Origin of the sequence: Streptomyces nogalater (assembly GCF_039532885.1) — a bacterium.
GTDB lineage: Bacteria > Actinomycetota > Actinomycetes > Streptomycetales > Streptomycetaceae > Streptomyces > Streptomyces nogalater.
The window spans coordinates 1-57,150 of sequence record NZ_BAAASM010000036.1 but is presented as its reverse complement, the minus strand read 5'-3'; the positions used below and the strand labels follow the sequence as shown (position 1 = coordinate 57,150).

The 57,150-nt window shown below is 73.0% G+C and carries 51 protein-coding genes (1 of these 51 only partly in view); 14 read left to right on the top strand and 37 right to left on the bottom strand.

The window, feature by feature from the left end:
- The 4 genes in view from ABD350_RS23630 to ABD350_RS23615 are tightly spaced (at most 34 nt apart) and all read right to left on the bottom strand, a layout consistent with a single transcriptional unit that may run on beyond the window.
- Positions 1–226, bottom strand: partial view of an LLM class flavin-dependent oxidoreductase gene (locus ABD350_RS23630; RefSeq protein ID WP_344350285.1) — the 5' end (the start) only. 857 nt of this gene lie to the left of the window's left edge; the window shows 226 of its 1,083 coding nt (coding positions 1–226); the start codon lies at positions 224–226; its stop codon lies beyond the left edge, outside the window.
- Between the two features lie 34 nt (positions 227–260).
- On the bottom strand, positions 261–1,022 hold the full coding sequence (locus tag ABD350_RS23625) for an amino acid ABC transporter ATP-binding protein (protein WP_344350284.1): 762 nt from the start codon (positions 1,020–1,022) through the stop codon (positions 261–263).
- On the bottom strand, positions 1,019–2,800 hold the full coding sequence (locus ABD350_RS23620) for an FAD/NAD(P)-binding protein (protein WP_344350283.1): 1,782 nt from the start codon (positions 2,798–2,800) through the stop codon (positions 1,019–1,021). Before ABD350_RS23620 ends, ABD350_RS23625 begins: the two co-directional genes overlap by 4 nt.
- On the bottom strand, positions 2,797–3,654 hold the full coding sequence (locus tag ABD350_RS23615) for an amino acid ABC transporter permease (protein ID WP_344350282.1): 858 nt from the start codon (positions 3,652–3,654) through the stop codon (positions 2,797–2,799). Before ABD350_RS23615 ends, ABD350_RS23620 begins: the two co-directional genes overlap by 4 nt.
- A 410-nt stretch (positions 3,655–4,064) precedes the next feature.
- Here ABD350_RS23615 and ABD350_RS23610 point away from each other — a divergent pair, with 410 nt between their 5' ends.
- Together ABD350_RS23610 and ABD350_RS23605 are read left to right on the top strand one after the other, a co-directional pair.
- Positions 4,065–5,012, top strand: a complete 948-nt coding sequence (locus ABD350_RS23610; protein WP_344350280.1) for an ABC transporter substrate-binding protein — start codon at positions 4,065–4,067, stop codon at positions 5,010–5,012.
- Positions 5,013–5,299: 287 nt separating this feature from the next.
- Complete coding sequence (locus ABD350_RS23605) at positions 5,300–5,737, top strand: cell division protein SepF (RefSeq protein WP_344350279.1); 438 nt, start codon at positions 5,300–5,302, stop codon at positions 5,735–5,737.
- A gap of 36 nt (positions 5,738–5,773) precedes the next feature.
- Here the strand turns inward: ABD350_RS23605 and ABD350_RS23600 are convergent, their stop codons facing one another.
- Entirely contained in the window at positions 5,774–6,964 is a 1,191-nt protein-coding gene (locus ABD350_RS23600) for an acyl-CoA dehydrogenase family protein (protein WP_344350278.1), read from the bottom strand.
- 120 nt (positions 6,965–7,084) lie between these two features.
- A complete protein-coding gene (locus ABD350_RS23595; protein WP_344350277.1) occupies positions 7,085–8,707 on the bottom strand; it encodes an MFS transporter in 1,623 nt (540 codons plus the stop codon).
- Between the two features lie 259 nt (positions 8,708–8,966).
- Here ABD350_RS23595 and ABD350_RS23590 point away from each other — a divergent pair, with 259 nt between their 5' ends.
- Together ABD350_RS23590 and ABD350_RS23585 are read left to right on the top strand one after the other, a co-directional pair.
- Positions 8,967–10,199 (top strand): mannosyltransferase family protein, encoded by a 1,233-nt coding sequence (locus tag ABD350_RS23590; RefSeq protein ID WP_344350276.1) that lies wholly within the window; start codon positions 8,967–8,969, stop codon positions 10,197–10,199.
- 238 nt (positions 10,200–10,437) lie between these two features.
- Positions 10,438–11,463, top strand: a complete 1,026-nt coding sequence (locus ABD350_RS23585; RefSeq protein WP_344350275.1) for a phosphatase PAP2 family protein — start codon at positions 10,438–10,440, stop codon at positions 11,461–11,463.
- Between the two features lie 120 nt (positions 11,464–11,583).
- On the opposite strand, the gene ABD350_RS23580 is transcribed toward ABD350_RS23585, so the two are convergent.
- Entirely contained in the window at positions 11,584–11,799 is a 216-nt protein-coding gene (locus tag ABD350_RS23580; protein WP_344350274.1) for an I78 family peptidase inhibitor, read from the bottom strand.
- A gap of 424 nt (positions 11,800–12,223) precedes the next feature.
- Here ABD350_RS23580 and ctaD point away from each other — a divergent pair, with 424 nt between their 5' ends.
- Positions 12,224–13,909, top strand: a complete 1,686-nt coding sequence (ctaD, locus tag ABD350_RS23575; protein WP_344350273.1) for an aa3-type cytochrome oxidase subunit I — start codon at positions 12,224–12,226, stop codon at positions 13,907–13,909.
- A gap of 73 nt (positions 13,910–13,982) precedes the next feature.
- Here the strand turns inward: ctaD and ABD350_RS23570 are convergent, their stop codons facing one another.
- The gene (locus ABD350_RS23570; RefSeq protein WP_344350272.1) at positions 13,983–14,705 is read right to left on the bottom strand and encodes a transglycosylase family protein; all 723 of its coding nucleotides are present in this window, start codon (positions 14,703–14,705) and stop codon (positions 13,983–13,985) included.
- Positions 14,706–15,250: 545 nt separating this feature from the next.
- Here ABD350_RS23570 and ABD350_RS23565 point away from each other — a divergent pair.
- On the top strand, positions 15,251–16,042 hold the full coding sequence (locus ABD350_RS23565; RefSeq protein ID WP_344350271.1) for a hypothetical protein: 792 nt from the start codon (positions 15,251–15,253) through the stop codon (positions 16,040–16,042).
- A gap of 91 nt (positions 16,043–16,133) precedes the next feature.
- Positions 16,134–16,529: a hypothetical protein gene (locus tag ABD350_RS23560; RefSeq protein WP_344350270.1), complete on the top strand. Its 396-nt coding sequence runs from the start codon at positions 16,134–16,136 to the stop codon at positions 16,527–16,529.
- Positions 16,530–16,593: 64 nt separating this feature from the next.
- Here ABD350_RS23560 and der read toward each other — a convergent pair whose 3' ends face one another.
- The 5 genes from der to aroH all read right to left on the bottom strand — a co-directional run bounded on the left by der (position 16,594) and on the right by aroH (position 21,084).
- Positions 16,594–18,075, bottom strand: coding sequence for a ribosome biogenesis GTPase Der (gene der, locus ABD350_RS23555; protein WP_344350268.1), 1,482 nt, complete (start codon positions 18,073–18,075; stop codon positions 16,594–16,596).
- A 78-nt stretch (positions 18,076–18,153) separates the two neighbouring features.
- A complete protein-coding gene (locus tag ABD350_RS23550; protein WP_382466807.1) occupies positions 18,154–18,741 on the bottom strand; it encodes a lysophospholipid acyltransferase family protein in 588 nt (195 codons plus the stop codon).
- Between the two features lie 62 nt (positions 18,742–18,803).
- Entirely contained in the window at positions 18,804–19,499 is a 696-nt protein-coding gene (gene cmk / locus ABD350_RS23545; protein ID WP_344350266.1) for a (d)CMP kinase, read from the bottom strand.
- A 140-nt stretch (positions 19,500–19,639) separates the two neighbouring features.
- Positions 19,640–20,725 (bottom strand): prephenate dehydrogenase, encoded by a 1,086-nt coding sequence (locus ABD350_RS23540; RefSeq protein ID WP_344350265.1) that lies wholly within the window; start codon positions 20,723–20,725, stop codon positions 19,640–19,642.
- A complete protein-coding gene (aroH, locus tag ABD350_RS23535; RefSeq protein WP_344350264.1) occupies positions 20,722–21,084 on the bottom strand; it encodes a chorismate mutase in 363 nt (120 codons plus the stop codon). Before aroH ends, ABD350_RS23540 begins: the two co-directional genes overlap by 4 nt.
- A 147-nt stretch (positions 21,085–21,231) precedes the next feature.
- Between aroH and ABD350_RS23530 the strand changes: the two genes are divergently transcribed.
- Both ABD350_RS23530 and ABD350_RS23525 read left to right on the top strand, forming a co-directional pair.
- The gene (locus ABD350_RS23530; RefSeq protein WP_344350263.1) at positions 21,232–21,720 is read left to right on the top strand and encodes a Rieske (2Fe-2S) protein; all 489 of its coding nucleotides are present in this window, start codon (positions 21,232–21,234) and stop codon (positions 21,718–21,720) included.
- Between the two features lie 22 nt (positions 21,721–21,742).
- Positions 21,743–22,486: a nucleotidyltransferase domain-containing protein gene (locus ABD350_RS23525; protein WP_344350262.1), complete on the top strand. Its 744-nt coding sequence runs from the start codon at positions 21,743–21,745 to the stop codon at positions 22,484–22,486.
- On the opposite strand, the gene ABD350_RS23520 is transcribed toward ABD350_RS23525, so the two are convergent.
- The 11 genes from ABD350_RS23520 to pyrG all read right to left on the bottom strand — a co-directional run bounded on the left by ABD350_RS23520 (position 22,412) and on the right by pyrG (position 34,977).
- Complete coding sequence (locus ABD350_RS23520) at positions 22,412–23,161, bottom strand: nucleotidyltransferase domain-containing protein (protein ID WP_344350261.1); 750 nt, start codon at positions 23,159–23,161, stop codon at positions 22,412–22,414. The two genes, ABD350_RS23525 and ABD350_RS23520, sit on opposite strands and share 75 nt — an antisense overlap.
- Before the next feature lie 4 nt (positions 23,162–23,165).
- Complete coding sequence (locus tag ABD350_RS23515) at positions 23,166–24,173, bottom strand: ADP-ribosylglycohydrolase family protein (RefSeq protein WP_344350259.1); 1,008 nt, start codon at positions 24,171–24,173, stop codon at positions 23,166–23,168.
- 66 nt (positions 24,174–24,239) lie between these two features.
- The gene (locus tag ABD350_RS23510; protein WP_344350258.1) at positions 24,240–25,301 is read right to left on the bottom strand and encodes a pseudouridine synthase; all 1,062 of its coding nucleotides are present in this window, start codon (positions 25,299–25,301) and stop codon (positions 24,240–24,242) included.
- Between the two features lie 13 nt (positions 25,302–25,314).
- A complete protein-coding gene (gene scpB / locus ABD350_RS23505) occupies positions 25,315–25,932 on the bottom strand; it encodes an SMC-Scp complex subunit ScpB (protein ID WP_344350257.1) in 618 nt (205 codons plus the stop codon).
- The gene (locus tag ABD350_RS23500) at positions 25,929–27,005 is read right to left on the bottom strand and encodes a segregation and condensation protein A (protein WP_344350256.1); all 1,077 of its coding nucleotides are present in this window, start codon (positions 27,003–27,005) and stop codon (positions 25,929–25,931) included. Before ABD350_RS23500 ends, scpB begins: the two co-directional genes overlap by 4 nt.
- A gap of 18 nt (positions 27,006–27,023) precedes the next feature.
- The gene (locus ABD350_RS23495) at positions 27,024–27,572 is read right to left on the bottom strand and encodes a hypothetical protein (protein WP_344350255.1); all 549 of its coding nucleotides are present in this window, start codon (positions 27,570–27,572) and stop codon (positions 27,024–27,026) included.
- A complete protein-coding gene (locus ABD350_RS23490) occupies positions 27,557–28,690 on the bottom strand; it encodes a ParA family protein (RefSeq protein ID WP_344350254.1) in 1,134 nt (377 codons plus the stop codon). Before ABD350_RS23490 ends, ABD350_RS23495 begins: the two co-directional genes overlap by 16 nt.
- Positions 28,691–29,115: 425 nt before the next feature.
- Positions 29,116–30,240: an alanine dehydrogenase gene (gene ald, locus ABD350_RS23485; RefSeq protein WP_344350253.1), complete on the bottom strand. Its 1,125-nt coding sequence runs from the start codon at positions 30,238–30,240 to the stop codon at positions 29,116–29,118.
- A gap of 137 nt (positions 30,241–30,377) precedes the next feature.
- A complete protein-coding gene (locus ABD350_RS23480) occupies positions 30,378–32,453 on the bottom strand; it encodes a tetratricopeptide repeat protein (protein WP_344350252.1) in 2,076 nt (691 codons plus the stop codon).
- A 165-nt stretch (positions 32,454–32,618) separates the two neighbouring features.
- On the bottom strand, positions 32,619–33,245 hold the full coding sequence (locus tag ABD350_RS23475) for an NUDIX domain-containing protein (RefSeq protein ID WP_344350251.1): 627 nt from the start codon (positions 33,243–33,245) through the stop codon (positions 32,619–32,621).
- Between the two features lie 82 nt (positions 33,246–33,327).
- Positions 33,328–34,977 carry a CTP synthase gene (pyrG, locus tag ABD350_RS23470; protein WP_344350250.1) on the bottom strand — a complete coding sequence of 550 codons (1,650 nt, stop codon included), beginning with the start codon at positions 34,975–34,977 and terminating at the stop codon, positions 33,328–33,330.
- 543 nt (positions 34,978–35,520) lie between these two features.
- On the opposite strand from pyrG, the gene ABD350_RS23465 reads away from it, so the two are divergent.
- Complete coding sequence (locus tag ABD350_RS23465) at positions 35,521–37,323, top strand: glycoside hydrolase family 15 protein (RefSeq protein ID WP_344350551.1); 1,803 nt, start codon at positions 35,521–35,523, stop codon at positions 37,321–37,323.
- An 85-nt stretch (positions 37,324–37,408) separates the two neighbouring features.
- The gene (locus tag ABD350_RS23460; protein ID WP_344350248.1) at positions 37,409–38,770 is read left to right on the top strand and encodes an FAD-binding oxidoreductase; all 1,362 of its coding nucleotides are present in this window, start codon (positions 37,409–37,411) and stop codon (positions 38,768–38,770) included.
- A 10-nt stretch (positions 38,771–38,780) separates the two neighbouring features.
- Here the strand turns inward: ABD350_RS23460 and ABD350_RS23455 are convergent, their stop codons facing one another.
- Entirely contained in the window at positions 38,781–40,406 is a 1,626-nt protein-coding gene (locus ABD350_RS23455; RefSeq protein ID WP_344350247.1) for a flavin monoamine oxidase family protein, read from the bottom strand.
- A gap of 10 nt (positions 40,407–40,416) precedes the next feature.
- The gene (locus tag ABD350_RS23450) at positions 40,417–41,925 is read right to left on the bottom strand and encodes an APC family permease (RefSeq protein WP_344350246.1); all 1,509 of its coding nucleotides are present in this window, start codon (positions 41,923–41,925) and stop codon (positions 40,417–40,419) included.
- Between the two features lie 223 nt (positions 41,926–42,148).
- On the opposite strand from ABD350_RS23450, the gene ABD350_RS23445 reads away from it, so the two are divergent.
- On the top strand, positions 42,149–43,795 hold the full coding sequence (locus ABD350_RS23445; RefSeq protein ID WP_344350244.1) for a PucR family transcriptional regulator: 1,647 nt from the start codon (positions 42,149–42,151) through the stop codon (positions 43,793–43,795).
- A gap of 21 nt (positions 43,796–43,816) precedes the next feature.
- On the opposite strand, the gene ABD350_RS23440 is transcribed toward ABD350_RS23445, so the two are convergent.
- From ABD350_RS23440 to ABD350_RS23415, 6 genes are all read right to left on the bottom strand, one after another.
- Positions 43,817–44,971 (bottom strand): glycosyltransferase family 4 protein, encoded by a 1,155-nt coding sequence (locus tag ABD350_RS23440; protein ID WP_344350243.1) that lies wholly within the window; start codon positions 44,969–44,971, stop codon positions 43,817–43,819.
- Between the two features lie 307 nt (positions 44,972–45,278).
- Entirely contained in the window at positions 45,279–46,031 is a 753-nt protein-coding gene (locus ABD350_RS23435; protein WP_344350242.1) for a hypothetical protein, read from the bottom strand.
- A gap of 65 nt (positions 46,032–46,096) precedes the next feature.
- Entirely contained in the window at positions 46,097–47,839 is a 1,743-nt protein-coding gene (recN, locus tag ABD350_RS23430; RefSeq protein ID WP_344350241.1) for a DNA repair protein RecN, read from the bottom strand.
- 39 nt (positions 47,840–47,878) lie between these two features.
- Positions 47,879–48,796: an NAD kinase gene (locus tag ABD350_RS23425; protein WP_344350240.1), complete on the bottom strand. Its 918-nt coding sequence runs from the start codon at positions 48,794–48,796 to the stop codon at positions 47,879–47,881.
- A complete protein-coding gene (locus ABD350_RS23420) occupies positions 48,793–49,608 on the bottom strand; it encodes a TlyA family RNA methyltransferase (protein WP_344350239.1) in 816 nt (271 codons plus the stop codon). Before ABD350_RS23420 ends, ABD350_RS23425 begins: the two co-directional genes overlap by 4 nt.
- Before the next feature lie 23 nt (positions 49,609–49,631).
- On the bottom strand, positions 49,632–49,913 hold the full coding sequence (locus ABD350_RS23415; RefSeq protein WP_344350238.1) for a hypothetical protein: 282 nt from the start codon (positions 49,911–49,913) through the stop codon (positions 49,632–49,634).
- 42 nt (positions 49,914–49,955) lie between these two features.
- Between ABD350_RS23415 and ABD350_RS23410 the strand changes: the two genes are divergently transcribed.
- Positions 49,956–50,303 carry an SCP2 sterol-binding domain-containing protein gene (locus ABD350_RS23410; protein ID WP_344350237.1) on the top strand — a complete coding sequence of 116 codons (348 nt, stop codon included), beginning with the start codon at positions 49,956–49,958 and terminating at the stop codon, positions 50,301–50,303.
- On the opposite strand, the gene ABD350_RS23405 is transcribed toward ABD350_RS23410, so the two are convergent.
- The 4 genes from ABD350_RS23405 to ABD350_RS23390 form a co-directional block, all read right to left on the bottom strand.
- Positions 50,287–51,129, bottom strand: coding sequence for an ABC transporter ATP-binding protein (locus tag ABD350_RS23405; RefSeq protein ID WP_344350236.1), 843 nt, complete (start codon positions 51,127–51,129; stop codon positions 50,287–50,289). The two genes, ABD350_RS23410 and ABD350_RS23405, sit on opposite strands and share 17 nt — an antisense overlap.
- A complete protein-coding gene (locus ABD350_RS23400; RefSeq protein WP_344350235.1) occupies positions 51,126–52,172 on the bottom strand; it encodes a FecCD family ABC transporter permease in 1,047 nt (348 codons plus the stop codon). Before ABD350_RS23400 ends, ABD350_RS23405 begins: the two co-directional genes overlap by 4 nt.
- On the bottom strand, positions 52,169–53,212 hold the full coding sequence (locus ABD350_RS23395; RefSeq protein ID WP_344350234.1) for a FecCD family ABC transporter permease: 1,044 nt from the start codon (positions 53,210–53,212) through the stop codon (positions 52,169–52,171). Before ABD350_RS23395 ends, ABD350_RS23400 begins: the two co-directional genes overlap by 4 nt.
- A gap of 262 nt (positions 53,213–53,474) precedes the next feature.
- A complete protein-coding gene (locus tag ABD350_RS23390; protein ID WP_344350233.1) occupies positions 53,475–54,503 on the bottom strand; it encodes an HAD-IIA family hydrolase in 1,029 nt (342 codons plus the stop codon).
- A 74-nt stretch (positions 54,504–54,577) separates the two neighbouring features.
- Between ABD350_RS23390 and ABD350_RS23385 the strand changes: the two genes are divergently transcribed.
- On the top strand, positions 54,578–55,945 hold the full coding sequence (locus tag ABD350_RS23385; RefSeq protein ID WP_344350232.1) for a DUF1015 family protein: 1,368 nt from the start codon (positions 54,578–54,580) through the stop codon (positions 55,943–55,945).
- A 106-nt stretch (positions 55,946–56,051) separates the two neighbouring features.
- On the opposite strand, the gene ABD350_RS23380 is transcribed toward ABD350_RS23385, so the two are convergent.
- Positions 56,052–56,804, bottom strand: a complete 753-nt coding sequence (locus ABD350_RS23380; protein WP_344350550.1) for a hypothetical protein — start codon at positions 56,802–56,804, stop codon at positions 56,052–56,054.
- Between the last annotated feature and the right edge of the window lie 346 nt (positions 56,805–57,150).

The following is a 57,150-nucleotide window of genomic DNA, read 5'->3' as shown; positions in this document are numbered from 1 at the left end:
CGGTGTGGGTGGTGGTGACCGTCGGCACCAGTCCGATCCGCCGGGTCGCGGGCGCCACCCGGCACAGCACGCCGAGCGCGTCGGGGCCGGGCCGGGCGAAGGAGTCGTCCAGCGTCACGAAGTCCAGCCCGCCGCGCTCGGCGAGCCGTGCCAGAGCGGCGAACGCCCCGCCGTCGAACACCCCGGGCAGGTCGAGCGCGGCGGCGAGATGTACCAGCCCCCTCATGCCGGCCCCTTCCCCGTCGCGTGCCGTTCCACGCTCACAGCACCTTCGCCAGGAACGTCCGGGTCCGCTCCTCGCGCGGCGCGCCCAGGACCTGTTCCGGGGTGCCCTGTTCCACGATCCGGCCGTCGGCCATGAACACCACCGTGTCGGCGACCTCGCGGGCGAACGCGATCTCGTGGGTGACGACGATCATCGTGGTGCCCTGTGCCGCCAGGTCCCGGATGACGTCCAGCACCTCCCCCACCAGTTCGGGGTCGAGCGCGGACGTCGGCTCGTCGAACAGCAGCAGCTTCGGCTCCAGCGCGAGCGCCCGCGCGATGGCCACCCGCTGCTGCTGCCCGCCGGACAGCTGGCGCGGGTAGGCGTCGGCCTTGTCCCCGAGCCCGACCCGCTCCAGCAGCCGGTGCGCGGTCTCCACCGCCGCCTTCCGGGGCCGCTTCAGCGCGGACACGGGTGCCTCGATGACGTTGTCCAGGACGGTGAGGTGGGGGAAGAGGTTGAAGTTCTGGAAGACGAACCCGATCCGGGTGCGCTGCCGCAGCACCTCGCGCTCGGGCAGTTCGTGCAGCTTGTTCCCGGCCCGCCGGTAGCCCATCAGCGCGCCGTCCACGCTGATCTCGCCCCGGTCCACCTTCTCCAGGTGGTTGATGGTGCGCAGCAGGGTGGACTTGCCGGAGCCGGAGGGGCCGAGCACGACGGTGACCTCACCGGCGCGCACCTGCAGGTCGATGCCCTTGAGCACGTCGAGCGAGCCGAAGCTCTTGTACACCGACCGGATGTCGACCATGACGCTCATCGCGTGAGTTCCTTTGCTTGTGGGGCCGCGTCGGAGGCTGCCTGTGAATTGAGGAAGAACAGCACCGCCCGGGCGGTCGCGTCGTTCTGCCGGAACGCGGGGCCGCCGGTGCGCGGCCGGGTGAACGCGCCGGGGGTGCGGACGTCGGTGTACGGGCCGAGCGCGAACCGCCGGGGGTGCGGGCGCCCGGCGGTGTCCAGGATCCGGCCGTCGCCGGGGTCGGTCCGGAGCAGTCCGTCGGGGGTCTCGGCGGCGCCGTCGGCGCGCAGTGCGCGCAGCAGGTTGTCGCGGGTCAGGCCGACGGCGGGCTCGGGCAGCCGGGCCTCCACCAGTGCCCGGGCGGTGACGGAGAAGCCCGGCACGGTAGGGGCGGCGGCCCGGAACACCCCGTCCTCGGCGGTGACGGTCATGCCGGCCCCGATAAACCGCAGCAGCCCGGCCCGGGACAGCGCGAGCATCTGCCGCAGCCGGGGTCCGGGCGGCCCGGACGCCAGGTAGCTGAAGAACCCGTGCCACCAGGGCCCGATGTCGCCGAGCCGCACCAGTTGCCCGTAGACGGACAGCAGCCCGAGGAAGACGGCCAGGTCGGGGCTGTGGGCGGGGTCGTGACGGCGGCGCAGGTCCGCCTCGATGTAGTCCCGCAGCCCGTCCTGGAAGGCGTCGTGCGAGGCGTAGCGCACGCCGTCCAGCGGGTGGTCGAGCGCGGCGAGGTCGAGCCGGTCGGCCGGGTCGGGCACGGCGGCGGCGACCAGCGCCCGCTGCTCGGCGGGGCCGTCGGCCGCCGCGTACTTCTCCTCGAAGTCCCGCCAGGCCATCGCCGTGCGCCCGGGGTGGGCGGTGAACAGCCGGTGGTAGTGGGCGAAGCCCAGCTCCTTCTCGACCAGCGGCCACACATCGCGCCGGAAGTCGAGGCCGCCGGGGCGGGCCAGCAGGGCGTCCACCTCGGCGGGGCCGAAGAAGCGGGGCAGCGGCGGCCGGTCGCCGGTCAGGTCGTAGCCGATCTTCGAGTGGTACGGCACTCCGCGCCGGGAGCCGACGTAGAGCACCGGCTCCCGCCCCGAGGGCAGGTACCTCTCCCCCTCGTACCGTCCGCCGCGGCCCTCGGTGAGCAGCACCATCAGGTCGACGAAGGCCAGTCCGAAGCCGCGGACGAGGACGGGTTCGCCGGCCCGCAGCGCGGACAGGTCGCTGTCGGCGGTGAAGTCGGGCGGCAGGTGCGCCAGGCCGTGCTCCCGGGCGTAGGCGGCCAGCGCGGCCTGCTCGCCGTCGGGTTCGGCGTCCAGGTGGCCGAGGGCGAGGATCACCAGGTCGGCCGGGAGCGGGTGCGGATGGCCGGCGAGCCACACCTGCTGGCGGCCGTCGCGGGGGCCGCTGATCCTCAGGGCGCGCCGGGGGTGGTGGTGGACGGTGACGTTCGGCGGCAGGGCGGCCCGGGCCCGTTCGTAGACCCAGCGCAGATAGCGGCCCTGGAGCCGCCGGTCGGGGAAGACGCGGCCGTCGAGCCCGGCCCATTCGTGCAGGGTGGGACCCGGGCGCACGGGGCCGTCCATGACCACCGTGTCGTCGGTGAACATGGTGACGTCCTCGGCGTGCGAGTTCATCCACAGCAGCGGGGACTGTTCCTGGCGCCATATGCGTCCGCCGCCCGGCGGGTGGGGGTCGACCAGGTGGATGTCCAGGCCCTCGCCGGCGTACAGGCCGGGCGCGTTGGCGGCGAGGCGTTCGAGGACGCCGGTCCCCCGCGGCCCGGCCCCGACGATCACCAGCTGCTGCCTCATCGGGTCTGCTCCGTGCCGCGCGCGTAGCGTTTCTCGACGTAGTACTGGACGATGCCGAGCAGCGAGGTGACCACGGCGTACCAGAGGGTGGCGACCATCAGCAGCGGGATCACCTGGTAGGTGCGGTGGTAGACCAACTGGGCGGAGAACAGCAGGTCGTTGACGGCGATGATGCTGACGATCGAGGTGCCCTTGAGGGTGCCGATCAGCATGTTGGCGGCGGGCGGCACGATGGAGCGCATGGCCTGCGGCAAAACGATCCGCCACCAGCGCCGGCCCCGGCCGAGACCGAGCGCCTGGGCGGCCTCGATCTGCCCGCGGTCGACGGAGAGGATGCCGCCGCGGACCACCTCGGCGGCGAAGGCGGCCTCGTGCAGGGTGAGGCCGACGATGGCGACGGCGACCGGGGTGAGCAGGTTGACGGTCTTCACGCCGAACACCTGCGGGTACAGCGCCCCGATGTTGAACCACAGCAGCAGCTGCACCAGGATCGGGATGGACCGGAACAGCCAGACGTAGCCCCAGCCGACCGCCCGCAGCACGGGGTTGGCGGACAGCCGGAACGCGGCGAGCAGGGTGCCGAGGGCGAAGCCGAGGGCCATCACCACGGCGGTCAGCCACAGGGTGAGCCACAGTCCGCGCAGGATGGCGTCGGAGGTGAAGTAGTCGGCGACGACGTCCCACTGGAACGCCTTGTTGCGCAGGACGGAGTTGACGGCGAAGCCGAGCAGCACGAGGACGACGACGGCCGCCGTCCACTGGCCGTAGCGGCGCTGCGGGACGACCCGCGGGACGTCGGCGGGCTCGGGGGTCTGGGCTGCGGCGGGGACTTTGGCGAGGGTGTCGGATGACATGCGAAGGCTCCGTGACGCGTGAATCGTCGGAACGAAGGTGATGCCTTCACACGGGCGCGCCGCGCGGCGCGGATACGGCCGAGCCCCTCAGCAGGGCCGTATGCCGAGAGTACGGGGGCGTTTCGGCCCGCTGTCAAGGCTGTCCATACTGTGAGCCGTACATCTCAAGTCAGTTGACGCGGAACCGGATGCCTGTTCCACTTGGCCCATGCATCCACAGCAGTGGCTGGTCACCCGCTCCCACATCGACTTCGGTCGCGTGTGGTCCTCTTCCTGTTGAGCTGACCCCCTGCGCGCGCCCGCCGTTTCGGCGGGCCTCCTCGCGTTCTCTTGCTTCTCCCCGCCTTCACACGCGCCCCCTCCCCTCGCGCTTTCCGCACACCCGCCCGCTCTCAGGAGACCGCTGACCGATGCGCACGCCCATTTTTCGGCATGTCATACCCTTTACCGCCATTACCTCGGCCGCCCTGCTGCTCACCGCCTGCGGTTCCGGTTCCGGCGGTACGGGCGGTACGGGCGCCTCGGGAGTGGCGGCCAAGAACGCCGGGATACCCACCACCGATGTCGTCTCCGCCATCCGGAAGGACCCGGCCGCGGCGAAGCTGCTGCCCGCCGGCACCACGAGCCTGACCGTCGCGGTCAGCGTCGGCGGCACCCCGCCCGGCACCGCCTACCTGGGCGACGGCAAGACCCTGACCGGCCAGGACGTCGACTTCACCCGGGCGGTGGCCCGGGTGCTCGGCATCGATGTGAAGGTGGAGCAGGCGAGCTTCGACGCGATCCTGCCCGCCCTGGACAGCGGCAAGTACGACTTCGGCGCGAGCAACTTCGGCGTCACCGACGAGCGCCGCAGGACCATCGACTTCGTCACCTACATCAACGACGGCCAGGGCTTCGCCGCCCGCAAGGACAGCGAGCTGACGAAGATCACGGATCTGAAGCAGCTGTGCGGCCTGAACGTGGCGACGGCCGCCGGCACCACCTTCGAGGCCACGCTGGAGCGGAGCAGGCACGTGTGCTCCGAGGCGGGCGAGAAGGCGTACCGGGTGCAGACGTACGGCGAGCCGAGCGCGCTGTGGTCCTCGCTCCAGCAGGGCCGCAGCGATGTGGTGATGTCCACGATCAACGGGCTGCGCTACGCCGTCGCCCATCAGGAGGGCCTGAAGTTCCTCAACGAGTTCCACCGCCTGGACGTCGGCTTCGCCTTCAAGAAGGACTCGAAGCTGGCACCGGCCTTCCGGGCGGCCGTCAACAAGCTGCTCTCCGATGGCTCCTACGAGCGGATTCTCAAGAAGTGGGGAACGACCGGCTCGGCGATCGAGGAGTCCCGGATCAGCCCGCCGGAGCGGAAGAACTGACGGCCCGGACGGGCCCCGGCGACCGGCCGGGGCCCGTCTGAGTCCCTGTCAGGATCACCCGGACGCACCTCTTCTCACCCGTCCGCCGAGAACAATCATATTTCACTCTCAGTCAGCAGCGGTATGAGTCACGACCCTTGGGGCACAAGGACTCTCGACGGATCGGCTGTGCACCAGTACCGTCACAAACCCCCCGCGCGGCGTCTATCCACTTGGCGCACCGTCCGCATCATGGATGACCATAGGGATGCGGAAAGCAAGAAGGACCGCTGTGAGAGGAGGCGTCCATGGGATCGGTACGCAAGGCGAGTGCATGGCTCGGCCTCGTCGACGACAACGATGACGAGCGCTATTACGACGACGACTACTCCGAGGGCACCGAGTCCGGGGACGCCTGGGTCACCGACCCGCGCGTGCGGGTGGCCACGGACACCGCCGAGGAGAAGGGCCGCCGGATCGGCACGGTGACCCCGGACAGCTTCCGGGACGCCCGCGCCATCGGCGAGCTGTTCCGGGACGGCATCCCGGTCATCATGAACCTCACCAACATGGAGCCCGGCGACGCCAAGCGGGTCGTGGACTTCGCGGCCGGGCTCATCTTCGGGCTGCGTGGTTCGATCGACCGGGTGTCCAACCGCGTGTTCCTGCTCACCCCGGCCGACACGGAGATCATCAGCGGCGAGGCGTCCGCGCACCGCTCCGACGGCTTCTTCAACCAGAGCTGAGGCAGGGCCGCCCACGGCCCCGCCCCGCCAGGGGGCTCACCGGAAGGCGTCCAGCCCGGTGAGCGCCTTGCCCAGCACCAGCTGGTGCATCTCGACGGTGCCCTCGTAGGTGAGCACCGACTCCAGATTGGTGGCGTGCCGCATCACCGGGTACTCCAGGGAGATCCCGTTGGCACCGAGGATCGTCCGCGCCGTACGGCAGATCTCGATGGCCTCGCGGACGTTGTTGAGTTTTCCGAAGCTGACCTGTTCCGGACGCAGCCGCCCGGCGTCCATCCGCCGCCCCAGATGGTGGGCGAGCAGAATCCCCTTGTGCAGTTCCACGGCCATGTCGGCGAGCTTGGCCTGGGTGAGCTGGAAACCGCCGATGGGCCGCCCGAACTGCTCCCGTGACTTGGCGTAGTCGAGGGCCGCCTCGAAGCTGCTGCGAGCGGCGCCCATCGCGCCCCACACGATGCCGTAGCGGGCGTGCGAGAGACAGCTGAGCGGTCCGCGCAGCCCGGTGACCTCCGGCAGCACGGCACTGCCGGGCAGCCGTACGTCGTCCAGGACCAGTTCGCTGGTGACGGAGGCGCGCAGGGACCACTTGTGCTTGATCTCCGGTGCCGAGAAGCCGGGGCTGTCGGTGGGCACGACGAAGCCGCGGATGCCCTCCTCGGTCCCCGCCCAGACCACGGCCACCCCGGCGACCGAGCCGTTGGTGATCCACATCTTGCGGCCGCTGAGGATCCAGTCGCCGCCGTCCCGCTTGGCGCGGGTGCGCATCGAGGCGGGGTCGGAGCCGTGGTCGGGCTCGGTCAGCCCGAAGCAGCCGATCACCTCGCCGGCCGCCATGCGCGGCAGCCACTGCCGCTTCTGCTCCTCGCTGCCGAACCGGTGGATGGCGTACATCGCCAGGGAGCCCTGCACGGAGACCAGCGACCGGATGCCCGAGTCGGCCGCCTCCAGCTCCAGGCAGGCCAGGCCGTACTGCACGGCGCTCGCGCCCGCGCAGCCGTACCCGGTGAGCGACATGCCGAGCGCGCCGAGGGCGCCCAGTTCGCGGGCGAGGTCCCGGATGCCGGGCAGCTCGCCCTTCTCGTACCAGTCGGCGACATGGGGCAGGACACGGTCGGCCGCCCAGCCGCGGACCGTGTCCCGGATCGCCAGGTCCTCCGGTTCCAGCAGGTCGTCGATGCCGAGCGGGTCGGCGGCATCGAACGGGGGCAGCTTCGCGGACGCGGACATGAGACACCCTCCGGGAACGGGAACGCGACAAAACTAGCAGCGCTAGTTACCACTCTCCGGCCGACGTTACGGCGGAGCGTCCCGCACGTCCAGAGCGGACCGCACGCCGACCGGGGCAGGTCAGGCGGTGACGCGCGGCTTTCCGGCGGCCGGCTCCGCCTCCCGGGGCGCCGGCAGCCCCACCTCGCCGTCCGGTTCCGCACCGCACTGCATCACCCACGGCAGCCGCAGCGCCAGCACCGCGCCCAGCAGCAACAGCCCCGCGCTCACCAGCAGCGTCACATGCAGCCCGTGCACGAAGGAGTCGCGCGCCGCCCGGCGCAGCGCGGCCCCGGCGCCCCCGCCGAGCCGGCCGGCCACCTCGTAGGCCTCGCCGAGCGAGTGGCCCGCCGCGTCCGACGCGGGCCGGGGCACGCCGGGCACCGAGCGGAGCCCCGGGGCGTAGGCCGCGTTCATCACGCTGCCCAGCAGCGCGATGCCGATGCCCGCACCGAGCTGGTACGACGTCTCGCCGATCGCCGCCGCGCCACCGGCCCGGCCGGCCGGGGCCTCGCTCAGCATCGACTCGTAGGCCCCGAAGAGGGTGGTCTCCAGACCGAAGCCCAGCAGCACGAACCCGGCCAGCAGCAGCGGCGGGTCGTCGGTGCCGCCCATCGCGGTCAGGGCCAGCACCGCGGCGGCCGTCAGACAGAACCCGGCGCACACCATCCGCCGCGGCCCGAAGCGGCGCAGCACGCGGGCGCCCGCCAGGCCCGCCGCCATCGCCGCGACGGTCAGCGGCAGCAGCCTGAGGCCGGTCTGCAGCGGGGACAGCCCGAGCACCAGTTGCAGGTACTGGGCGGCGACCAGTTCCAGGCCGACCAGCGCGAGCATGGCCAGCACGATGCAGCCCACCGAGGTGCCGAACGCCGGCCGGGTGAACATCCGCAGCTCCACCAGCGGGTGCGGGTGCCGCCGCTGGCGCCGTACGAAAAGGAAGAGGAGGGCCGCGCCGGCCAGCAGGGGCAGCACGGTGACCGGGCTCGCCACCGCCTCCCCGCCGCCGAGCCGCTTCACCCCGAGGACGGCGCCGAACAGCCCGCCCGCCGCGAGCAGCGCGCCGGTCACATCCCAGGGGCCGTCGTCCGTGCCCCGGGACTCCGGCAGCAGCATCCGGCCCACCGGAAGGCTGACCAGCATCAACGGGATGTTGACCAGGAAGACCGAACCCCAGCGGAAGTGCTCCAGCAGAAAGCCGCCGAGCAGGGGTCCGACCGCCGCGCCGACCGCCGCCACCGCGCTCCACACGCCGATGGCGAGGGCGCGCTCACGCCGGTCGGGGAAGACCTGGCGGAGGATCGACAGGGTCGCCGGCATGATCATCGCGCCGCCGGCGCCGAGCAGCGCGCGGGCGAGAATGAGCATCGGCGCGCTCCAGGCGAACGCGGCCAGGGCGGAGGCGACACCGAAGAGGCCGTAGCCGAGCAGCAGCACCCGTCTGCGGCCGACCCGGTCGCCCAGGGTGCCGAAGAGGATCAGCAGCGAGGCGCAGACCAGCGGGTAGACGTCGACGATCCACAGCAGTTGCACGGCGTCGGGCCGCAGGTCCTCGGTGACGGCGGGGACCGCCACGTGCAGCACGGTGGCGTCGAGGGCGACGAGCAGCAGGCTCGCGCACAGGACGACGAGGACGACCCACCGGTCGGCACCGGCCCCGGCCGCCCGACGATGCCGCCCTACGGCGGCCGTGGTCGTCCCGGACATGTACGTACCTCCCAGATGATCCCTCGCGCGGGGCGGACCGACGGGGTGGGGACTCCCTGTCGTACGGCCGGAGCGAGCGGTGTCCCCGGCCCGCGCGAACCCACGCGAGTGACTCGTCAGCGTACGCGAGGCGGCCGTGCGGTCACGTGGCGGACCTCTCACACGCGCGAGGCAACCCGTGTGGCGTACCGCACGTCGCCGCCCCTTGACCGTGACCCGGCGGCCGGTCCCGTGCGCGGTCCGGTCGATAATCGAGCCTGTGAGCGATCTTGAAACGCGCGGGATCCCGGCCCGCGCCCCTCTCCTGCGCCGGGCGGCCCCGGCCCTGCTGGGCTATGCGGCGGTCCGCGCCCTGGGGCTGGTGGTGCTGGCGGGGTGGAGCGCCGCGCGCGGCAAGAGCGCGTACACGCTGCTGACCGCGCGCTGGGACGCGCTGTGGTACACGCGGGTCGCCGAACTGGGCTACGGCTACGAGGTGCGGCTGCCGAACGGGGACGTCCACTCCAACCTGGCGTTCTTCCCGCTGCTGCCCTGGCTGGAGCGGCTGCTGCACACCCTTACCCCGCTGTCGTACGCGGACGCCGGGTTCGTGGTCGGCCTGCTCGCCTCGCTCGCCGCCGCGGCCGGGATCTTCGCCGTCGCGGACCGGCTGCACGGCGCCCGGGCCGGTTTCTTCGCGGTGCTGCTGTGGGCGGTGCTGCCGGTCGGGATCGTGCAGTCGATGGCGTACAGCGAGTCGCTGTTCACGGCGCTGGCGGCCTGGTCCCTGTACGCGGTGCTGACCGGGCGGTGGGTGAGCGCGGGTCTGCTCGCGGCGCTGGCGGGGCTGACCCGGCCGGTGGGGGCGGCGGTGGTCGCCGCGGTGTGGACGGCGGGCGTGATCTCGTTCGTGCGAGCGCGTAGCGCGCAGCGTGCGCCGGGCGCGCACCCCGAGACACACGCCCCCGGTGCGCCGGGGGCGGCGCCGTTGCGCGCGTCCGCGTCCGGTGACCCCGCCCGGCGTCGCGCGCTCGGCATGCTGCTCGCTCCGCTCGGGGCCGCCGGGTACGTCCTGTGGGTCGGGCACCGCACCGGCGCGGGCCCGCTCGGCTATCTGGACGTCCAGGCCGGATGGCGCAACGGCTTCGACGGCGGCTACGCCTTCGCCCGCTTCGTGGCCGGCAGGTTCACGTCGTTCCCGTCGGCGCTCGCGGGCGTCGGCCTGATCGCCGGGGTGGCCCTGCTGATCCGGCTCTACGTCGCCGGCGTGCGCCAGCGCCAGCCGGCCGCGCTGCTGGTGTACACGGGCGTCGTCCTCGCCCTCGCCCTGTGCGCGTCGAGCTACTTCGGTTCCAAGCCACGGCTGCTGATGCCCGCCTTCCCCGTGCTGCTGCCGCTCGCCCGCGCCCTGGCCCGGTCGCGCCCCTCCCGTGCGGCCCTGGTCACGGTCGGTCCGGCGGTCGCGGCGGCGGTCTACGGGGCGTTCTGGCTGAACGGCTCCGGGCCGCCGTGACCGGCACCGACGGCCCGATGACGTCCGGGAGAATTCCACGCCAGGACCGGGTTAACGCATTCATAAGCGCCATATAAACAACACCCGTCCTGATCAAAGGAATTGACCCGATCGGCCTCTCCGGATTGCGGAATCACGGGAATTCTGGCTGCCCTTGAGAGGTTTCCCACATCACATCGTCATCACAAAGCCGCAGTTTCGACCGGGAACACCGCTCACTCGCTGTAACGTCGATTGGGTGCGTACCGAACGAAACCTCACCCGGCGTCTGGACCGGGTGTTCGCCAGACTGGACCGGGAGCCGGAACGACCGGCCCACATCGATATGCCGCGGATGAGCCGGCACCGGGTCGTGCTGTTCTCCGCGACCCTGGCCTTCTACCTGGCGATCGTGTGGGCCGTCGTGACCACCTCCTGGCTCGTCCGGCTGGACTGGCAGGTCATGTTCTTCCGGCCGTACCAGCAGTGGCCGGAGATCCACGCGTTCCTCGACTACTACGTGGTGCTGGGCCAGCGCGGCCCCACCGCCGTGATGGTCGCGGCGTGGCTCGGCTGGCGCTCCTGGCGGCAGCACACCCTGCGCCCGCTGCTCACCCTCGCCACCTCGCTGCTGCTGCTGAACGTCACCGTCGGCGCCGCCAAGATCGGCATGGGACGGCTCGGCCCGCACTACGCCACCGCGATCGGCTCGAACGAGATGGGCCTGGGCGGCGATATATTCCCCAGCGGCCACACCGCCAACGCGGTCGTCACCTGGGGCATCCTGGCCTATCTGGCCTCCACCCCGAGAGCGCGCCGCTGGCTGTCGGCCCTCTCCGCGGTCACCTCGCTCGGCGTCGGCCTCACCACCGTCTACCTCGGTACGCACTGGCTGAGCGACGTGTTGCTGGGCTGGGCCGCCGGCCTGCTGATCCTGCTCGCACTGCCCTGGTTCGAACCGCTGATCGCCAAGGTCGAACTGTGGCTGTTCGACCTGCGCGACCGCTGGCGCGCCCGCCGCGGCCGGCCCTCGGCCGGGCCCGCCGTCCCGGTGGCACCGGTCGTGCTCAGGCCGCTCGGCACCCCGGCGCAGCAGCCGGCCCCGGCCCGCGAGCCGGTCTCCCCGACCCGGGCCTCCCCGGGCCTGGCGCACCTGGCGCCGGGCCCGCACACCACCCGTGCGGAACGCACCCCGGTCGCCTCGGTGGGCAGCCGGCGCCCGGCGGGCGCCGACCGCCTCCCCCGCGGTACGACCCAGCCGGCCCGCCCCCTGACGGGCGGCTGACGCGGAGTCGGGCGACGGGGTCCGGTACGCACCACCTCCCCGCCTCCCCACTTCCCCGCGCCGACGGCGAAGGCCCCGCTCCCGTTCCCGGAGCGGGGCCTTCGCCGTACCGGCGTCGGGTCACCCCCTCCAGGCCCGGCTCACCCGGCCGTCCCGTACCTCGAAGTTCAGCCGTCCGGGCCGGTACTCCATGGTGATGATCGCGTCCGGCGGCAGCGACCGTACCGTGGTCCAGCCGCGCCGCCGGGCGAGCCGTTCGGCGTGTGCCGCGTCCAGGCCGACGTACCCGTCCGGATGGTCCTGGGGCTCCGCCGGCTCCGTGGGAATGGGTGCCATACGGTCACGCTAGCCGGGCCCGGCCGCACAGGAGAAGCGGCCGCCCCGGTCACATCTCCATCACAGCTTCCGGACTCGGGTTTTGTCCGAAGTCCGTCACACGTGCGGGGGTTTCCGTTCGGCTTACCGGGGTAATCGAACAGAATTCACGCGTGTCGGACGGCCCCTTCGAATTCCCCGGCGGAAAGTGCCGCAGTGGGGACCGGAGCGGACCCGGGACGCGATTCCCCGCGCAATCCGGTGCGGTGCCACGGCAGCTGACGCCACATGAGAAATTCACGGATCCGCACGGCCGCCGGGCCGCGCCCCGCCCCGGTGCACGGCCCGGCGGGCATCGGGACGGCCGCTCGCGGGTACGCGTCCGCGGGCCGGAAACGACCGGCAGGCGGGCCCGGGCGCGACGATGCGAAGGGGCGAGCGAGCGATGGGGACCCAGACCGCAGGGGTGAGGGCACGTCCGGCGGAGCGCCACCGGGCCGGCCGGGTGGTGGTGGACTGGCTCTCCACCACCGACCACAAGAAGATCGGTCATCTGTATCTGATCACGGCGTTCGGGTTCTTCCTGGCCGGCGGGATCATGGCGCTGCTGATGCGCGCGGAACTCGCCCGGCCGGGGCTGCAACTGATGGACAACAACCAGTTCAACCAGTTGTTCACACTGCACGGCACGATCATGCTGCTGCTGTTCGCGACCCCGAGCTTCGCGGGCTTCGCCAACGAGCTGATGCCGTTGCAGATCGGCGCCCCGGACGTGGCCTTCCCCCGGCTGAACATGCTGTCGTACTGGCTGTTCGCCTTCGGCGGGCTGATCGTGCTGGGCTCGCTGCTGGTGCCGGACGGGCCGGCCGCCTTCGGCTGGTTCGCCTACGCGCCGCTCAACGACGCCCATCACTCCCCCGGGATCGGCCCGGACCTGTGGATCATGGGCCTGGCGCTGTCCGGCTTCGGGACGATCCTGGGCGCGGTCAACTTCGTCGCCACGATCATCGGGATGCGGGCGCCCGGCATGACGATGTTCCGGATGCCCATCTTCACCTGGAACACGCTGTTCACGTCGATCCTGATCCTGATGGCGTTCCCGGTGCTGGCGGCGGCGCTGCTGGTGCTGGAGTCGGACCGGCGGCTGGGCTCGCAGGTGTTCCAGGCACCGAACGGCGGGGCGCTGCTGTGGCAGCACCTGTTCTGGTTCTTCGGGCATCCCGAGGTCTACATCATCGCGCTGCCGTTCTTCGGGATCATCACGGAGATCATTCCGGTGTTCAGCCGCAAGCCGGTCTTCGGCTATCTGACGCTGGTCGGCGCCACGATGGCGATCACCGGGCTGTCGATGGTGGTGTGGGCGCACCACATGTTCGCCACCGGCGCGGTGCTGCTGCCGTTCTTCTCCCTGCTGTCGTTCCTGATCGCGGTGCCGACGGGGGTGAAGTTCTTCAACTGGACCGGCACGATGATCAAGGGCTCGCTGTCCTTCGAGACGCCGATGCTGTGGGCGATGGGCTTCCTGGTGACGTTCCTGTTCGGCGGTCTGACGGGGGTGATCCTGGCCTCCCCGCCGCTGGACTTCCACGTCACGGACTCGTACTTCGTCGTCGCCCACTTCCACTACGTCGTCTTCGGCACGGTCGTCTTCGCGGTCTTCGGCGGCTTCTTCTTCTGGTGGCCGAAGTTCACCGGCAAGATGCTGGACGAGCGGCTGGGGAAGATCCAGTTCTGGACCCTCTTCACCGGCTTCCACACCACCTTCCTGGTGCAGCACTGGCTGGGCGCCGAGGGCATGCCCCGCCGGTACGCCGACTATCTGGCGGCCGACGGCTTCACCGCGCTGAACACGGTCTCGTCGATCGGCTCCTTCCTGCTCGGCCTGTCCACGCTGCCGTTCCTGTACAACGTCTGGAAGACCGCCATGTACGGCGAGAAGGTCCACGCCGACGATCCCTGGGGCTACGGCCGCTCGCTGGAGTGGGCGACCTCCTGCCCGCCGCCCCGGCACAACTTCGTCACCCTGCCCCGCGTCCGCAGCGAGTCCCCGGCCTTCGACCTGCACCACCCGGAGTACGCGGGCCAGGCTCCGCAGCCCGAGCCGAAGGGGCATCAGGCCGAATCCCCGTGAGGCCGGGCGCGGCACGCGGACGGCCGCCGTCCCCGGCTGGGGCGGCGGCCGTACGTCACACCGTGTCCGGCGCTCAGAGCTCGAGGCGCTGACCGGGCACGATCATGTCGGGGTCGTCGCCGATGACGGCCCGGTTGGCGGCGTAGATCCGCTGCCAGGTACTGCCGTGCCGGGCGGCGATGGTGCTCAGGGTGTCGCCCTCGCGGACCGTGTAGTCACCGGTGCCGGTCGCCGTCCGCACCGGCGCCTTCGCCGGGGCGGACCGGGAGGGCACGGAATTCGAAGGAGCGGACTTCGAGGGGGCGGGCTTCGAGGGGGCGGGCTTCGAGGGGGCGGACTTCGTCGTCGCGCCGCCGCCGTGGGACGCCGTGCCGGAGGAGCCGGTACGGGCGGCCGCCGGGGCCGCGCCGGAGGCTCCGGCCCGGGCGGAGCAGACCGGCCAGGCGCCCCAGCCCTGGGCCTGCTGGACCCGGGTGGCGACGGCGATCTGCGCGCTTCTGGAGGCCTGGTCGGCCGTCGGGGCGTAGGCGGTGCCGCCGTACGCGCGCCAGGTGCCGGCGGAGAACTGCAGCCCGCCGTAGTAGCCGTTGCCGGTGTTGATGTGCCAGTTGCCGCCGCTCTCGCACCGGGCGATGCGGTCCCACACCCCGTTGTCGGCCGCGGCGGCGTTGCCGGTCGCGGCCAGCAGGCCCAGCGGGGCCAGCAGGGCGGCTCCCGCGACGGTGGCCGCGGTGCGGCCCCTGCGGGTGCCCTCGGAACGGGTGGGGCGGCGGGTGGTATCGGCACACTCGGACATATGGTTCCCTCTCCACGGACCCGGGCTCCCCCGGGCGGAACGCGCCGGAACCCCGCACGACCGCGGTCCCTCGCGCCCGCCCCGTCCGCCGCGGCCGGTGTCGGCGATCGTGCTCTGCCTGACGCCGGACGGCGGACGTACCCGAGCGGTGCTCGTTGCACACGGCGGAGGAATCTAGGGAGGAGGAGCGGCGGGAATCAACCAACTCGCCGTCGTGCCAGGCCAGTTGCCGGTTACCGAAGGTAGCGGCGATTTCCGGCCACCCACTACATGCAGTGATTTCCGGATATTCCCACCACCACCCGTGATGATCTGTGACCCACCTCACCCTTTCAAGTCCCCTTTTCCCATAAGAACTTGACTGTGTGTGGCTGATTCCGCACCCAAGGTGACCATGCCTGGAGGAAGGTGCGAACCGGTCCGCCCCGGGGCGTGACTCCCACCACAGAACGTCCGTTGTCTTCTTCATGAGCCCGCAACCCCGGGGCTCATGGGCCGGGAGCCACCCGGCCGGACATCAGCACCGCATCCCGAGGGAGCCACCCGTGCCGCGCATGCTCGACGTCAGTGACGCCGTACGCGCCGAGATCGGCGACGAAGAAGCCGAACGGCTGCTCGCCGGAGAGTACGCCCCGGGCAGTTACGACTGCACGTCCTGTCGCACCCCGGGCGACTCCGAGCAGGAGCGCACCAGCACCGTTCTGTTCGTCGGCGACGAGACCGCCGTCCTCGCCTTCGCCCACGCCGGCTGCCTGCCCTCGCAGGTCGTGCAGGTCACGGAGGAGCAATTGCGGGGCGCCGTCCGGTCCATCGGCGCCGTCGGCGGCGAACCGGCCGACGGTGAGCCGCCGCGGGTCGCGCCCGAGCAGGCGGTGCTCGGCGTGACCAGCGGACTGGTCCTGGTCGACGGCGAGTTGCACCCCGCGCTCGTGGTCGAGCCCACCTCCCCGATCGTCCGGCCGGGCACGGACGGGCCCGGCGACGACTTCCTCCCGCTGCTGATCGAGCAGGGCTTCACACCGGTGACCGAGCTGGCCTCCGTCCCCGAGGTGCTGCACGGCTGGTCCGTGCTGCTGGCCGTGGGGCAGCTGCACGCGGTGCTCCAGCCGGGCAGCGACGGGGGCCGGCCGGTGGCCTGGTGGCAGGCGCATCAGCCGCTCCAGGTGACCGACGGCTGGCGGGCCGCCGCGAACAAGCACCAGCAGGTGCTGATGTTCGCGGCGCCGGTGGGGTCCATCGGGCGGCAGCCGCGGGAGGATCTGCTGCGGGAGGCGCTGGACAGGGCCGCCGCGCAGGGGAAGCTGGTCGCCGCCGCGCTTCCGCTCGCCGGTACGTGAGGTCCGCTCCACAAGCAGGGAGCCCACCGCCCCGCGCCCCCGGGGAGTCGTACGACCGCATCTCTTCGGGGCCCCGGTCGTTTGGACATACGTGCACGCATATGACACACCGCCCCGCCGGTCCTTCTCCTCCGTGCCGTCCGCCCGAACGGCGCAGGACCCTTCCGGTGGACCGTCGGCCACGCCGATCTACGACACGCTCTACGCGGAGTGGGTCAAGACCTTCCGCACGCTGCCGGGGGACCGCAGCGGTGAGGAGGAACTGAGGTTCAGCGCCTTCGGGGACTTCCCGGACGGCAGCAGCAGATACGGCGGCCACCGGGCGGGGACGTTCAGCAGCTCCTACAGCGCCTACAGCGCGGGGGCCTACAGCGCCCGGCAGCAGTCGCAGTGGCAGCGGGTCGGCACGCTCGGCCGGCAGCAGGACTCCGGGGCGCCGTACGTCCCGGCCGCCGCACTGCCGCCGGGGCAGCGCCGCGGCGCGTGACAGACCCCGCACACGACGGGCGGCCCCTGGAGAACCAGGGGCCGCCCGTCGTGTCGTACCGCTGCTACTTCTTCTTCGCGCCGCGCTTCTCGCGCACCCGCACCGAGATGTGGATCGGGGTGCCCTCGAAGCCGAACTCCTCGCGCAGCCGGCGCTCGATGAAGCGCCGGTAGCCCGCCTCGATGAAGCCGGAGGCGAAGAGCACGAACCGCGGGGGCTTGGTGCCGGCCTGGGTACCGAACAGGATGCGCGGCTGCTTGCCGCCCCGGATCGGGTGCGGGTGGGCCGAGACCAGCTCGCCGAGGAAGGCGTTCAGGCGACCGGTGGGAACACGCGTCTCCCAGCCGGCCAGGGCGGTCTCGATCGCCGGGACCAGCTTCTCCATGTGGCGGCCGGTGCGCGCCGAGACGTTCACCCGGGGCGCCCAGGCGACCTGGCCCAGCTCGGTCTCGATCTCCCGCTCCAGGTAGTAACGGCGCTCCTCGTCCAGGGTGTCCCACTTGTTGAAGGCGAGGACGATCGCGCGGCCCGCCTCCACGGCCATGGTGACGATCCGCTGGTCCTGCACGGAGATGTTCTCGGAGGCGTCGAGCAGGATGACCGCGACCTCCGCCTTCTCCACCGCGGCCGCCGTGCGCAGGGAGGCGTAGTAGTCGGCGCCCTGCTGGAGGTGGACCCGCTTGCGGATGCCGGCGGTGTCCACGAACTTCCAGGTCTTGCCGCCGAGTTCGATGATCTCGTCCACCGGGTCGCGGGTGGTGCCCGCCAGCTCGTTGACGACGACGCGCTCCTCGCCGGCGACCTTGTTCAGCAGCGAGGACTTGCCGACGTTCGGGCGGCCGATCAGGGCGATCCGGCGGGGGCCGCCGATCGCGGTGCCGAAGGACTGCTCGGGCGCGTCCGGCAGCGCCTCCAGGACGGCGTCGAGCATGTCGCCGGTGCCCCGGCCGTGCAGTGCCGAGACCGGGTGGGGCTCGCCGAGGCCGAGGTTCCACAGATAGGCGGCGTCGGCCTCGCCGCTCGGGCCGTCGACCTTGTTGGCGCACAGCACGACCGGCTTGCCGGCCTTGCGCAGCAGCCGGACGACCGCCTCGTCGGTGTCGGTCGCGCCGACCTTGGCGTCCACGACGAAGACGACCGCGTCGGCCGCCTCGATCGCGTACTCGGCCTGGGCCGCCACGGAGGCGTCGATGCCGAGGACGTCCTGCTCCCAGCCGCCGGTGTCGACCACCTTGAAGCGGCGGCCGGCCCACTCGGCCTCGTAGGTGACACGGTCGCGGGTGACGCCCGGCCGGTCCTCCACGACCGCCTCGCGACGGCCGATCATCCGGTTGACCAGGGTCGACTTGCCGACATTGGGGCGGCCGACGACGGCGAGCACGGGCAGCGGACCGTGGCCCGCCGCCTCGATGGCGCCCTCGACGTCCTCGATGTCGAAGCCCTCTTCCGCGGCGAGCTCCATGAACTCCGCGTACTCGGCGTCGCCGAGAGCCCCGTGCTCGTACTCGTGCTCGGCCGAGCCGTCGGGCTGGATGTCGTCGTTCATGAAGTCCGTACCTCGTCGTTCATTGGTGGTGATCGGTGGGCCGGCCCGGTGGGGGCTGATCCACTACTCAAGTGTCGCCTAGCGCCCGGTCAGGCGCCTGGCGTTTTCCAGGTGGCTGGTGAGCTGTTTCCGGATCCGCGCGGTGGCCGCGTCCAGCGCCGCGCGCGTCCGCCGTCCGCTTCCGTCACCCGCCTCGAACGGGTCGCCGAAGACCACGTCGACGCGGGAGCGCAGCGGAGGCAGTGCCTTGATCAACCGTCCGGGCCGCTCGGCGCTTCCCAGGACGGCCACGGGCACGATCGGCGCCCCGCTGCGGAGTGCGAAGTAGGCGAGCCCGGCGCGCAGCGCGGCGAAGTCGCCCTCACCCCGGGTGCCCTCCGGGAAGATGCCCAGCACTCCCCCGTCCGCCAGCACGCCGAGGGCCTGGGAGATCGCGCCCCGGTCGGCCGTGGCGCGGTCCACCTTCAGCTGGCCGATGCCGGTCAGGAAGGGGTCCAGGGGGCCGACGAAGGCCTCCTTCTTGATCAGGAAGTGCGTGGGGCGGGGGGCCACGCCCATCACCATCGGTCCGTCGATGTTGTGGGAGTGGTTCACGGCGAGAATAACGGGGCCGGCGGCCGGCACCTTCCAGGCGCCGAGCACCCGAGGCCGCCACAGGCCGTACATCAGCCCGACGCCGATGCGCCGGCCGATCTCCGCGCCCCGCTCCGAGGGCACCGGCGCGAGCGTCACTTCCCGGCCCGCTTCTCCTCGACCAGGGTGACGACGCACTCGATGACCTCGGCGAGGGTCAGCTCGGTGGTGTCCACCTCGACGGCGTCGTCGGCCTTGGCGAGCGGCGAGGTCTTGCGGCTGGAGTCGGCCGCGTCCCGCTTGATCAGGGCCTCGCGGGTGGCGTGGACGTCGGCGCCCTTCAGCTCGCCGCTGCGGCGGGCCGCGCGGGCCTCCGGGGAGGCGGTGAGGAAGATCTTCAGGTCGGCGTCCGGCAGGACGGTCGTACCGATGTCCCGGCCCTCCACGACGATGCCGTGCTCCGCGGCGGCGGCCAGCGAGCGCTGGAGCTCGGTGATCCGGGTGCGCACCTCGGGCACCGCGCTGACCGCGCTGACCTTGGAGGTGACCTCCTGGGTGCGGATCGGGCCGGACACGTCCACGCCGTCGACCGTGATGGCCGGGGCGGCCGGGTCGGTGCCGGAGACGATCTCCGGCTTGCCGGCGACGGCGGCGATGGCGGTCGGGTCCTCCAGGTCGATGCCGTTGGTCACCATCCACCAGGTGATCGCCCGGTACTGGGCGCCGGTGTCCAGGTAGCTGAGGCCGAGCTGCGCGGCGACGGCCTTCGACGTGCTCGACTTGCCCGTGCCGGAGGGACCGTCGATCGCGACGATCACGGGCCTGGCGGTCGGGGCGGCGCCGTTTTCCACGGGGGGACACCTTCCTGGTGCGGTGCGGGCGGGGGGCGGGGAGCGAGAGCGCCCCGCACAAGGTTACTGGGTGCGGGTCACTCGTCCGGACGTACGCGGGGCGCGGGGCCCTGCGGCGGACGGGCCGCGCCGCGCGGGCGCTACTGGCGCAGCGCCCAGCCCCGCTCCCGCAGTGCCTCCTTCAGCGCCTCCCGGGCCTTCGGTTCGACCATGAGCTGCACCAGACCGGCCTGCTGTCCGGTGGCGTGCTCGATGCGGACGTCCTCGATGTTGACCCCGGCCCGGCCGGCGTCCGCGAAGATCCGGGCGAGCTGGCCGGGCTGGTCGTCGATGAGCACGGCCACGGTCTCGTAGGCCCGCGGCGCGGACCCGTGCTTGCCGGGTACCCGCACCTGGCCGGCGTTCCCCCGGCGCAGCAGGTCCTCGATGCCCGCGCTGCCCTCGCCGCGCCGGGCCGCGTCGGGGGACTCCAGGTCGCGCAGCGCCCGGACCGTCTCCGTCAGGTCGGCGGCGAGGTCGGAGAGCAGGTCGGCGACCGGGCCCGGGTTCGCGGACAGGATGTCGATCCACATGCGGGGGTCGGAGGCGGCGATCCGGGTCACGTCCCGGATGCCCTGTCCGCACAGCCGTACGGCGGACTCCTCGGCGTGCTCCAGGCGCGCGGCGACCATGCTGGAGACCAGGTGGGGCATGTGGGAGACGAGGGCCACGGCGTGGTCGTGGGCGTCGGCGTCCATGACGACCGGGACGGCCCGGCAGTGCGAGACCAGTTCCAGGGCGAGGTTCAGCACCTCGGTGTCGGTGTCCCGGGTGGGGGTGAGCACCCAGGGGCGGCCCTCGAAGAGGTCGGCGGTGGCGGCCAGCGGGCCGGACTTCTCCCGGCCGGACATCGGGTGGGTGCCGATGTAGGAGGTGAGGTCCAGACCGAGCGCCTCCAGTTCGCGGCGCGGGCCGCCCTTGACGCTGGCGACGTCCAGGTAGCCGCGGGCCAGGCCGCGGTGCATGGCGTCGGCGAGCACCTTGGCGACATGGGCGGGCGGGGCGGCGACGATCGCCAGGTCGACCGGGCCGTCGGGCGCCTCGTCGGTGCCGGCGCCCAGCGCGGCGGCGGTGCGGGCCTGCCCGGGGTCGTGGTCGGCGAGGTGGACGACGACTCCGCGCCGGGCCAGGGCCAGGGCGGCGGAGGTGCCGATCAGGCCGGTTCCGATGACGAGTGCGGTTCTCACTGGGCGATGTCCTTGCGCAGGGCCGCGGCGGCGCCGAGGTAGACGTGGGCGATGTCGTTGCGGGGCTTGTCCGACTCGATGTGCGCGAGGATCCGTACGACCCGGGGCATGGCGCCCTCGATGTCGAGTTCCTGGGCGCAGATCAGGGGGACGTCGACGATGCCGAGCCGGCGGGCGGCGGCGGCCGGGAAGTCGCTGTGCAGGTCGGGAGTGGCCGTGAACCAGATGCTGATCAGGTCGTCGGCGGTCAGCCCGTTCCGTTCGAGGACGGCGGTGAGCAGCGCGCCGACCTGCTCCGCCATATGACCGGCGTCGTCCCGTTCCAGTTGGACGGCTCCCCGGACCGCTCGTACCGCCACGGCGCTGCTCCTCGCTGACATGCGTGTTCCGTTCTTGGTCCGTCCAGCGTAGTCAGCCCGCGCGGTACGGGCGTGCGCCGGCCACGCGCTGAGACGATGCGGAACGTCCGCTATCCATCGATATGTACGTCTGTACGGAGGTCTGACATGCCCCAGCCAGCGACACGGCGCACCGTTCTCGCCACGGGCGCCGGCGCGCTCGCCCTGGGCTGCGTGGGGTGCGGCGGCGACGAAGGCGGCGGCTCCACGGCCCCGCTGCCGCCCACGGCACCGGCGTCGCCGCCCTCCCCCGCCGCCGAGGGCGGCGCCGGGGAGACGTCCCCCGCCGCGCGGGAGGCCGCCCCGGCCGGGGAACCACTGGCCCTCGCCGGTGACATCCCCGTGGGCGGCGGCAAGGTCTTCGCGGACCGCAAGATCGTGGTCACCCAGCCGGAGAAGGGCCGCTTCAAGGCGTTCTCGGCGGTCTGCACCCACCAGGGCTGCACGGTGAGCCAGGTGTCGGACGGCACCATCCTGTGCCCCTGTCACACCAGCCGGTTCCATATCGCCGACGGCTCGGTGGCCGGCGGCCCGGCGAGCAGGCCGCTGGCCGAGGAGCCGGTCACGGTGCGGGGAAATTCCGTCTACCTGACCTGAGCCGCCCGCGTACGCTCCGGGCATGCAGCCGCAGGACCTCGTACGCGACCACACCGTCTACGCCTGTGTCATGGGCTCCCGCGCCTTCGGTCTGGCCACGGAGACCAGCGACACCGACCGGCGCGGGGTGTTCCTCGCCCCGACCCCGCTGTTCTGGCGGTTCGAGAAACCGCCGACGCATGTGGAGGGGCCGGGCGAGGAGCGCTTCTCCTGGGAGCTGGAGCGGTTCTGCGAGCTGGCGCTGCGCGGCAACCCGAACATCCTGGAGTGCCTGCACTCCCCGCTCGTGGAGCGCGTGGACGACACCGGCCGCGAGCTGCTGTCGCTGCGCGGCGCCTTCCTGTCCCGGCAGGCCTACGACACCTTCACCCGGTACGCCCTCGGCCAGCGCAAGCGGCTGGACGCCGATGTGCGGACCACGGGCGCCCCGCGCTGGAAGCACGCGATGCATCTGCTGCGCCTGCTGACGGCCGCCCGGGACCTGCTGCGCACCGGCGAGCTGCGGATCGCCGTCGGCGAGCTGCGCGAACCGTTGCTGGCGGTCAAGCGCGGCGAGGTGCCGTGGGCGCGGGTGGAGGCGTGGATGGTCCGGCTGGCGGGCGAGGCGGAGCAGGCCCTGCCGGGCAGTCCGCTGCCGGCCGAGCCGGACCGGGCGCGCGTGGCCGCCTTCCTGCACCGGGTGCGCCGGGCCTCAGCCCTTCAGGCGGAGCCGGACCACCAGGTCGTGCAGGGCGCCGTGGGCGCCGGCGGTGTCGGGGAGCGCTGAACCGGCCTGCGCCTCGTCCAGCGCGGTGTGCAGCCGCTCCACGTCCATCGCCACGAGGTCCCGGTCGACGTCGGCGCGGGCGTTCTCCCGCTCCCGCTTGGCGGCGATCAGCTCGGGCAGGTAGCCGGGGCCGCCCGCCTCCTCCAGCAGCGTGGGCAGATGTGCCTGGACCTCGCCGCTGCGCATGAGGTGGATGCCGGTGAGCAGCACCCGGAACGTGTAGAGCAGCGGCTTGAGTTCGCCGGTCTTCTCGAACAGCCGCCACTGGGTCGCGGCGAACCCGCGGTAGTGGTGGGCGTGGTGGCTGGTGAGGACGCCGGGGACGAGCGCGGCCAGCTCCCGGTGGGCCTCGGAGGTGTGCACGACCAGCGGGGAGAGCAGCTGCTCCAGCACATAGCCGTTGCGGCGGAGCATCAGGCGGGCGAACTTGCGCAGGTCGTGGGTGACGAGGTCGAGCTCGACGCCGTAGCGGACCCAGGTCCGCGAGCGGGTCTCCTCCGGTTCGCGCAGGCCGACGAGGTCGGCCGCGGGGAGCAGGTGGACTCCTCTCAGGTCCACGTCGGAGTCCTGCGAGGGGAAGCCGTACAGATGGGCTCCGGAGACGGTGGCGAACAGCAGGGTGTCGGGCTGTTCCGCGACCACCGGGGCCAGGTCTATGTCGAGGTCGTCGAGCATGGGCCTAAGCGTCCCAGAGCGTGCCCAGGGCCGACAGGCCGTCTCGGTACTCGATCCGCTCCGTCCAGTCGGCGGGCCAGGCCTCGGCCCCCAGCCAGGCGCCCGCGAAGGCGCCGGTGAGGCAGGCGATGGAGTCGGAGTCGCCGGCGGTGCAGGCGGCCCGGCGCAGGGCGGTGACGGGCTCCTCGGGGAAGAGCAGGAAGCACAGCAGCCCGGTGGCGAGGGCCTCCTCGGCGATCCAGCCCTCGCCGGTGGCCAGGCAGGGGTCGGTCTCCGGGGAGACGGTCCGCACGGCCTCCCGGAGCCGGCCGAGGATCTCCAGGCACTCGTCCCAGCCGCGCGCGATGAAGTGCTCGGGGCCGGGGTCCCCCGAGCGGGTCCACAGGTCGCCCAGCCAGGCGTGGTCGTAGCGCGTGCGGTGTTCCAGGGCGTACGAGCGCAGCCGCCCGACGAGTCCGGCGGGGTCGGCGCCCCCGGCGAGCAGGTGGACGGCGTGCGCGGTGAGGTCGGAGGCGGCCAGCGCGGTGGGGTGGCCGTGGGTGAGCGCGGCCTGCAACTGGGCGGCGCCGGCGCGCTGTTCGTCACTCAGTGCGGGGGCGAGGCCGATCGGGGCGACCCGCATGTTGGCGCCGCAGCCCTTGGAGCCGGGCTGGGTGGCGTCCTGCCAGGCCCGGTCCGGGTCCGCGAGCAGCTCGCAGGCCCGCAGACAGGTGGCGCCGGGGGCGCGGTTGTTCTCCGGCGACCGGTACCAGTGCCCGAACTCCTCGCGCAGCGGCCCCTCCAGCCCCTCCGGCGTCGGGTCGCCGAGGTCCAGGGCGGTTCGCAGGGCGCGGCCGACGGCGAGGGTCATCTGCGTGTCGTCGGAGACGAGCGCGCGCCGCGGCAGCTCCCGCACGCGCCAGGGCCCGAACGCGGACTCGATCAGCGGCACGGTCTTGAACTCGGCCGGGTAGCCGAGGGCGTCCCCGAGGGCGAGTCCGAGAAGCGCTCCGGTCGCCTGCTGCTTCGGCATATGCGCCATCCCCCTTTATCGTCATCGTGACAATAAAGGGGGATGATGATCAGCGCAAGGCGCGCTCTACAGATCGACTTCCTTCATCAGCATGCCGACCTCGGTGTTCGACAGGCGACGCAGCCAGCCCGACTTCTGGTCGCCGAGGGTGATCGGGCCGAAGGCGGTGCGCACCAGCCGCTCGACCGGGAAGCCGGCCTCCGCCAGCATGCGGCGCACGATGTGCTTGCGGCCCTCGTGCAGGGTCACCTCGACCAGGTAGTTCTTGCCGGTCTGCTCGACCACGCGGAAGTGGTCCGCGCGGGCGTAGCCGTCCTCCAGCTGGATGCCGTCCTTCAACCGCTTGCCCAGGTCGCGCGGGATCGGGCCGACGATGGCCGCCAGGTAGGTCTTCTTCACGCCGTACCGCGGGTGCGTGAGGCGGTGCGCCAGCTCGCCGTGGTTGGTGAGCAGGATGACGCCCTCGGTCTCGGTGTCCAGCCGGCCGACGTGGAAGAGCCGCGTCTCACGGTTGGTGACGTAGTCGCCGAGGCACTGCCGGCCCTCCGGGTCCTCCATGGTGGAGACCACGCCCGCGGGCTTGTTCAGCGAGAAGAACTGGTACGACTGGGTCGCCACGGTCAGGCCGTCGACCTTGACCTCGTCCTTCTCCGGGTCGACCCGCTTGCCCTGCTCGGTGACGATCTCGCCGTTCACCTCCACCCGGGCCTGCTCGATCAGCTCCTCGCAGGCCCGCCGGGAGCCGTAGCCCGCGCGCGCGAGGACCTTCTGCAGCCGCTCGCCCTCCTGCTCGGCGCCCGGGAAGGTCTTGGGCAGCTTGATGTCCTTCCTGCCCGCGTACCGCTCCCGGTTGCGCTCCTCGACCCGCGTCTCGTACTCACGCGAGCGTGCCGGGGCCGTCCGAGCGCCCTGCTGGGGCCGCTTCGGACCGCCCTTGGCGCCGCCGCGCGCGGCACCGCCGCGCCCGGCCTTCGGGCCGTCCTTGGTGGCCCCGGGGCCCACGTCGTAGCGGCGCTCCTCGGGGCGGGGCTTGCGGGGCCGGCCCTGCCCCTGCTTCTGGTCCCTGTTGTTGCCGGCACCGCGGTGGTTACCGCGCCCGCCGCTCTTGCCGCTGCCGCTGCTTCGCATCAAGGTTTCCGTCTTAGTCGTCTGCGTCCTGACCGCCGGGCGCGTCGGGCGCGTCCGGGTCGAACGACGGGACCCCCTCCCGGGACTCGGCCTCGACCGCCTCCGCCTCGGGGAGGAAGGGCGCGAGCTCCGGAAGCTCGTCCAGGCCGCGCAGGCCCATCCGCTCCAGGAAGTAGTCCGTCGTCCTGTACAGGATCGCACCTGTTTCGGGTTCCGTGCCCGCCTCCTCGACCAGACCGCGCTGGAGCAGGGTGCGCATCACGCCGTCGCAGTTCACCCCGCGCACGGCGGAGACCCTGCTGCGGCTGACCGGCTGGCGGTAGGCGACCACCGCCAGGGTCTCCAGCGCCGCCTGGGTGAGGCGGGCGGTCTGGCCGTCCAGGACCAGCCGTTCGACGGCGGGCGCGTAGGCGGCGCGGGTGTAGTAGCGCCAGCCGCCCGCGACGAACCGCAGCTCGAAGCCGCGGCCCTGCGCGGTGTACTCGTCGGCCAGCTCGCGCAGGGCGTCCGCGACCTGCCGCCGGGGCCGCTCCAGGAGCCGTGCCAGGTGCTCCTCGGCCGCGGGCTCGTCCACGACCATGAGCACCGCCTCCAGGGCGGGCTTGAGGTCGGGATCGGCGGGCTCGCTCATGCCTTCTCCTCCTCCTCGGGCTGCCGGGGCGGCCGGTCGAACTCGTCCGTGACCGTCGGCGCCCCGTCCCCGTCCCCGCCGGTCCAGCGCACCAGCAGCTCACCGAGGGCGGTCTCCTGGTCCAGCGCGACGGCCTTCTCGCGGTACAGCTCCAGCAGCGCCAGGAACCTGGCCACGACGGTGAGCGTGTCGTCGGTGTCCTCGACCAGCACCCGGAAGCTGGCCTCGCCGAGCTCCTTCAGGCGCGCGACCACGAGCCGCGCCTGTTCCCGCACGCTGACCAGCGGGGCGTGGATGTGGTCGACGTAGACCTGCGGCCTGGGTCTCGGCCGCATCGCCTTGACCGCCAGTTCGGCGAAGCCCTCGGGGCCGATGCTGATGACGACCTCGGGCAGCAGCTCGGCGTGGTGCGGCTCGAGTCCCACGGTACGGGGGTAGCGCCGGGCCTCCTCGTCGAGCCGCTCGTTGAAGATGTCGGCGATCCGCTTGTAGGCGCGGTACTGCAACAGCCGCGCGAACAGCAGGTCCCTGGCCTCCAGCAGGGCGAGGTCGGCCTCGTCCTCCACCTCGGCGGCGGGCAGCAGCCGGGCGGCCTTCAGGTCGAGCAGCGTGGCCGCGACGACGAGGAACTCCGTGGTCTGGTCCAGGTCCCAGTCCGGTCCCCTGGCCCGGATGTGCGCCATGAACTCGTCGGTGACCTTCGACAGGGCGACCTCGGTGACGTCCAGCTTGTGCCTGGAGATCAGCTGGAGCAGCAGGTCGAAGGGGCCCTCGAAGTTCGACAGCCGGACCTTGAAGACGCCGTCGGAGGGCGCGCCGGGCTTCTCGCCGGTCTCCTCCCGGGGCTCCTCCCGGGGCTCCTGCGGGGCGTGTGGGGACTCCTGTGGGGCTTCCCGGGGCTCAAGGGGTGCCGAGGCCTCCTGCGCGCTCTCGGCGGCCTCCGGCCCCGTCCGCCGGGTCTCCGGCCCGGTCGGCGGGATCTCCGGCCCGGTCCCCGCCGCGCCCGGTCCCCGCCCCAGCGCACGCCGACGGCCGGCCGGTGCGCCGGGGGCAGGGGCTTCGTTCCAGGTCATAGCCCCCGCAGGCTATCGCTACCGCCCGCGCAGCCGGCGTACGAGGATGCTCGCGTCCCCGCGGGACTCCAGGTCGGCCAGGACCACGGCCACCGCCTCGCGGACGATCCGGCCGCGGTCCACCGCGAGCCCGTGCTCGCCGCGGAGCACCAGGCGGGCGTGCTCCAGGTCCATCAGCTCCTCGGCCGAGACATAGACGGTGATCTTCTCGTCGTGCCGCTCGCGCCCGCTGGGCCGCCGGGTCGCCGACCGCCCGCGCTTGCGCGGCTGCGCGGCGGCCGGACCCTCCTGCGCCGCCTGGCGGCGCACCGGGCGGCTGCGGGACTCGCCGGTCTCGGCCGGCTCGGCGTCCGCCGCCACGTGCTCGGCGCCCTCTCCGTCGCCGTTGCGGACCGGCACCGACGGCGGTACGTCCTCCCCGGCGGCCGTCTCGTCGCTCTCCCCGGCGGGAGCCGGCACCCGGGCCTCACCGCCCGCCGCGCGCCGGGGAGTGGACGGCTGGAGCGCCATCCCTCCTGTGGTGCGGAAGAGTTCGTCGGCCCCGGGCAGACTCACTCGGCGTGACACCGGGCGAGCACCTCCCTGGCGAGCTGGCGGTAGGCGGCGGCACCGACGGAGTTGGAGGCGTACGTGGTGATCGGCTCACCGGCGACCGTGGTCTCCGGGAAGCGGACCGTGCGGCCGATGACCGTGTGGTAGACGTGGTCGTCGAAGGCCTCGACCACGCGGGCCAGCACCTCGCGGCTGTGGACGGTGCGCGAGTCGTACATCGTGGCGAGGATGCCGTCGAGCTCCAGCTCGGGGTTGAGCCGCTCCTGGACCTTCTCGATGGTCTCGGTCAGCAGGGCCACACCGCGCAGCGCGAAGAACTCGCACTCCAGCGGCACGATCACCTTGTGAGCGGCCGTCAGGGCGTTGACCGTGAGCAGGCCGAGCGAGGGCTGGCAGTCGATCACGATGTAGTCGTAGTCGGGCAGCAACGGCTTCAGGGCCCGCTGGAGCGTGGACTCGCGCGCGACCTCGGAGACCAGCTGGACCTCGGCGGCCGACAGGTCGATGTTGGAGGGCAGCAGGTCCATGTTGGGGACCGCGGTCTTCAGCAGGACCTCGTCCGCGGACATGCCCCGCTCCATGAGCAGGTTGTAGACGGTGAGGTCCAGCTCCATGGGGTTGACCCCGAGACCCACCGACAGCGCGCCCTGCGGGTCGAAGTCCACGAGCAGCACGCGCCGGCCGTACTCCGCGAGCGCGGCACCCAGGTTGATGGTCGACGTCGTCTTGCCGACGCCGCCCTTCTGGTTGCACATCGCGATGATCTTCGCGGGGCCGTGGTCGGTCAGCGGGCCCGGGATCGGGAAGTAGGGCAGCGGGCGTCCGGTCGGACCGATGCGCTCACGGCGCTGACGGGCCGCGTCGGGCGCGAGCGTGGCCGCGTACTCCGGATCCGGCTCGTACTCGGCGTCGGGGTCGTAGAAGTGCCCCTCGGGCAGTTCGTCGTAGTCGGCGAAGTGGTTGTGGGGCGCGCCACTTCCGTCGCCGGCCATGGCGTTCACGTGATGGCCATCCATGCTCTGGTGTGCTGTCCCGGCCGCCTGCGGACCGGAACTCTGGTGGGCTGCGAAGGTGCGCACAGCTACGGAGCCGACAGCCTCGAATCCCGCGGGGCCCTGGCCCCGGACCGGCATTCCTGGTTGACCACCCCCGGGAGAAAATGTCGACTCATTCACAAGTCGTCTTACCTCCTTGGTGACCAGGAAACTTCTAGACAAGGTCAGCGTGGCACCATGCCGACGGTTGGCGACTCTATGGCGTGTCGGCGGTCCGCAGCAACACAATCCGCCGGACCCGGCAGGATGTGTCGGCAATGAAACATGTCGCTGTCAAGGGCGTACGGCCGTCGCACAGCAGGTTTCCAGGGTGTGCGAATCGGTCGAAGCGTTACGTTCGAGGCGAGTTGACCGAGAGTCGCAAAGTGACCATACACACATCCGGCCGGACCTTGTCGGGCAAGGTCCGGCCGGATGTGCGGGATTGACGAGCCGTGTTGACGAATCGCCTTTTGGCGGGTGGCGACTTGGCGACTCACCCGGTCGTGACCTGCTCGCGCAGATCAGCCGAGCAGCGACTCCAGCTCGACGTGGGGCAGGCCGTGGGCCTCCGCGACCTCCTTGTAAACGACCTTGCCGTCATGGGTGTTGAGACCCTTGGCGAGCGCGGCATCGCGGCGCAGCGCCTCCACCCAGCCGTTGTTGGCCAGCGAGACGATGTACGGCAGCGTCGCGTTGGTGAGCGCGTTGGTGGAGGTGTTGGGCACACCGCCCGGCATGTTGGCGACGCAGTAGAAGACCGAGTTGTGCACCTTGAAGGTCGGCTCGGCGTGCGTGGTGGGGCGGGAGTCCTCGAAGCAGCCGCCCTGGTCGATCGCGATGTCGACAAGGACACTTCCGGGCTTCATCCGGGCCACCATCTCGTTGGTGACCAGCTTCGGGGCCTTGGCGCCCGGGATGAGGACCGCGCCGATGACGAGGTCGGCGTCGAGGACGGCCTTCTCCAGCTCGAAGGAGTTGGACATGACGGCCTTGATCTTCGTGCCGAAGATCTTGTCGGCCTCGCGCAGCTTGTTGATGTCGCGGTCGAGCAGGGTGACGTCGAAGCCCATGCCGATGGCGATCTGGGCGGCGTTCCAGCCGGAGACGCCACCGCCGATGACGACGGCCTTGGCCGGGGTCACGCCCGGGACGCCGCCGGGCAGCACGCCACGGCCGCCGGCCGCGCGCATCAGGTGGTAGGCGCCGACCTGCGGGGCCAGCCGGCCCGCGACCTCGGACATCGGGGCGAGCAGCGGCAGGGCGCGGCTGGGCAGCTCGACGGTCTCGTAGGCGATGGCCGTGGTGCCGGAGGCCAGCAGCGCGTCGGTGCACTCCTTGGACGCGGCCAGGTGCAGGTAGGTGAAGAGGGTCTGGTCCTTGCGGAGGCGGTGGTACTCCTCCGCGATGGGCTCCTTGACCTTCAGCAGCAGGTCGGCGCTCGCCCAGACCTCGTCCGCGGTGTCCAGGATGGCGGCACCGGCGGAGACGTACTCCTCGTCCGTGATCGAGGAGCCGAGGCCGGCGCCCCGCTCGATGACGACCTGGTGGCCGTTGCGCACCAGCTCGTGCACACCGGCGGGGGTGATGGCCACCCGGAACTCGTTGTTCTTGACCTCGCGGGGGATGCCGACCTTCACGTCGATCACGGTCCTTGGCTCAGAGGGTATGGGGGTGCAATACAGACGTACCCAGACATGCGGGGGCATACCGGGAGACACCGCAGGAGAATGTGCGGCAGAGCCAGTCTAATGAAGGCGTTCTAGCTGTCTAGCCTTTCATTGCATCAATCTTCGCTGGATGCGGTACGGATTTCGCAGGCGTTAGCGTCTTGTTCCAGCCTTGCGTCGTCCTCCGGGCCCTCCTCGGCCAGCAAGCGCTCCGCCGCCGCCCGGTGCAGCCGGGCCGCCGCGGGGTCGCCGAGGCGGTCCAGGGTGTCGGCCAGCCGCAGCTGCACCGCGGCCTGCAACCGGGCGTCCTCGGCCCGCCGGGCCCACTCCACCGCCTCCTGGCAGGTGCGCAGCGACTCCTCGGGCCGTCCCGCGTACTCCTGCACCCGGGCGATCTCGCTCAACGCCCGTGCGCTGGCGGCGACATCACCGCTCCTGCGGTAGCCGGCCAGGGCGGCCCGCCAGTTGCGCAGCGCCTCGCCGTAGCGGCCGGCGTAGGTGTGGGTGGTGGCGATCCGGCCGTACAGCCGGGCGGCCTCCGGGGCCTCGCCGCGGGCCAGCCGCTCGGCCAGTGCCCGGCCGAACCAGTCGGCGGCCCGGTCGTAATCGCCCAGCTCCTGGTAGGCGCCGCCTACGGATTCCATCGCGCGGCCGGTGGCGTACGGGTCGTTCGCCTCCCGTCCGGCGTCCAGCGCGGCCCGGTAGCGGGCCAGCGCCTCCCGGGTGCGGCCGGTCTGCGCGTCCAGATCGCCCAGGTTCAGCAGGGCCGCGGCCTTCTCCCGGGGCAGCCCGCGCCGCTCGGCGACGTCCAGCACCAGGCCGTGCACCCCGTACAGGTCGGGGGCGGCGGCCTGGGTGCCGACATGGGCGGCCAGCGCCCGCACCAGCTGGGACATCAGCCGGCGGGCGAGGGTGTCCAGCTCGCCGTCGGCCACCGCCAGGCGCGCCGACGCCAGCAGCGCGGGACGCCGGATGCGCAGCCAGTCGGCGGCGGCCCGCGGGTTCGGGAAGCGCAGCGCGGGCGGCATGCCGTTCAGCTTCTCCCGGGCCTGCGGGCTGTCGGTCTCGGTGATCGCCCGGCAGGACTGGAGCAGCCGTACCGTCCGCTCCAGCATCCGGGCCCGGGCCAGCTGGAGTTCGGCGGGCCGCTCCTGGGTCCCGGCCAGGGCGCGCAGCAGCGGGTGCAGCCGGCCGGGGACCTCCCACTGGGGCAGCGGGGAGTCCACCGCGCGCAGCAGGCTGAGGGCGGCGAGGTCGTCCAGGGTGGCGCGGGCGGCGTCCACCGAGCAGCCGGCCAGGGCGGAGGCGGTGTGCGGGTCGGCGAGGCCGGCCGGGGCGAGGCAGACCAGCCGAAGCAGCCGGGCGGCCGGCCCGGGCAGCTGGTCGTAGACGAGCCGGAAGACGCGGGACAGCGGGGTCGCCTCGGCGCCCTCCGCGCCGTCCTCGCAGGCCGCGTGCAGCCGCTTGACCAGGTCGGAGACGGCCGCCTTGGGACGGGCCGCGAGCCAGCCGCCGGCCAGCACCAGCGCGCCCGGGTGGCCCTGGCAGGCCTCCACCAGGCTCTCCGCGGCGCGCGGGTCGACGGTGACGCGGACCGCGCCGGCGTAGCCGGTGAGCAGGTCCACCGCGGACTTGGTGTCGAGGCCGCCCAGCGTGCAGGGACGGACGTCGGCGATACCGGTGAGCGGGCCCCGGGAGACGGCGACCACCAGGCAGTCGGGGGCCTCCGGGAGAAGGGCGTCGACCTGGTCGGCGTCGGCCGCGTCGTCCAGCAGGAGCACCGCGCGCCGGCCGGCCAGGGCCGCGCGCACGGCGGCGGCGAGGTCGTCCTCGGCTGCTCCGGCGGGGGCGGGCAGCTCCAGCGCCTCCAGCAGTGCGCGGGCCGCCCGCTCGACGGGCACCGGGGTGCCGTCGGGCTCGCTGAGCCGGGCCCGCAGCACCCCGCCGGGGTAACGGCCGGCGACCCGGCGGACGAGTTCCTCGGCGAGGCTGGTACGGCCGGAGCCGGGCCGGCCCGCGATGAGCAGGACGCGCGCGCGGGGCGCCTTGCGGCCGGACAGGGTGTCCAGGCCGGCGCGCTCGATGTCGGCGCGCAGTTCCTTCAACTCCCGGGCCCGGCCCAGGAAACGGTCCTTCGGGGCCGGGTGCGCGGACAGCTCCGCACCGTCTGGGTCCACCGCCTGTTCCGTCACGGGCCACACTCCCGTCCCACCGCACGCGCAAGCCCGCCGGTGTCTTCCGGTACGGGCGTTTGCAGAGCCTAGTTCACGCTCTGCGACGTACCCGGAGGAGCGCGGCGAACGCATCGCCCAATCGGATCAGGCGATGGTCACACCGGTGGTCCGGACGGGGTCCGGTCAGCTCTCGAAGGGGCGCGCGGGCCAGGGCGCGCCGGCCGGGCGCAGGGCGTCCAGCCCGTCCCCGCCGCGGGCGGCGACCAGGGACAGCACGCCGACCACGAGACAGTTGTTGTGCACGTCCCCCGCCAGGATCCGGCGCACGAGTTCGTCGACCGGCACGCGCGCGTGCTCCATGTCGGTCTCCTCGTGCTCCGCCGCGAAGCGCTCCCCGTCGGCCTCGGACAGCTCGCGGGCGAGGAAGATCCGCACGGCCTCGTCGCAGCCGCCGGGGGTGGTGTAGACGTCGGTCAGCACCCGCCAGTCCTCGGCCTTGACGTGCGCCTCCTCGTACAGCTCCCGCTGGGCGGCGTGCAGCGGGTTCTCGCCGGGCACGTCCAGCAGGCCGGCCGGGATCTCCCACAGCTTGTGCCGCACCGGGTGGCGGTACTGGTTGATCAGCAGGACCCGGTCGTCCTCGTCCAGGGCGAGGACGGCGACCGAGCCGGGGTGGACCTGGTAGTCGCGGCGGACCACCGAGCCGTCGGGCATGACCACCTCGTCGGTGCGCACGGAGGTCTTGTTGCCCGTGAAGGGGGTCTCCGTGGCCCGGATCTCCCACTCCTCGGGGGCGTCCTTGATCGTCATGCCCTGTCCTTCCACGTAACACGGTGAAACCGGGGTGCCCACCTTCGAAGGTACGCACCCCGGCCACCGTACAACCGGCGTGTTACTTGGAGTTCTTCCGCTCGACAGCCGCCTTCACCAGACCGGCGAACAGCGGGTGCGGACGGGTCGGCCGGGAGCGCAGCTCCGGGTGGGCCTGGGTGGCGACCAGGTACGGGTGGACGTCCCGCGGGTACTCGACGTACTCCACGAGCTTGCCGTCGGGGGAGGTGCCGGAGAAGACGATGCCGGCCTTCTTCTCCAGTTCCGCGCGGTAGGCGTTGTTGACCTCGTAGCGGTGGCGGTGGCGCTCCTCGACGTACTCCTTGCCGTCGTAGACCTCGCGGACGATGGAGCCCTCGGCGAGCTTGGCCGGGTACATGCCCAGGCGCATCGTGCCGCCCATGTCGCCCTCGCCGGCGACGATGTCCATCTGCTCGGCCATGGTGGAGATCACCGGGTGGGCGGTGGCCGGGTCGAACTCGGTGGAGTTGGCGTCGGGGACGCCGGCCAGGTTGCGGGCGGCCTCGATCACGATGCACTGCAGGCCCAGGCACAGGCCGAGCAGCGGGATCTTGTTCTCCCGGGCGTAGCGGATCGCGCCGACCTTGCCCAGCACACCGCGGTCGCCGAAGCCGCCGGGGATGCAGATGCCGTCCACGCCCGCCAGCTGGGCCTTGGCCCCGGCCGGGGTCTTGCAGTCGTCGGAGGTGACCCACTTGATCTTCACCCGGGCACGGTTGGCGAAGCCGCCCGCGCGCAACGCCTCGGTGACCGACAGATAGGCGTCGGGCAGGTCGATGTACTTGCCGACCAGGGCGAGGGTGACCTCGTGCTCGGGGTTGTGCACGCGGTCGAGCAGGTCGTCCCAGGTGGTCCAGTCCACGTCCCGGAACGGCAGGTCGAGCTTGCGCACCACGTAGGCGTCCAGGCCCTCGGTGTGCACGACCTTGGGGATGTCGTAGATCGAGCGGGCGTCGGGGCAGGCGACCACGGCGGCCTCGTCCACGTCGCACATCAGGGAGATCTTCCGCTTGATCGCGGTGGGGACCTCCCGGTCGCAGCGCAGCACGATCGCGTCGGGCTGGATGCCGATGTTGCGCAGCGCGGCCACCGAGTGCTGGGTCGGCTTGGTCTTCAGCTCGCCGGAGGGGCCGATGTAGGGCAGCAGGGAGATGTGCACCACGAAGACGTTGTCCCGGCCGACCTCGTGGCGGACCTGGCGGACGGTCTCCAGGAACGGCAGCGACTCGATGTCGCCGACCGTGCCGCCGACCTCGGTGATGACCACGTCGACCTCGTCGGTGGCCATGCGCCGGATGCGGTGCTTGATCTCGTTGGTGATGTGCGGGATGACCTGCACGGTGTCGCCCAGGTACTCGCCGCGCCGCTCCTTGGCGATCACGGTGGAGTACACCTGGCCGGTGGTGACGTTGGCGCTGCCGTCCAGGTCGCGGTCGAGGAAGCGCTCGTAGTGGCCGATGTCCAGGTCGGTCTCGGCGCCGTCGTTGGTGACGAACACCTCACCGTGCTGGAAGGGGTTCATCGTGCCCGGGTCGACGTTCAGGTACGGGTCGAGCTTCTGCATCACGACACGCAGGCCGCGGGCCTTGAGCAGCATGCCCAGGCTGGAGGCGGTCAGACCCTTGCCGAGCGAGGAGGCGACACCCCCGGTGACGAAGATGTGCTTGGTCGTCGTGGATTTGGGCGGCATGGCCAAGAGGGGGCTCCCGTGGTCGCTGGCGGTGATGCGGTGCGGCTGCCGGCCCGGGGGGTTCCGGGGGTGCCGTCGCTGCGGTTCGGGGGGTTTTCTCCCACCGGTCCACGGGCTACCAGCGTATCAGCGCCTGAGCGGGATGGCTTCCGGCCACGCTCCGCGCTCGGCCGGGCACAGCACGAGTCGACCGGTGTCACTCATGCAACTTCCGTACCGGTCCGGGCACACGGTTCTCACCCGGCGGTCACTCGTTCGGCCCATACGGGTTGCCCGGAGCGGCCCCCGGATCAACCGCGTGCGTCGTATCCTGCTCGGACACTCACTGCCGAGCCCGGCCGGAAACGACGGCACACCCCCGCCTGCACCAACCCGGAACAACGAGAGCGCGGCAGTTCGTTGAGCAAGGACTGTCGTGTTTGCCTCAGGGCTCGGCGGGCTGCTTTGCTTCACCGCTCAACGACACACAACAACGACCCTTGACCGCACTAGCGACTGCCCCCTGCGCGGGGGTGTGACGTGGCCGTTCGACTGGAGTTGCACGTGGCCGGGCGCATCGAAGACTACGCACTCATCGGAGACATGCAGACCGCCGCACTGGTCTGCCGGGACGGCACGGTGGACTGGCTGTGCCTGCCCCGCTTCGACTCGCATGCCATCTTCGCCGGCCTGCTGGGCACCGAGGAGCACGGCTTCTGGCGGCTCGGCCCGGCGCACGCGGCCGACGCGAAACCGCCCACGGCCGCCCGGCGCGGCTACCGCGGCGACTCGCTGATCCTGGAAACCGAGTGGGACACCCCGCGCGGCACCGTACGCGTGACCGATTTCATGCCCCCGCGTGACGGCGCCCCCCAGCTGATCCGGATCGTGGAGGGCGTCACCGGCCGGGTGCCGATGCGCTCCGCCCTGCGGATGCGGTTCTCCTACGGCCGGGTGGTGCCGTGGGTGCACAAGCACGAGGGCCGCACGGTGGCCGTCGCCGGACCCGACTCCGTGTGGTTCGACACCGAGGCCGAGACCTACGGCAAGGCGCTGACGACCTACGCCGACTTCACCGTGGCCCCGGGCGACCGCATCGCCTTCACCATCTCCTGGCAGCCCTCGCACAAGGAGCCGCCGCCGCTGCCGGAGCCGGAGGCCTCGCTGGAGGCCACGGAGGACTTCTGGCGCGAGTGGGTCGAACACTGTACGTACCACGGGCCCTACCGCGAGGCGGTGATCCGTTCGCTGATCACCCTGAAGGCGCTGACGTACGCCCCCACGGGCGGCATCGTCGCCGCCCCGACGACCTCCCTGCCCGAGGACATCGGGGGCGTGCGCAACTGGGACTACCGCTACACCTGGCTGCGGGACGCGGCGATCACCCTGTCCTCGCTGTTGCGCACCGGCTACCGCGAGGAGGCCCGTGCCTGGCGCGAGTGGCTGCTGCGGGCGGTCGCCGGCGACCCGGAGAACCTCCAGATCATGTACGGCATCGCCGGCGAGCGGGAGCTGGGCGAGGCCGAGCTGGACTGGCTGCCGGGCTATGAGAAGTCCGCCCCGGTCCGGGTCGGCAACGGCGCCGCGCACCAGCTCCAGCTGGACGTGTACGGCGAGGTCACCGAGGCCCTGCACCTGGGTCATATGACCGGTCTGGCCCGCAACGACTACGCCTCCCTGCTCCAGCTGAAGCTGATCCGCTACCTGGAGGACCACTGGCAGGAGCCGGACGAGGGCATCTGGGAGGTGCGCGGCCCGCGCCGGCACTTCGTGCACTCCAAGGTGATGGCCTGGGTCGCGGTGGACCGCACCATCAAGCTGATCGAGTCCGGGGACGCGGACGGCCCGCTGGAGCGCTGGCGCGAGCTGCGCGACGACATCCACCGGGACGTGTGCGAGAAGGGCTACGACAAGGAGCGCAACACCTTCACCCAGTCCTACGGCTCCAAGGAGCTGGACGCCTCGCTGCTGCTGATCCCGCAGATGGGCTTCCTGCCGCCGGACGACAAGCGGGTGATCGGCACCATCGAGGCGATCCAGCGCGAGCTGTCCACGCCGGACGGGTTCATCCTGCGCTATCCCACGGAGGGCGAGGACGCGGGCGTCGACGGCCTGCCCGGCGACGAGGGCGCCTTCCTGGCCTGCTCGTTCTGGATGGCGGACGACCTGGCGATGATCGGCCGGGTGGACGAGGCCCGCAAGCTGTTCGAGAAGCTCCTCGCGCTGCGCAACGACCTCGGTCTGCTCGCCGAGGAGTGGGACCCTCGGTTGAAGCGGCAGGTGGGGAACTTCCCGCAGGCGTTCAGCCACGTGCCGCTGATCGACACGGCGCTGCGGCTGACCGCGTCCGGCGCGTACGGAGGGTAGGGGCCGTCGGCCGGCTGCGGGTCCGCCGTGGCCGGTCGCGCGGTTCCCCGCGCCCCTTCGGGGCGCGCACGCCTAGGCTGACAGCGTGGCTTTCTCCACGGCGCACACGGCGCTCGCCGCCCTCCGTGAGGAGCTGGCCGGCGAGGTGTTCGCCCCGTGGGACCCCGGCTACGACGGGGCCCGCGCCGTCTTCGACGCGCGGGACGGCCGGCGGCCGGCGGTGATCGCCCGGTGCGCGGACGCGGCCGACGTGGTGCGGGCCGTCCGCTTCGGCCGGGAGCTGGACCTGCGCGTCGCGGTGCGCGGCGGCGGCCACGGCGCCGCCGGTACGGCGTCGGCCGACGGAGCGCTGATGGTGGACCTGAGCCGGCTGCGCCGGGTGGGCGTCGACCCGGTGGCCGGGACGGCCCGGGTCGAGGGCGGCGCCACGACGGGCGAGCTGGACCGGGCGGCCCTGCCGTACGGTCTGGCGACCACCGGCGCGCGGGCCCCCACCACCGGTGTGGCCGGCTTCGTCCTCGGCGGCGGCACCGGCTGGCTGGACCGCCTCTTCGGCCCGGCCGCCGACAGCCTCCTGACCGTCGAGCTGGTGACCGCCGACGCCGCACGGGTGCGCGCGAGCGCCGACGAGCACCCCGAGCTGTTCCGGGCACTGCACGGCGGGGGCGGCAACTTCGGTGTCGTCACCGCGCTCACCCTGCGGCTGCACGAGCTGCCGCGGTTCTCCCTCGCCCTGCTGCGGTATCCGCCCGGCCGCGGACCGGAGGTGGTCCGCGCCTTCCGGGAGGTCTTCCGTACCGGCCCGGACGAGCTGGGCGGCGCGCTGCTGTACCTGGCCGGGCCGCCCGCGCCGGCGGGCGGCCCGCGGTGCGCGGCCGTGCTGACCTACGCCGGCGGCGCGGACGGGCTGCGCGACCTCGCCGGGCCGCTGCGCGCGCTGCCGCACGAGGCGGCAGTGGCCGGCGAGGTGCCCTACACCGAGGCGCAGCGCCTGCTCGACACCCCGTCCGGGCTGCGCCGCCACGGGTCGGCGGAGTGTCTGACCGGGCTGCCCCAGGAGGCGGTGGACGCCTTCTGCGCGGGCGGGGAGGGCATGCCGGCGGCGGCCGGCTCCCGGCATCTGCTGTTCCCGCAGGGCGGGGCGGTCGCCGCCGGGCCGCGCGGTTACCCGCTGGCCTGGCGGGACGCCCCGTGGACCGCGCACCCGTGCGCGGTGTGGGCGGACCCGGCGGAGGACGAGCGGGCGCTTCGCTGGGTACGGGACGCCCGCGCCGCCCTGCGGCCGTGGAGCACCGGGGCCGTGTGCCTGAACCTGATCGGCGACGAGGGCCCGGAGCGGGTCCGGGCGGGGCTGGGCGCCGGGAACGTGCTGCGGCTGGAGAAGGTGAAGCGGCGCTACGACCCCGACAACGTCTTCCGCTGCAACCACAACATCCGTCCCGTGTGAGCCCCCCTGGTCAGCCCAGGGCCGCGATCACCTCCCGCGCCGCCCGCTCGCCCTCCGTCGCGCCGCCCTCCATGAAGCCCTGGAAGTCGTAGGAGCAGTGCTCGCCGGCGAGGTGGATGTTGCCCTGGGCCGTGCCCTCGTAGCCGGCGTACCGGTGCAGATACCCCACCGGCCAGTACGAATAGGCGCCCTGGGTGTACGGGTCGAGGTGCCAGGCCGACAGCTGGGCGCGCCCGGTCCAGGCGGCCGACGTGCCGGGGAAGAAGGCGTCGATGTCCTTCAGGTACCGGGTGGCGAGGTCCTTGACGTAAGGGTCGTCCTCGTACGAGAACGGCCCCGCCGGCGTCAGCGACCCGGCGCGGCTGCCGCCGCCGTACTGGATGAGGATGCCGCCGGTGCCCGGCTGGACCTTGGTGGTGTCCCAGGTCTGCTGCACCCCGAGGTCGGTGAAGCAGTCGCCCGCGGACACCCCGGGCCAGGGGCCGGTGCCGCGCCAGGGGCGGCCGGTGAACTGCATGTTGAGCTTGGTGCAGTAGCCCATGCGGGCATCGCGCAGCAGGCTGGTCATACGGGGGTCGAACCCGGCTTTGCTCAGGTCCAGCCGCTTCAGGACCGGCAGGGGAACGCACAGGATGGTGTGGTCGGCGGTGACCGTGCGGGTGCTGCCCGCCTCGGTGAAGGTGAGGGTCTGGGTGCCGTCGGTGCCGGCCCGCACCGCCTGGAGGGACCAGCCGTGCCGGAGCGTTCCGGCGGGCAGCCAGGCGGCGATGGCACGCGGGAGCCGGTCGTTGCCGCCGACGATGTGGTACCGCTCGTCGGACAGGCCCCAGACGTTGAAGTGGCCCGGGTTGGGCTGGTAGCCCATGAGCAACACGAGGGCGAGCGAGGACTGCTCGGTGGTGTCGGCGCCGTACTCGACGGCGTAGGCGACGTCGAGGAAGCGGCCGAGCGGGGAGGCGTGGCCGCCGGGCACCCGCGTCTCGATCCAGTCGTACAGGGACAGGTTGTCCAGGGCGGTGCCGGCCGGCGTGGTCCGGTCCCATTTGACCTCGCCGGCGGCCTGGAGATCGGCGCGCAGGGACTGGTAGACCGCCTTGAAGTCCTCGTCGGCCCGGTCGCGCGGGTAGTACGCGCCGTCGAACCAGAGGACTTCCTCCGCGCCCTGGGGACCGCCGCCGGCGAAGTCCTCGACGGGCAGGGAGAAGCGGCGGCACAGCTGGAGGATCTTCTTGTGGCCGGTGTCGATCAGCTCGCCGCCGATCTCCGAGGTCTGCCCCCAGGCCCAGTGGTCGCGCTGGGTGTACATGCGGCCGCCGACGCGGGTGGGGTGGGCCTCGTAGAGGGTGCAGGCGTATCCCGCGTCGCGCAGGGTGAGGGCGGCGGTCAGCCCGGCGATCCCCGCGCCGACGACGGCGACGCGGGGCGCGGACGCGGCGGCGGACGGTGCCGGGACGGCCGCGGCGGCCGGTGTGGGGACGGCCGCGGCGGTCGTCACGGCGGCCGTGCCGGCGGCGCCCTTGAGGACGGTGCGCCGGCGCACGGCCCGCGCCTCGGCGACGGGCAGACCAAGCCGCTCGGCGGCGGCGTGGTCGGCGGTGAGGGTGCGAAGGACGTGCATCAGCCGCGTACGGGACACGGGTGCCTCCTCAGGCGTTGGCGGGGGCTTGCTCGACGTCGTCGTCCGTGCGCTCGGCCGCGTCCTCTAGGACGATCCGGCCGATGACCTCGTACCGTTCCGGCCGCCGGGCCCGCAGATACAGACCGAGCCCGCAGCCGCCGAAGAAGACCAGCCCGACGATCCACGGGATGGCCTCGAAGAAGAGCGACCCGGCCGCCGTACCGGCCGCGGTGTCCATGTTGACCACCAGCAGCACCACGACGGCGATCATGCCGAGGCCGCCGAGCAGCGGCGCGGTCAGGGTGCGGAACCAGTGCCGGTCCTCGGGGTGGTTGCGGCGGAAGTAGCCGATGACGGCGAAGGAGCAGAGGGTCTGCACGATGAGGATCGCCATCGTGCCGAGGATCGCCAGCAGTGTGTACAGGTGGATGTACGGGTCCTGCCCGGTCGCCCAGAACGCGCCGACGATGACGACGGCGATGACGGACTGGGTGAAGGAGGCGAGGTACGGCGAGCCGTGCCGCGGGTGGGTGCGGCCCAGCGCGGGGTGCAGGAAGCCCTCGCGGCCGATGGCGTACAGATAGCGGGCCGCGCACTGGTGGAAGGCCATGCCGCAGGCGAACGAGCCGGTGATCAGCAGCCACTGGAAGGCGTCCACCGCCCAGGCGCCGATGAAGCCGCGCGCCGGGTCGAAGAACAGGTCGAGGGGGCTCGCGCCGGCGGAGACCCGTACCGCGCCGTCGAGGCCGTTGCCGGCGATGGTCATCCAGGAGACGTAGATGTAGAACAGGCCGACGCCGATGACGGAGATCAGCGTCGCGCGCGGGATGACGCGCTTGGGGTCGCGGGACTCCTCGCCGTACATCGCCGTCGATTCGAAGCCGACCCACGACCAGAAGGCGAAGAACAGGCCGAGGCCTGCGGAGGCGCCGGTGAAGGCGTTCTTGGGGTTGACCGGCGCGACGGGGATGCCGTCCGGGCCGCCGCCGCGCAGCAGGACGGCGGTGGCGACCGCGAAGAGGACCGCGATCTCGGCGACGAGCAGCACGCCGAGCGCCTTGGCGGTCAGGTTGATGTCGAAGTACGACAGCACGGCCGTCACCAGCAGCATCGCGGCCGCGTACCCGGCCCACGGCAGATCGGCGCCGAGCTGGTCGCGGACGGTGGTCTGCGCGAAGTAGGCGAAGACGCCGACGATGGACGCCTCGAAGACGACGTACGCGAGCACGGCGAGCATGCCGGAGGCCATGCCCGCGATGCGCCCCAGGCCGTGCGAGATGAACCCGTAGAAGGCTCCGGCCGCGGTGATGCGGCGGGCCATGGCGACATAGCCGACGGAGAAGACCGCCAGCACCAGCGTCGCGAAGAGATAGCCGGCCGGTGCTCCGGTGCCGTTGCCGAAGCCGACGGCGATCGGCAGGTTGCCGGTCATCGCCGTGATCGGCGCGGCGGTGGCCACCGCCATGAACACCACGCCCACCAGTCCTACGGAATTCGCCTTGAGGCGCTGTACCTCTCGCGTGGGTTTCTCTGTCATTCCCGCCCCTCATGTGGTGCTCGCGCAACGAAATCCGAAGGTCAAACGGCGGTTCTTGTACGGTTGCGACAGTGTGCCGGGGCAGTGACGTACACCACAACAGACAGGCGGTCGGGTAATTCCGCGCCGAGGGCGACGCAGTGTCGCTCGCGCGGGCCCGGTGACCGCCGCCGTGATCGGACGGAGATGTCGGCGAAACGTACGCCCGGGTAGCGTCCGCTGCATGGACAGCCGTACGGACCACCGACTCGACACCCAGGGCGCCGGCATCACCGTGCAGCGGGCGCTGGAGCTGCCCGGACTGCGCAGCGGACTGCCGGAGATCCTGGCGGGCGCCGACCGGCTCGGCCGCACCGTGCGCTGGGTGCACGCGGGCGAGGTCCCGAACATCGCCTCGCTGCTCAAGGGCGGCGAGCTGCTGCTCACCACGGGCTACGGCCTGGGCACCCGGCCGGCCGAGCAGCGGGCGTTCGTGCGGACCCTGGCCGAACGGGGCATCGCCGCCCTGGTGGTGGAACTGGGGCCGCGCTTCGGCCGGCTGCCGGCGGCGCTGGTGGACACGGCCCGCACGGCCGGTCTGCCGCTGGTCCAGCTGCACCGCGAGGTGCCGTTCGTGACGGTGACCGAGGAGGTCCACACCGAGATCGTCAACGGCCACTACGCGCTGCTCCAGCGCGCCGAGGAGGTGCACCGGCGCTGCACCGAGGCGCTGCTGGGCGGCGGCGGGGTGCCGCAGGTGCTGTGCATCCTGGCCGACTTCAGCGGCAACCCGGTGTTCCTGGAGACGGCGGACGGCCGGCTGCTGTACGCCGCCGGGGCCGGGCCGGAGGGCGCCGACCCGCTCCAGGTGTGGGAGGGGCTGCGCGGCCCGCACAAGGAGGCCCCGCCGCCGGCCGGCACGGTGCTGGTGGACGTGCCCGGCGGCGGTTTGGGCACGGCCGGCTCGGTGCGGGCCCGGCTGGTCGTGCTGCCGGTGCGCGCGACGCCGGCCCCGGTGCACCGGATCGCCGCCGAGCGGGCCGCGGGCATCCTGGCCGTGGTGCTGATGCAGGCCCGGCAGGAGGAGGAGCTGGCGGCGCGCGGGCGCGGGGACTTCCTCACCGATCTCGCCGAGGGCCGGATCACGGCCGAGGACGCCCCGGCGCAGGCCCGGGTGCTCGGCTTCAAGCCGGGTGACAGCCCGCTGCTGCCGGTGGTGATGCGGATCGGGGACACCCTCTCGCCCGGCGGGGGCTGGGCGGTGCTGGCCCGGGCGGTCTCCGAGGAGCTGGCCGCGGTGGGGGTGCCGGTGCTGCTGGGCGTGCGGCCGGTGGAGGGCCGGGTCCTGGTGCTGCTGGGGCTGCGCGCGGAGGCGGAGCGGACGGCGGTCGCGGACCGGGTGGCGGCGGCGCTGCGGGCCGGGGTGGAGCGGGCCGGGATGCGGCGGCCGGGCTCGCCGCCGCCGGTGGTGGTGGTCGGGGTGGCCGGCGGCTGGGCGGCGGCCTCGGCGGGGCTGCGGCACGCGGCGGAGACGGCGACGGCGGCCCAGGGCCTGACCGACCGGCCCTGGTACGACGCCCGGCGCCTGGACATCGACCTGCTGCTGTGGCGGCTGCGTGACCACCCGGACCTGGCGGCCTTCGTGGACCGGGCGATCGGCCCGCTGCGCGAGCACGACCGGCGTTCCCGGCCGCCGCTGCTGCCGACGCTGGAGACCTATCTCGCGCACGCGGGCCGCAAGGCGGAGACGGCCCGCGAGCTGCATCTCAACCGTCAGACGCTGTACAACCGCCTGGCCCGCATCGGCGAGTTGCTGGGCATCGACCTGGACGACCCGCAGACGGTGCTGGCGCTGAGCCTGGCCCTGCGGGCCCGCCGGCACGTGCCGTAGGCGTCCGCGGCGGCCGGGGCGTCAAGTCAGCGGTCTGGGCCGGGTCAGTTCGTCGTAGACGCTGAGGACCTGGGCGACGGTCTCGTCCTCGGTCGGCCAGGTCGCGCACTGCCGGGCCGCGCGCTCGCGCAGCCGGGCGCGCCGCCCGGGGTCGGCGAGCAGTCGCCGGACCGCCTCCGCGAGGGCCACCGGATCGCCGTACGGGACGAGTTCGGCCGCGTCGCCGACGAGGTCGGGGATGCCGCCGACCCGGGTCGCGACGAGCGGCACGCGCGCGTGCAGCGCCTCCTGGGCGAGGACGGACCGCGATTCCCGGCTGCTGGTGAGCAGGGCAAGGTCGGCGGCGGCGAGCAGATCGGGGATGTCGTCGCGACGCCCGACGAGCCGTACCGGCAACTCCTCGTCCTCGATCCGCCGCTGGAGCGCCGGCCGCAGCGGCCCCTCCCCCGCGATCACCACCAGCGGCACCGGGTCCCGCTCCCGCCACCGGCGGGCCGCGTCGAGCAGGACGTCGTAGCCGCGGTGGCGGTCCAGGGAGCCGACGGCGAGGAGCAACGGGCGGTCGACGGCGCCGAGTTCGGCGCGGGCCTTGGACCGCTGCCGGTCGGGGCCGTCGTGGTCCGCGGTCTCCTCGGCCCCGCCGGGCCGGCGCCGGCCGGGCAGGGCGACCGGGGCGAGCCGGGCGTCCCGCGCGCCGGTCCGGCGGGCGCGGTCGACCAGGTCGGGGCTGGCGCCGAGGACGACGGCCGCGGTGCGTGTCACCCGCCGCTCCAGCATGCGCAGCAGCTGGGCCCGCGGTCCCTCCGCGTGGGCGCGGTCGTGCCAGGTGACCACCAGCGGGGTGGTGCGTCCGCCGAGCGCGAGCACGGACCGGAAGGAGGCGTGCAGGCCGTGGGCGTGCACCAGGTCGGCGTGGGCGCAGGCGGTGCGCAGGGCGGCCACGGAGACGGGGTCGCTGCTGCGCGGCACGTGGACGTGGTCGGCGCCGGTACCGCTGAAGTCGTAGGCCCGGTCGGCCTCGGTGGGGGCGCACACGGTGACCCGTACGCCCCGCGCGACCAGGCCCTCGGCCAGGGAGCGCACGTGCGCGCTGCTGGCGGCGTTGCCTCCGCCGAGCACCTGCACGGTGCGCAGCGGCGGCCGGCCGTGCGGTGCGTAGCTGCTCAGCGGGGTCACGGGGCCAAGGCTCCTGGTTCGTGGGGCGGTCACGAGAAGACGCGTGGGGGCGGTCACGGGAAAACGTACAGAAGGTTGGGGGCTCAGGGGGGCGGAAGGGCGCACCCCGCGCGCCTGAGGCACGGACCGCCCGGGCCCGCCGCCCGCCCGCGTTCCCTGCCAAGCATGCCAGGGCGTACGGCCGTTCAGGGAACACGCGGGAGGGCGCATCGTGCGGCGGGCCGGGGCAATGCGCCGGAGCACATCACCCACACGGGTGAGGAGAGAGATGCCCTCGGTGGGCGGTGCGCGTGGGCATACGGCGAGGTCAGCCGCGCCCGGTACGTGCCAGAGCGCTCACCCGGTCCCCGTAGCGGGCCGCGGCGACCAGCGCGACGGCGTGCGCGAGCAGCCCCGCGCGCCGGTTTCCCGCCACCACGGCCGCCCCCAGCGCGGCGCCGAGCGCGTGCGCCCCCGTGTCCCCGAGCATCACCCGTTCCCCCGCGTCGTCGGGCAGCACGGCCGCGGCGGCCCCCACCGCCCCGGCGGCCAGCAGTGCCCCGGGCCCCTCGCGCACCAGCCCGGGCACCCCGAGCGCGAGCACGGCGCCGGCGGCGCGTCCCGGCCGTACGTCGAGCAGGTTCACGAGATGGGCGCTCCCGGCGATGACGACCCCGGCGAGCAGCTTGTCGGCCGGCCGTTCCTTCAGCACGGCGCCCGCGGCCAGCCCCGCCGCCGAGATGCCGAACAGCTTCACGGCCCCGCTGGTGATCTCCCCGCCCCGCAGCGCCCGCAGATGCGCCCGGAAGCCGCGCCGGTCGTCCCCGGCGGCATCGTCGTACGCCCCGCACACGGCGGCGGCCAGCACCGCGGCCCCGGCCGCGGGACGCACCCGCGCGGCGGCGATCCCGGCCCCCACCGCCACGGCGGGCCCGGCGTACAGCCCGACGGCCCGTCCGGCGTGGTTGGTCCGCTCCCAGCGCGCGCGTCCGCCGGGCGGGGCGGCGCGCAGCAGGGCCTGGCCGGCCCGGGTGAGCGCGGCGGCGAGGAGCAGCGGGCGGCACGTTCGCTCGTCGATCATGCCGCCCACCCTAGGAAACGGCCCGGACCGGGCCGCACCCCGGGAAGCGTCCCCGGGGCCGCCCGCTATACCTCCGCCCTGGCCGTGGCCAGGAGTTCCTCCGCGTGTGCCCGGGCCGTCTGGGAGTCCTCCTGGCCCGCCAGCATGCGGGACAGCTCGCGGACGCGCTCCTCGCCCTCCAGGACCTTCACGCCGGAACGGGTCACGGAACCGTCGCTGGTCTTCTCCACCAGCAGCTGGCGGTCGGCGAACGCGGCGACCTGGGGCAGGTGGGTGACCACGACGACCTGCGCGGTCTTGGCGAGCTTCGCCAGGCGCCGGCCGATCTCCACCGCCGCCTTGCCGCCGACCCCCGCGTCCACCTCGTCGAACAGGTACGTCGGGACCGGGTCGGTGCCCGCGAAGACCACCTCGACCGCGAGCATCACCCGGGACAGCTCACCGCCGGAGGCGCCCTTGGCGATGGGCCGCGCCGGGGCTCCCGGGTGCGGGGCGAGCAGCAGTTCGACCTCGTCGACGCCCGACGGGCCGTAGGCCACCGTCCGTCCGCCGACCTCGACGCCCTCGGGGTCGGGGGTCTGCCGGATGTCGAAGGACACGCGCGCGTGGGGCATCGCCAGCGAGGCCAGCTCGGCGGTGACGGCCGCGGCGAACCGTTCGGCGGCCTCCCTCCGGGCGTCGGTCAGCCGCTGCGCGAGGGCGCCCAGTTCGGTACGGAGCGCGTCGCGCTCGGCGGTCAGCTCCGTGATCCGCTCGTCGTCGCCGTCCAGCTCGGTGAGCCGGGCGGCGCCGTGCTCGGCCCAGGCGAGGACCGCGTCGATGTCCTCGCCGTACTTGCGGGTCAGCGCGGTCAGCGCGGCCCGGCGTTCCTCCACGGCGGCCAGCCGCAGCGGGTCGGCGTCGAGATCGTCGGCGTATCCGGCCAGCTCGCCGGCCACGTCGGCGAGCAGGATGCCGATCTCCCCGATCCGGTCGGCGAGCGCGGCCAGCGCCGGGTCGTGCGCCCGTACGGCCTCCAGGGCGCGGTGGGCGCCCGCGACGAGGGTCGAGGCGTCGATCCCCTCGGGGTCCTCCGGGTTGCCCGCGAGAGCGGCGTGCGCGGCCGTCGCGGCGGACGACAGCGCCTCGGCGTGCCCGAGCCGTCCGGCTTCCTCGGCCAGTTCGGCGTCCTCGCCGGGCCGGGGCTCCACGGCGGCGATCTCGTCGAGCCCGTAGCGCAGCATGTCGGCTTCCTGCGCCCGCTCCCGCGCGCGGGTGGTGATCTCCTCCAGCTCGGCGGAGACGGCCCGCAGCCGCCGGTAGGCCCCGGTGTACTCGGCGAGCGGCACGGCGACGGCGTCGCCCGCGTACCGGTCCAGGGCCTGCCGCTGCCGGGACAGCTTCAGCAGTCCCTGCTGGTCGGTCTGCCCGTGCACGGCCACCAGGTCGTCGGCCAGCTCGGCGAGCAGCCCGACGGGCACGCTGCGCCCGCCCAGATGCGCCCGGGAGCGGCCCTCGGCGGAGACGGTACGGCTGATCAGCAGGGCGCCGTCGTCCAGCTCGGCCCCCGCCTCCTCGGCGCGTACGACGGCGGCGGCTTTGGGGGGGACGGCGACCCGCCCCTCCACGACCGCCTTCTCCGCCCCGATCCGCACGAGCGCCGGGTCCGCCCGGCCGCCGAGCAGCAGCCCGAGGCTGGTGACCACCATGGTCTTGCCCGCACCCGTCTCACCGGTGACAGCGGTGAACCCCGGTGACAGCTCGACTACGGCATCGTCGATGACCCCGAGCGACCGTATCCGCATCTCCTCCAACACGGAACAGACCATACGAGGTCCGGGGCGGGCAGCGCACATGGCCCGCCCGTGTCACTCCTGGGAGTGGTGCGGCGCCCCCCGCCACCCCGTGGTCGGCAGGGCGAACTTCGCCACGAGCCGGTCGGTGAACGACGAGTGGTGCAACCGGGCCAGCCGTACCGGCACCGCGCCCCGGCGCACCTCCACCCGCGCCCCGGGCGGCAGCTCGACCGTGCGCCGGCCGTCGCACCACAGCACGCCCGGCGGGATGTGCGGCAGCACCTCCACCGCGAGCACCGAGTCCGGGGAGGTGACCAGCGGCTTGGCGAACAGCGCGTGCGCGCTGATCGGCACCATCAGCAGTGCCTCCACCTCCGGCCAGACCACCGGACCGCCGGCCGAGAAGGCGTAGGCGGTGGACCCGGTGGGCGTGGACAGGATCACCCCGTCGCAGCCGAACTCCGACACCGGCCGCCCGTCGATCTCCAGCACGACCTCCAGCAGCTTCTCCGCGCCGGCCTTCTGCACGGCCGCCTCGTTCAGCGCCCAGTCGGTGTGCACGATGTCACCGTTGCGGTGGACGACGACATCGACGGTCATCCGCTCCTCGACCTCGTAGGAGCGGGCCACCACCCGGTCCACCACCCGGTCCAGGTCGTCCCGCTCGGCCTCGGCGAGGAACCCCACGCGTCCCAGGTTGACGCCGAGCATCGGCACCCCGGAGGCCCGCGCGAACTCGGCCCCGCGCAGCAGCGTGCCGTCACCGCCCAGCACGATCAGCAGCTCGCAGCCGTCCAGGCACTGCGCGGTGGCCTCCTTGACGAGGTGCACCTCGTCCGGGAGCGGCAGGTCGCGCGCCTCCTCCTCCAGCACCCGCACCCCGATGCCATGCCGCAGCAGGCCCTTGACGACGAGTTCCGCGCTGCGGATCGCCGCGGGCCGCCCGGTGTGGGCGAGCAGGAAAACAGTACGCGCATGGTTCTGTGTCAACGCGGCCCCTCCGCCACTGCACGGTCGACGTCGGCCGGGTCCACCCGGGGTGCCCCCGCCCGCAGCCAGAGAAAGTACTCGACGTTCCCCGCGGGTCCGGGCAGCGGGCTGGCGGTGACCGCCCGCACCCCGAGACCCAGCTCCCACGCCTGCTCGGCCACCTTCCGCACGGCCTCCGCCCGCAGTTCGGGACTGCGCACGACACCGCCGCTGCCGAGCCGGTCCTTGCCCACCTCGAACTGCGGCTTGACCATCATCACCAGATCGGCGTCCGGCGTCACGCACCGCTTCAGGGCGGGCAGCACCAGTCCGAGCGGGATGAAGGACAGATCGCCCACGACCAGCTCCACCGGCTCCCCGTCGATCGCCTCCAGCGTCAACTCACGCACGTTCGTACGGTCCTTGACGGTGACGCGTTCGTCCTGCTGCAGGGACCAGGCGAGCTGTCCGTAGCCGACGTCGACGGCGACGACACGGGCGGCGCCCGCGCGCAGCAGGACATCGGTGAAGCCGCCGGTGGACGCGCCGGCGTCCAGCGCGCGCCGGCCCTCGACCACGAGCCCCTGCGGCACGAAGACCTGGAGCGCGCCGGCGAGTTTGTGACCGCCCCGGGAGACGTAGTCGGGATCACTGTCGTCGGCCTGGACGACGATGGGCGCGGCGGTCTCCACCTGCGTGGCCGGCTTGGTCGCCACGGTCTTGCCGACGGTGACCCGCCCGGCGGCGATCAGCTGGCCGGCGTGCTCGCGCGAACGGGCGAGCTTCCGGCGGACCAGCTCCGCGTCGAGACGGCGGCGTGCGACTCCTGCCACGTTCGGTTCAGCTCCTGCTCTGGTTACGGTCTGCTGGGGTACGGCGTCGGGGGCGCCGGAGGTTCCGGGCGGGCGTCGAGCGCGGTGAGCGCGTCGCGCAGCCCCCGCAGTACATCCTCGTACACCGCCACATGTCCGTCGGTGGCGAGGTGGTCGGCGTCGGCCAGCCGCTCCAGGCACGCGTCGGCCTCCGGGACGCCGGTTGGCGTGCGCGGGACGTTCAGGGGGGCGGGAGCGGCGGGCTCGGCCGCCCGCTCGGGCTCGGCCGGCGCCGCCGTACCGGCCTCGGACACGGACTCGCTCATGCCCCGACGCTACCCCGAACCGCTGGGGTACCGTCGGGGGCGATGGCCACGATCGAGGAGTGCCGCGCCGCACTGGGCAAGTTTTCGGACACCATGCGGGGCGCCGAGGGCGAGGTCCGCGCGGCCGCCGCGCTGGACCGCTCGGTGAGCTGCCACATCACCGACCTGGACGTCACCTTCACCGGCCGGATGACGGGCGGCCGGATCGAGGTGGACGACACCCGCCCCGGCCCGCCTCGGGAGAAGGCACAGATCAGGCTCGCCCTGGCCGGGGACGACCTGGTGGCCCTGGTGGACGGCGAGCTGAACTTCGCGACCGCCTGGGGCTCGGGCCGGGTACGGCTGGAGGCGAGCCTGCTGGATCTGTTCCGGCTCAGGAAGCTGCTGTGAGCCGCGCCTTCCGGGCGGCGGGCACGACCAGCGGGGTGCCCGTCTCCGGGTCGTCGATCACCTGGCAGCGCAGCCCGAACACCTCTTCCACCAGCCCTGCCGTCACGATCTCGTTGGGCGCGCCCTCGGCGATCACCTTCCCGCCGCGCAGGGCGATGAGGTGGGTGGCGTAACGGGCGGCGTGGTTGAGGTCGTGCAGCACCGCCACCAGCGTCCGGCCCTGCTCCTCGTGGAGTTCGGCGCACAGGTCGAGGACGTCGATCTGGTGCTGGATGTCCAGATAGGTGGTCGGCTCGTCCAGGAGCAGCAGCGGGGTCTGCTGGGCGAGCGCCATGGCGATCCACACCCGCTGCCGCTGCCCGCCGGACAGCTCGTCCACGTACCGGTCGGCCAGTTCGGCCACGCCGGTCTGCCGCATCGACTCCTGGACGACCCGCTCGTCCTCCGCCGACCACTGGCGCAGCAGGCCCTGGTGCGGGTAGCGGCCCCGGCCGACGAGGTCGGCGACCGTGATGCCGTCGGGCGCGACGGCCGTCTGGGGCAGCAGGCCGAGGGTGCGGGCGACCTTCTTCGCGGGCATCGACTGGATGGCCTGCCCGTCCAGCAGCACCCGTCCCTGGCTGGGCTTGAGCATCCGCGACAGCGCCCGCAGCAGCGTCGACTTGCCGCACGCGTTCGGGCCGACGATCACCGTGAAGGAGTGGTCGGGGATCTGCACCGACAGCTGCTCGGCGATGACTCGCTGGTCGTAGGCGAGAGTGACGTTCTCGGCGGACAGGCGGTTCACAGTGCTCCTCGGGTTGTTCGTCGGGCCGGCGGGGGTCATATCCGGCCCGCCCGGCGCTCGGTGACCAGCAGCCACAGCAGATAGGCGCCGCCGAGCACGCCGGTGACCACGCCCACGGGCAGCTGGTCGGCGCCGAAGGCGCGCTGGGAGGCCCAGTCGGCGGCGACCAGCAGGGTCGCGCCCATGCACAGGGACGGCACGAGGTTGGGCCCCGGCGAGCGGGTCAGCCGGCGGGCGAGCTGCGGCGCGGTCAGCGCGACGAAGCTGACGGGCCCCGCGGCGGCCGTGGCCGCGGCGGTGAGCAGGACGGCGCTGACCATGAGCAGCAGCCGCGCCCACTGGACGCGCACGCCGAGCGCGTTCGAGATGTCGTCGCCCATCTCCATCATCCGCAGGCCGCGGGCGTTGGCGAGGACCAGCGGGACGAGGACGGCGCACAGCGCGAGCAGCGGCCAGACCTGGTCCCAGCCCCGGCCGTTGAGCGAGCCGGTCATCCACACCACCGCACGGGCCGCGTCGACCATGTCGGCCTTGGTGAGCAGATAGCCGTTGACGGCCGTCATGACCGCGTTGACGCCGATACCGACCAGCACCATCCGGTAGCCGTGCACGCCCTGCTTCCAGGCGAGCAGGTAGATGGCGAGGCCGGTGACCAGGCCGCCGGCCAGCGCGCCGAGGGTCACCTGGGAGGCGCTGCCGGACAGCAGCACGATCACGATCAGCGCGCCGGCCGTGGAGCCCTGGGACAGGCCGAGCACGTCCGGGCTGCCCAGCGGGTTGCGGGAGATCGACTGGAACAGGGCGCCGCCGAGGCCGAGCGAGGCGCCGACCAGCAGGCCGACGAGGACCCGGGGCAGGCGCAGTTCGTTGACGATGAAGTCCTGGTAGGCGGTGCCGTTCCCGGCGAGCGTCCGCAGCACGTCGGCCGCCGGGATCTTCGCGTCGCCGGTCCCGATCAGGGCGACCCCGGCGGCGCAGGCGGCGACCACCAGCAGCACGACGACGGTCAGGGCGCGCGGGTCCAGGCGCAGGGAGAGCCCGCCGGGGGTGCGTACGGCACGGCTCCTGGAGTGGGTCTTCACAGCTGGGCCGTCCTCCGCCGTCGTACGAGAAAGATGAAGACCGGGCCGCCGATGATCGCGGTGACGATGCCGACCTGGAGTTCGGCGGGCCGGGCCACGACCCGGCCGAGGACGTCGGAGCCGAGCAGCAGCACGGGCGCCAGGAGCGTGGCGTACGGCAGGATCCAGCGCAGGTCGGGGCCGGTGAAGGAGCGCACGACGTGCGGCACCATCAGGCCGACGAACATGATCGGGCCGCAGGCGGCGGTCGCGGCACCGCACAGCACCACGGCGGACAGCATGGCCAGCGCGCGGGTGCGGTCGAGGTTGGCGCCGAGGGCGCGGGCGGTGTCGTCGCCCATCTCCACCGCGTTCAGCGGCCGGGCCAGCGCCAGCGCCAGCACCGTGCCGACCGCGAGGAACGGCAGCACCTGCGCGATGGTCGAGTCGGTGGCCGAGACCAGCGAACCCACCGTCCAGAAGCGCATCTTGCCCAGGGCCGCGCCGTCCGTGATCATCACGGCCTGGAGATAGCCGTACAGGGCCGCGGTGATCGCCGTACCGGCGAGCGCGAGCCGGACCGGGGTGGCGCCCCGGCTGCCGCCGAGGAACCACACCAGCGCGCCGACCGCCGCCGCGCCCAGGAACGCGAACCACACATACCCGGTGAGGCTGGTGACGCCGAGAAAGGTCATGGCCGTGACGACGGCGGCGGAGGCGCCGGCGTTGATGCCGAGCAGCCCGGGGTCGGCCAGCGGGTTGCGGGTCAGCGCCTGGAGCACCGCGCCGGAGAGCCCGAGCGCGGCGCCGACCAGCAGACCGAGCACCGTGCGCGAGAGCCGCTCGTCCACGACCACGTCGCCGTAAGTGCCCGTGTCGTGGAAGAGGCCGTGCCAGACCTGGGCCGGTGACAGCCCTTTCGCCCCGATCGCGATACTCGCCAGGGCGACGAGCGCCAGGAGCACGGCCGAGAGCAGGAGCCCAAGGGCCCTGGCCACATGGCGGGTTGGGGGCGCGGGGGTGTTCTCCGCGCGCTGTTCCGGAGGACTGTCGACCAACACGAGGTTAGGTTAGCCTACCCTGCACTTCTTCTGGCTCCCCGATGTGTGTTCCGTCCCACTCCCGGCACGCCTCCCCCGTCACATACTCGGCCGGGGCCGGACGATTCCGGGCCGGACCCGGCATGGCGATGGACATGCGGGGCGCCGGCCCGGCCCGGCTCGGCCTGACGATGGACATGCGCTCGCCGGGCCGTGACGATCCCGGGCCCCTCCGAGCCGTGACGATCCCGGCCCGGAGGGGTGACTACCCCGGCCGAGCCCGTCAAAGCCCCAGCTGCTCCAGCGCCTTGCCGCCGTCCAGGGCACAGGAGCCCTCGCCGGCCGCCGTCCAGGCCGCCGCGCACAGCGCCCGCAGCCCGTCCAGCGCCTCGCCGTCGCCCGTCAGCTCCAGCCGGTCGGCCCCGGCCGTCGCCGTCCAGCCGCCACAGCGGAACCCGGACCCGTCCCCGGTGACCTCCGGCTGCCCGGTGAGCAGCCCGCGCAGATCCGCGTCCACATACGCCGGCCGGTGGTGGGGCGGCGCGGCGAGCAGCTGGGCTGCGTCGGTGACACCGGTCAGCACCAGCAGCGAGTCGACCCCGCCGTTGAACGCGCCCTCGATGTCGGTGTCCAGCCGGTCCCCGACCACCAGCGGGCGTTCGGCCCCCGTCCGGATGATCGTCTCCCGGTGCATCGGGGGCAGCGGCTTGCCAGCGACCTGCGGCTCGGCGCCGGTCGCGATCCGTACGACCTCCACGGCCGCCCCGTTGCCCGGCGCGATGCCCCGCCCGCTGGGAATCGTCAGATCGGTGTTGGACGCGAACCACGGCACGCCCCGCCGGATGGCGTACGACGCCTCCGCGAACCGGCCCCACGGCAGGTCGGGCCCGCCGTAGCCCTGGACGACCGCCGCCGGGTCGTCATCCGCCGACTCCACCGGCACCAGGCCGCGCTCGCGCAGCGCCGCCCTGAGTCCCTCGCCGCCGATCACCAGCACCCGCGCCCCGGCCGGCACCTGCTCGCCGACCAGCCGGGCCACGGCCTGCGCGGAGGTGATGACATCGTCCGCGCCGGTCGGTATGCCCAGCTCCGTCAGGTGCTCGGCCACCGCGTCCGGGGTGCGCAGCGCGTTGTTCGTGACATACGCCAGCCGCATGCCGCCCGAGCCGGCCACCGCCAGCGCGTCGACCGCGTGCGCGATCGCGCTGCCCCCCGCGTAGACCACCCCGTCCAGATCGAGCAGCGCCGTGTCGTACGCCTCGCTCAGGGGCTGCCCGCTGCCCTCGGGCCTGGTCCTGACGCCTTGGCTCATGTCCGTATCGCTCCTCGTAGACTCGCCTTTCCCCCGATCATCCCGCATGCCACCGACACACGTACGATGCCGGGATGAAGACAGCAGGTCACTCGGAGGCAACGACGCGCCGCGGCCTGGAACTCACCCCGTTCCGTGGCCTGCGCTACGACCCCGACCGGGTCGGGAGCCTCTCCTCCGTCACCTCCCCTCCCTACGACGTCGTCGTACGGCCCGACGGCCTGCACCACCTTCAGTCGGCCGACCCGCACAACATCGTCCGGCTGATCCTGCCGCAGGCCGGCACCCCCAGCGCCGGCACCGAGCAGGCCTCCGACACCCTGCGCCGCTGGCTGGCCGAGGGCATCCTCGTCGCCGACCCGGCCCCCGGGCTGTACGTGTACGAGCAGCGCGACGGCGAAGGCATGCTCCAGCGCGGGATCATCGGCACCCTGCGGGTGACGGAGCCCGCCGAGGGCGTGGTCCTGCCGCACGAGGACGTCATGCCGCCCGTGGTCGCCGACCGCGCCGCCCTGATGCGCGCCACCCGCGCGAACCTGGAACCGCTGCTGCTGACCTACCGGGGTGACGGCGCGACGGCCGGCGATCCGGCACGGACGAACACCGGTACGGCGTCGGGGGCGGAGGCGGGTACGGCGTCTGGGGTGGGCGCGGGGACGGCGGCCGAGGTGATCGAGCGCACGGCGAGCCGACCACCGCTGCTGGCCACGACCACCGAGGACGGCTTCCGGCACCGCCTGTGGTCCGTCACCGACCCCGCCGACCTGGCCCGTGTCCAGGCCGACCTGGCCGGCCGCCAGGCACTGATCGCCGACGGCCACCACCGCTGGGCCACCTACCGGCGGCTGCGCCTGGAGCACCCCTCCCCCAGCCCCTGGGACTACGGCCTGGTCCTGCTGGTCGACACCGCCCGCTATCCGCTGCGGGTCCGCGCCATCCACCGGCTGCTGCACGGCCTGCCGGTCGCGGACGCGCTCGACGCGGTCGACGGCCTGTTCCGGGTACGGCGGCTCGACGTGCCGCTGCCGAGGGCCCAGGCCGCCCTGGCGGAGGCGTCCCGCGCGGGCAACTCGTTCCTGCTGGCCGGTGACGGCGCCTTCCACCTGCTCGACCGGCCGGACCCGAAGCTGCTGGCCCGGACCGTCCCGGCGGACCGGCCGGCCGCCTGGCGCTCTCTGGACGCCACGGTGCTGCACGCCACGCTGCTGGAGCACGTCTGGCGTGTCCCCGAGGACTCCCCGGCGCACATCGCCTACATCCACGACACGGCGGCGACGGTCGAGAAGGCGGAACGCGACGGCAGTACGGCCGTCCTGATGCACCCGGTCCGCGAGGAGGTCGTACGGGACCTGGCCCGGCAGGGGGTGACGATGCCCCGCAAGTCGACGTCGTTCGGTCCGAAGCCGGCGTCGGGGCTGGTGCTGCGCGCGCTGGAGATCTGAGCCGGGGGCATCACCGGCATCACCCGCTTTACCTGCCGCCTTACCTGCAAAAAAAAGGGGGGCGGGTTCCATGGGAACCCGCCCCCCTTTCAGGTGACTGCCGGCGTCAGTGCTTGTCGTCGTCCTCCGGAGCGGCGTCCGGGGCTTCGGCCGCTTCCCCGGGCTCGTCCGAGGCGTCCTCGGCCAGGGCGTCGACGAACTCCACGCCGTCCAGCTCGGCGAGCCGGTCGGAGGCGTCCGTGCTGCCGTCCCGGTCGGCCTCGACGGCCTTCGCGAACCACTCCCGCGCCTCGCGCTCCCGGCCGGCGGCCAGCAGCGCGTCGGCGTAGGCGTAGCGCAGACGCGCGGTCCAGGGCTGCACCGAGTTGGAGGCCAGCTCCGGGCTCTGGAGGGTCACGATGGCCGCGTCCAGCTGGCCCATGTCACGCCGGGCGCCGGCGGCGACGAGCCGCATCTCGACCTGCCCGGCCTTGTCCAGCTTGTGCACCTCCGGGGCACCGGCCATGTCGAGCGCCTTCTCCGGCCGGCCGAGCCCGCGCTCGCAGTCGGCCATCACCGGCCACAGCTCGACGGTGCCGGTCATCCGCCGGGCGGCCCGGAACTCGGCGAGGGCCTCGCTGTACTTCTGGGTCGCGTACGCGGCGAACCCGGCGGCCTCGCGCACGGCGGCCACACGGGACGCCAGTCGCAGAGCGACCTTGGAGTAGCCGTAGGCGCCTTCGGGGTCCTCGTCGATCAGCCGGGCGACCATCACCAGGTTCTTGGCGACGTCCTCCGCGAGCGTCTTGGGCAGGCTCTGCAGCTCCTGCCGGACGTCCCTGTCGATCTCGTCACCGGTGACGTCCTCCGGGATCGGCAGCCGCTTGATCGGCTCCCGGTCCCGGTCCCGCTCGTCGCGGAACCGGCCGCCGCCACGGCGGTCGTCGCGGCCGTCACGTCCCCGGAAGCCACCACCCGGCCGGCCACCGCGGTCGTCCCTGCGCGGCCCACGGCCGCCACGGTCGTCCCGCCCCCGGAAGCCACCGCGCTCACCGCGGCTGTCGTCCCGGCGGAAACCGCCACGGTCGTCACCGCGGCTGTCGTCCCGGCGGAAGCCACCACGATCGTCCCGGCGGTCATCGCGGCGATCGTCACGGCGGTCGTCACGGCGGTCGTCCCTGCGGTAGCCACCGCGGTCGTCGTCGCGGCGGTAGGAGGGACGGTCA

Bases quoted from the DNA above. Each gene is read 5' to 3' on its own strand.
- ABD350_RS23510 (WP_344350258.1), bottom strand. From the start codon at position 25,301: ATGCGAAGCAGCGGCAGCGGCAAGAGCGGCGGGCGCGGTAACCACCGC.
- ABD350_RS23580 (WP_344350274.1), bottom strand. From the start codon at position 11,799: ATGGCACCCATTCCCACGGAGCCGGCGGAGCCCCAGGACCATCCGGAC.
- ABD350_RS23475 (WP_344350251.1), bottom strand. From the start codon at position 33,245: ATGACGATCAAGGACGCCCCCGAGGAGTGGGAGATCCGGGCCACGGAG.
- ABD350_RS23525 (WP_344350262.1), top strand. From the start codon at position 21,743: ATGCAGCCGCAGGACCTCGTACGCGACCACACCGTCTACGCCTGTGTC.
- ABD350_RS23595 (WP_344350277.1), bottom strand. From the start codon at position 8,707: ATGTCCGGGACGACCACGGCCGCCGTAGGGCGGCATCGTCGGGCGGCC.
- scpB (WP_344350257.1), bottom strand. From the start codon at position 25,932: ATGAGCGAGCCCGCCGATCCCGACCTCAAGCCCGCCCTGGAGGCGGTG.
- ABD350_RS23405 (WP_344350236.1), bottom strand. From the start codon at position 51,129: ATGACCCCCGCCGGCCCGACGAACAACCCGAGGAGCACTGTGAACCGC.
- ABD350_RS23605 (WP_344350279.1), top strand. From the start codon at position 5,300: ATGGGATCGGTACGCAAGGCGAGTGCATGGCTCGGCCTCGTCGACGAC.
- ABD350_RS23445 (WP_344350244.1), top strand. From the start codon at position 42,149: ATGGACAGCCGTACGGACCACCGACTCGACACCCAGGGCGCCGGCATC.
- ABD350_RS23550 (WP_382466807.1), bottom strand. From the start codon at position 18,741: ATGTACGGCCTGTGGCGGCCTCGGGTGCTCGGCGCCTGGAAGGTGCCG.
- ABD350_RS23530 (WP_344350263.1), top strand. From the start codon at position 21,232: ATGCCCCAGCCAGCGACACGGCGCACCGTTCTCGCCACGGGCGCCGGC.
- ABD350_RS23435 (WP_344350242.1), bottom strand. From the start codon at position 46,031: ATGATCGACGAGCGAACGTGCCGCCCGCTGCTCCTCGCCGCCGCGCTC.
- ABD350_RS23520 (WP_344350261.1), bottom strand. From the start codon at position 23,161: ATGCTCGACGACCTCGACATAGACCTGGCCCCGGTGGTCGCGGAACAG.
- ABD350_RS23415 (WP_344350238.1), bottom strand. From the start codon at position 49,913: ATGAGCGAGTCCGTGTCCGAGGCCGGTACGGCGGCGCCGGCCGAGCCC.
- ABD350_RS23500 (WP_344350256.1), bottom strand. From the start codon at position 27,005: ATGACCTGGAACGAAGCCCCTGCCCCCGGCGCACCGGCCGGCCGTCGG.
- der (WP_344350268.1), bottom strand. From the start codon at position 18,075: ATGAACGACGACATCCAGCCCGACGGCTCGGCCGAGCACGAGTACGAG.
- ABD350_RS23600 (WP_344350278.1), bottom strand. From the start codon at position 6,964: ATGTCCGCGTCCGCGAAGCTGCCCCCGTTCGATGCCGCCGACCCGCTC.
- ABD350_RS23610 (WP_344350280.1), top strand. From the start codon at position 4,065: ATGCGCACGCCCATTTTTCGGCATGTCATACCCTTTACCGCCATTACC.
- ABD350_RS23620 (WP_344350283.1), bottom strand. From the start codon at position 2,800: ATGAGGCAGCAGCTGGTGATCGTCGGGGCCGGGCCGCGGGGGACCGGC.
- ABD350_RS23385 (WP_344350232.1), top strand. From the start codon at position 54,578: ATGAAGACAGCAGGTCACTCGGAGGCAACGACGCGCCGCGGCCTGGAA.
- ABD350_RS23625 (WP_344350284.1), bottom strand. From the start codon at position 1,022: ATGAGCGTCATGGTCGACATCCGGTCGGTGTACAAGAGCTTCGGCTCG.
- recN (WP_344350241.1), bottom strand. From the start codon at position 47,839: ATGGTCTGTTCCGTGTTGGAGGAGATGCGGATACGGTCGCTCGGGGTC.
- ABD350_RS23490 (WP_344350254.1), bottom strand. From the start codon at position 28,690: ATGCCGGTCCGGGGCCAGGGCCCCGCGGGATTCGAGGCTGTCGGCTCC.
- pyrG (WP_344350250.1), bottom strand. From the start codon at position 34,977: ATGCCGCCCAAATCCACGACGACCAAGCACATCTTCGTCACCGGGGGT.
- ctaD (WP_344350273.1), top strand. From the start codon at position 12,224: ATGGGGACCCAGACCGCAGGGGTGAGGGCACGTCCGGCGGAGCGCCAC.
- ABD350_RS23410 (WP_344350237.1), top strand. From the start codon at position 49,956: ATGGCCACGATCGAGGAGTGCCGCGCCGCACTGGGCAAGTTTTCGGAC.
- ABD350_RS23615 (WP_344350282.1), bottom strand. From the start codon at position 3,654: ATGTCATCCGACACCCTCGCCAAAGTCCCCGCCGCAGCCCAGACCCCC.
- ABD350_RS23515 (WP_344350259.1), bottom strand. From the start codon at position 24,173: ATGCCGAAGCAGCAGGCGACCGGAGCGCTTCTCGGACTCGCCCTCGGG.
- ABD350_RS23570 (WP_344350272.1), bottom strand. From the start codon at position 14,705: ATGTCCGAGTGTGCCGATACCACCCGCCGCCCCACCCGTTCCGAGGGC.
- ABD350_RS23450 (WP_344350246.1), bottom strand. From the start codon at position 41,925: ATGACAGAGAAACCCACGCGAGAGGTACAGCGCCTCAAGGCGAATTCC.
- ABD350_RS23390 (WP_344350233.1), bottom strand. From the start codon at position 54,503: ATGAGCCAAGGCGTCAGGACCAGGCCCGAGGGCAGCGGGCAGCCCCTG.